Here is a 50,031-nt window from a genome sequence, read left to right as displayed (position 1 = left end):
AACGTTTCATCATACTGTTTTTTCATCTGAAACACCTCTTATATAGAATAATTTATCTCTATACTGTGTTCCAGTTTTACTGTACCACCTCATTTTCGTAGCATGGATGATAACTTATATGAGTGGGACAGTCATCAACAAGAACATGTAATTGGTGAATGGGACAAAATTAGATTAGAAGATGCTTTATCATTGTTAACGGAGCGGGAGAAAGAAGTGTATTTAATGTCTCGAGGATATTGTTTAACATATAGGGAGATTGCTAGATACTTAGATATTACATGTAGTACGGTACAATCTATGATAGAACGTGCTGAAAAGAAAATAGCAAGACAGGTAAATGAGAGCCTCTTCTGCAATTGTGGATGAGGTTCTTATTTTTTAGGGATATTTATTATAGTAAATGGTTATCTTTGAGAAATTAAGGTGAAATATGGTTTGTGAAATTGTACGGCATATTTGTTTGGTTAAGGAAGTGGAAATATGGTTAAAGATGTAATTAATTTTAGTTTATCCGAGGTAAATATACCGGCGCTTAATCATCCTGACATTAATATGATAAGCTTAATCTGTAAAATGTTTGAATAGTAAAAAAATCGCGCGAAGGCGATTTTTTTACTATTGCTCAAGCATTAGGGTACCACAATCAGGACAAGGAACTTTTATTCCATTTAATGTGTGTATTGAGTTTTCTTCTATATATTTTTCTGTAAGCGGAATGATTTGTTTGCATGCATAACACCCATATGGTGTAACGCCTACATTGGTAATTATATTTTCTTTAACATCAGATAGTTTAGAAACTTCATCTTGTAAATTCATTATTTCTTTTTCTTTAGTTATCACTAGACTTTTTAATTTTTGTATATGTTTTTGATATTCCTCTTCCTGTCCTTTATCTAAATTATCTTTCATGTCATTTAAAAATGGTTGTAATTCTTGAAGGGTTTGAACAACTTCTGTATTTTCTACTATACGATTTTGTTTTTGTGATATATTATTAGCTAATCCTTCAATTTTATCATGTAATTTTGTGTTTCCTTTTTCCAAATGCTTGAGTGTTTGACCAAATCCAGATTGGATTCTACCTAATGTGGTACCAATGTCTCTCGTGAATTTTACTGTATCATCATAAAATTTATTACTCTGTTCAGTTGATTTAAAGTAAAATGCAGCAGATAATCCTATCGAGAATAATGCAAGGGTAATAGATAGAAAGTCTGTTACTTTAAGTTCGAGATTCATGTTAATGATTTTATAAAAGAGTAATACTAGTAAAATCGCTAAAAATATTGTAAGTATTATTTTGAACCAATTTGACTTAAAGTAACTTGGTTGTGTTTCTTTATCGTTCATGAAATTGCCCCCATAACTATGTAAATGTTGTTGATGAAATTATGATGTGATAACATTAAGATTTTACTATATAAAATAGTGTTTTTCACTAATAAAATTAAAGTAAAGATGTTTATGAATCTGTACTTTAGGATTAAGAACTATAATTGTGTGATTTTTGAAAATACATCTCGATATGCGATTGTTAGAAATTGAAACAATATTGAAAATAATAAAAAGGTAACAGCTAGAACAACAAGAAGAACAATTATTCTTGGGACGGTTTCTTCAACATGCCTCCATACAAATTGTAAGATTAAAAATGCAAGGTAAATTATCATTAAAGAAAATACAAAGAATAAGCAAATCAAAAAAACGGAAAATAGAAGGTTTGGAGCGTATTGTAAGTATATTAGAGAGGGAATACTAAAGGCTCCTATTATCGTCACAATACTACTAATGATGCTTAATTTATCAGCAGCAGAGCCTTTATTAAAGTCTGCTTTTAATGTTTTAAAGAAGTTCATAAGAAAACACCTTTCATTTTTTATTAAAATATACAACTTATCAGATTTAATAATTGTAAGTTTACTAATAAAGAATGTAAATAGCTTTTTAGAATTATTGTTTAAAGAGTGTAAAATGAGTTTATACAAGGTTTTAAACGTTTAGTGTGTTTTAAGAGAGGAAAGAAGTTTATCGTGAAGGAAAATAAAATTTTAGATAATAGATTTTGGATGTGGAAAACTTTAATCGTTGGGATTAGTTTAAGTATACTAATGCTAGTATGTCTTTATAGGCTTGATTATTTTAAGTATCTTTGGGGTTATATAGGTGTTTTTTTACTTAGAAGTTTATTTTTTTCTTACATATGGTCTGTAATTTTTCATTATTTAATATTTATAGGGGTGTTTCGTAAGTATACTTTAAAGAAGGAAAGTGAAAATAAAACAGATGAGAAAATGAAGGGAATAAAAGTATTAGTGAATTGCTTCAAGAACTATGTAAGCTATATAAAATCTAAAAAAGAAAAAACAGTTCTGAGTTTCGTGAAAGAAATTATTTTTAATGTGTTCTCACCAGATTATTTCTATGCGCGAGTTTTTAAATATTCACTAGAAAATAATAATAGTTATAATAAGATATGTCCAAATAGAGCCTTTTATAGAACAAAAAGCAAATGTGAAGGAATACCAGGGGCAAAGCATAAACATTCGTATTTAGGTGGAAAAGTTATATGTGAATATAATCTAAAGGAAGATAGATATGATTGCGAAAAACATCAAGAAAAAAAGAGATTGCAAAAGTTTGTAATATATTCAAATTGGGTAAATGTATTATCTGCTTGTATTCTGTTTATAGTCTGTATGATTTTGGATTTGTACTTAGAAAGTGAAGATACAAATGGATATATTAAATTTGCATTTATATTTGTAACTGTACGTCTAATATCGAGAGCTATTGAAGTAGCAATTGCTTTTTATAGTGATGTAGTAAGAACAAAGATGACTCGTGATTTGTCAATCGGGGAACGATCTACAAACTTGAAAAGAGGACATAGAATTTCTTTAGTTGTACATACATATTTAGAATTTGTAATATTATTTTCAATTTTATATTTTTTAGAGCCAATTTGGATAAATAGGGATGCCCTTTCTGGACTAACAAATTACATGGATTTTGTGCTATATAGTGCATCAGTATCTGCTTTTAATATCTCGTTTGATACAAAAAACTTGACCACTCTAGGGAAAATGATTCATACTTCACAAGTATTTTTATGTATAAATCTTATAGTGTTATCAATTGCGACCTATTTAGGCTTCCAAGATAAGATGAATAGTTTTGAAAAGGCTGATTGGAGAAAAGAAAATCAAGATTAATTAAGTGAAATGTCCGTATTTCGGAAATTTAAAATATATGAATTACTTTTTTGTTATTTAGATAATTTGAAGTCATATGTTAAAAAAAGCATTCCTATTAGGATGCTTTTTTTATTTTCATTTCTAGTAGCGGTTATATCAATTGTTAGGATAATAGTGTAATTTAATTGGATTAATCTATTTACTTAGGTAAACAGATATGATATAATAAATATAGAAAGAACGAAAGGGGGGAAACAAATTGGCAAAGTTAGCACTGATACTAGGGATGATACTTACAGCACTAACAATCATCGAAAAAGTCCTAGTCATCCACGAAAAAGTAAAAAAGCTCAAAACCAAACGAAAACGCCCAGCCAGACGTAAACGAAAATGATTTTGAGCGGAAGAGAGAAGCGCACCTTCTCTCTTCTATACACATTATAACAACTTGCCAATTTGTAAACAATATGAAGAAAACAAGTAATTCATCGAACTTCTTAATTATTTTCGTTACACTGTTTTACTTTGCGTATTTTCGAGATTCAGTCGAAGCGAGTATATTTAAAACTGTTTTGGATATCGTATTAATCATTCTTTTAGTCCTTTATATAATAAATACGTCATTACGACTTTATGGGATTTTTAAAGAAAAAAGAGGTGAATAAAGTGTACAAGTTTGAGGATAAAGAGGAATTACTTTCTTTTTTACATGATGAGGTATTAACGACACCAGAGGTAATGGATGTTTTAGGCATTAGTAAAGCGAGAATTAGTAAAATGATTAAAGATGGTAAACTTGTACCATTTAAGAAGATGGAACGAGTGAGTTTATTTCTACGTGAAGACATTGAAGAGAAGAAGAAAGAACTAGAAGTCCTGCGTAGTAAATATAGACCATATGAAGAGGAATAGTTATTTTTGTAGAAAGCCTAATTAAGATAGGTATTACAGTAAAGTATTTTAACTTTATATTAAGTTTTATTGATTTTATTTCAACCTCCTTTTATTCTTGTATAGAGGAGGTTGATTTGTATGAGAAAATTGCGTAAAGACATTAAAGTAATCGCCCAATTAGTTATATTTTTGGCGGTATTTACATTATTATCTGTAGTATTTAATGCTATAGGAAATATGGAAATGTTAGTAGGGATGATTCAGGAGACTTCTAAGTTAGGGATAAGCATAATAATAGGTTTAATTGGGATTGCAATTGCTTGTATAGCTTTTCAAAGTCTAGAAGCTAGAAAAGAGAACAAAAACTTTTATATGAATTATTTGACGTTAATGCTTATTGCACTACTCTTTTTACTAATTATTTTTTGGTTTCCATATTTACCGATAGATTCTAACAAGTATATGTATTATTTTATTTTTATAGTTTATTTTCTTTTGGGAACAGTTTTGTTAGGTCTTTCTTTAATTGGAACTCATAAAATTATTAAAAAGGCATTCGAATAAAATTATTTGAAGAAATAATCCTAATATAGAGGGTTATTTCTTTTATTATGGACATAGAAAAAAGAGATGAAGATAATTCATCTCTTTTATACGTTCTTATTTTCATTAACACCTAAATGTTTTTTTAGTGCATCTTGTAACACTTGTGAGTAGTTTACATTATTAGCTTTTCCCATTTTATCAAGCCAATGAGGAATAGTTAATGTTTTCTTTACTGCTTTATTTTCAATTTCACTACGGAATGGTGGCATCCATACTTCCATTAAGCCAATAACTTGATTGTCTGTAGTTTGAATAGAAGTTGGATTAGAAGCGGGCGGAATAGTGCCTTTATTTTCTTCTATTTCGTATAGATGAGTTGCCAACGTCTTTTTAGCCATTTCAAATGCATCTTCATAGTTAGTACCATTAGCATGACAATTTGCTAAGTCAGGAAATGTAACAGTAACTTGCTCATTAGAAAAATCAAAAATAGATGGGTAGATGTAGCGATCTTGGTAAGTGCTCATTAGCTTTTCCTCCTGCTAAATATAGTGTAATGGATTTACTTCTTCAATTTCTTGATAATCGAAATGGTGAAGACCAGAATCCATAAAATAATCACTATTAAGTAGATAGTGTCTAACATTTGTAAATTAGAAAAGTCGGTAACAATAAAGAAACGAATTGTTAAAAATAAACAAATAGTATTTAAAATCAATGAAGTTTTTGACATATAGATATGGGAGATGATAATATTTTTTTGAGAAACCCAACCAGTTGGTTGAGTTTCCCAATGGGTTATTTGCGTTTTCTTCGCTTAGGTTTTGCGCTTGGTCGGCTTGAACCTTTGCGTTGAGGACGCTTATTTTTTTCTTCTTTGCTTTCTTTGAGAAGTATGTAAATCGCTAAGATGAAAGAAGAAATCCCGCTTACTTTGTCTAACATATCTAGAATGTCCATCTCCCTTATTCCCTCCTTTCTATACTCTTATTATAACACGTATTATAATACGTGTAAAGGTAATTTGGTTAATTAATTCATATTTTTTTATAAAATAATATAAGGATATAAAATATTGAAAATGAAGTTATTGAGAGTATTTGCATTCAATATAAGTCTGTCCAATAAGAGATAAAAGCTTTATTTTGTCGTACAAAAGCCACCTAATAATAGATAGGTATTAATGACAATTATGTTATATAAAACTTCATTTACCGTATTGGGTTTCATATAACTTTATATAAAGGATAACCGTTCAACATTGAGCGGTTATTTGTTTTGAGGTGGATGCATGGCAAAAAAATATGCAAAGAGATTTTATAAATCCACAGCATGGAAGAAGTGTAGGGATTCATATTTTAAATTTAGATATGGATTATGTGAAAGGTGTAAGGGGACAGGGAAGATTGTTCATCATAAGGATTACATAACACCAGAGAATATAAACAATCCAGAGATTACATTGAGCTTTCATAACTTAGAACTTTTATGTCAGGATTGCCACAACCGTGAACATCATGAGAAAAATAGTCCAGTTGTTGAAGGAGTAATGTTTGATGAGAATGGGGATTTAATACAAAAAGAATAAAAATCAAAATAAAAAATGAACGCTGATATTTCCAAAGAAATAAAAGCCCCCCCATTTCAAAATCTTTTTCGAGTTCTCGAAGGACCGATGAGGTACCTTCACGTAATATACAGGTCATTTCGCGTGACCCCCCTACCCAAAATGCAGAAGAGATGAGGTGTTATTTATGGCGATAAAGAAAGAATTAACAAAAGAAGAGCGGGTTAATAAAGAGATAACCAGACTTAAACGGATATATAAAGAAATGCCAAAAGATACCCTCTTGGTAGTAGAGGGGCTAATTGTTGAAGCGGCAGACTTGCGTGTTCGACTAGAAGATGTACGTAAAGATCTTGATGAAAATGGTTACGATGAAATGTTTTCGCAATCAGAGAATCAAGAGCCTTATGAAAGAGAAAGACCAGCGGCAAGAAGATATATAGCTATGAATAAAAGTTATCAAACGATAATGAAGCAGTTGGGTGATTACATACCTAAAAAAACAGTTGAAAGTAAGGAGAAGGATGATGGGTTTGATGACTTCGTGATGAATAAATGAGGATACAATATCCTTTGTCTTATAACCCAATCATTGAATATTACAGCCTTATTGAATCGGGAAAAGAAATTGTTAGTGAAAAAGTCCGTAGAATATATAAGAAATTAGTAAGTGATATTGGTGATAAAGAAAGTATATATGAATACGACTCAAAGAAAGCGAACCATGCCATTGAGTTCATCGAAAACTTTTGTAAGCACTCAAAGGGAAAATGGGGCGGAAAACCAATTGTTTTAGAAGTATGGCAAAAGGCATTTATTGCAGCGGCATTTGGCTTTGTACATGGAATAGATGGCACAAGAAAATACAGGGAAGTATTACTTGTAGTTGCTCGTAAAAACGGAAAATCTACTGTTGGTTCAGGGATTGGATTGTATTTGCAAATAGCAGATGGGGAACCAGGTTCAGAAGTTTATGCAGTAGCAACTAAGAAAGACCAAGCGAAATTAGTTTGGTTAGAATCAAAGCGAATGGTAAAGAAGTCACCAGCACTATTAAAGCGTATTAAACCTTTAGTATCTGAAATGGTTTCTGAATGGAATGATAGTACATTTAAACCACTTGGTTCTGATAGTGAAACTTTAGATGGACTTAACGTACACGGTGCTATGATGGATGAAATTCATGCTTGGAAAGATAAAAATTTATATGATGTTATTGTAGATGGTACTTCTTCACGAGAACAGCCAATGATATTTATGATTACAACAGCAGGAACTGTCCGAGAGTCAGTGTATGATATGAAGTATGAAGAAGCAGAAATGTTGTTAAATGGACTTGATGATCCGGATGGATATAAAGATGATCGTTTTTTACCTATAATCTATGAGTTGGATAAACGAGAAGAGTGGACAGACCCTTCAAAATGGGCAAAGGCAAATCCAGGGCTAGGAACGATAAAAAAGGTAGACCAACTTGAAACAAAAGTAAACAAGGCGAAAGCAAATTCTTTGTTAGTAAAGAACTTACTCACAAAAGATTTTAATATAAGAGAAACATCAACAGAGGCATGGCTGACTTTTGAACAACTAAATAATCCTGCTACTTTCGATATAGAGAAGTTAAAGCCTTCCTATGGAATTGGTGGATGCGATTTATCTTCAACCACCGATTTAACAGCAGCGAAGGTTATTTTTATGGTCCCAGAAGACCCGCATATTTATGTGAAGCAGATGTATTGGCTTCCTGAAGATTTATTGGAGCAGCGAAGTAAAGAAGATAAAATTCCATATAATTTATGGCACGAGCAAGGAATATTAAGAACAACACCGGGAAATTCCGTTCATTATAAATTTGTCACGAAATGGTTTTTAGAAATACGAGATAAATATGGCATTTATCTACCTTGGATTGGCTACGATAAATGGTCAGCGAATTACTGGGTTGAGGACATGCAAGGGTATTTCGGGAAGGAAGCTATGATTCCGGTTGCACAAGGTAAACAGACCCTTTCTAGCCCGATGAAACTTTTAGGAGCTGACTTGGAATCTAAGCTAATAAACTATAATAACCACACAATTGACAAGTGGTGTCTTTCTAACACAGCAATAGACGTTGATAAAAATTTAAATATACAACCAAATAAAACAAAGAACCAAAGACGTCGTATTGATGGCACAGCAGCACTTTTAAATGCATATGTAGTTCTTCAAGAAAAACGAAATGACTACCTCAACATGATATAAGAAGGAGGTGAGAATTTGGGGTTATTTGATAAGATATTTGGAAAGAAACAGGCTCCTACTACAACTCGTTTTGAAATGATAAACGATAATGGTGGAGGTTTTTTTGCGTGGAATGGGGACATCTATCAAAGTGACATTATACGAGCTTGTATACGTCCTAAAGCGAAAGCAGTCGGTAAGCTGATAGCCAAGCATATCCGAGATAACTCTACTGAATTTAAGGTGAATCCAGATTCCTATATGAGATTTTTACTGGAAGAGCCAAATCCATTGATGACAGGACAAATGTTTCAAGAGAAAATGGCTGTTCAATTAGAGTTGAATCATAATGCATTCGCTTATATTAAGCGTGATGATTTTGGTTATCCTACTGAGATTTATCCTATTCCATGTACAACAGTTGAAGTTGTAGAAGGTGCACAGGGAGACATCTTTTTAAAGTTTTATTTTAAAAATGGCAAGCAGATGACGATTCCGTATACAGATATCATTCATTTGCGTAAAGACTTTAATGATAATGACTTTTTCGGAGAACATCCTGGTAATGCATTAGCTCAGTTAATGGAGATTGTTACAACTACTGATCAAGGTATTGTTAAAGCTATTAAAAATAGTGCAGTAGTAAAGTGGATTCTTAAGTTTAAGTCAGTATTAAAACAAGAAGATATTGATAGTCAGGTTAAAAACTTTGTGAATAACTATTTGAATATCTCGAATGATGGTGGAGCAGCTTCTTCTGATCCGAGGTATGATTTAGAACAAGTGAAACCTGAAGCGTTTGTACCTGATTCCAAGCAGATGCAAGAAACAGTACAACGTATTTATAATTTCTTTAATACAAACGAAAAGATTATCCAAAGTAAATACAACGAGGATGAATGGACAGCTTATTATGAATCGGAAATTGAGCCATTTGCAATGCAGCTTGCTGGAGAATATACCAGGAAGCTTTTTTCACGTCGGGAAAGGGGATTTGGTAACAAGATTATCTTTGAATCCTCTTCACTTCAATACGCTTCTTTAAGTACAAAGATGGACTTAGTTCAAATGGTTGATAGAGGAGCTATGACACCAAATGAATGGCGTTCAATTCTTTCACTTGGACCAATTGAAGGTGGATCTAAGCCGATTAGAAGATTAGATACAGCTTTAGTTAAAGAAGGAAATGTCACTGATGAAGGAGGTGATGACAATGAACAAGACGGAAAAGAGGGAACTACTGAGTAGTGCTCTTGAAATTAGGGAATTAGAAAATGGCCTTCGAACAATTTCTGGTTATGCAGTTAAATGGGAAATGAAATCTGTAACAATGGGCTATTGGCAACGATTTAAAGAGCAGTTTAAAAAAGGAGCTTTCACAGAGTCCTTGACTCAAGATGATCAATTAGCTTTATGGAGCCATGATACATCACAAGTGTTAGGAAGAACTAAAAATGGTACTCTTCGTTTATTTGAAGATGAGATTGGACTAAGGTTTGAACTAGACTTAGCCAATACAACACTCGGAAATGACACATATGAGACGATTAAGCGCGGTGATGTAGACGGTGTTTCCTTTGGGTTCCAAATGGTCAAAGAAGAATGGGATGAATCAGATCCGGACAATGTAGTTCGTAGTGTAACAAAAGCTAAGTTACTAGAGATTAGTCCAGTAGCTTTCCCAGCTTATCCTGATTCGCAAGTTTCAGCTAGAAGTCATGACCCATATAAACAATTTGTGAAGGAACGCAATCAAAAAGAATTACGTAAAAAACTAATTTTAAAAACATATTTATAAGGGAGAGATTCATTTGAAAACATTACAAGAAATTTTAACTAGGAAATCAGAAATTCGCTCAATGTTACAAAGCGATAAGGAAGTAGATTTAGCAGCATTAGAAACAGAATTACGAGAACTTGAAGAAACACAAAAACAAATTGAAACACGACAAAGATTATTAAAAGAAGCAGAGGAGATTAATAATAATCAAATGCCTGAAATGCGTACAGTTGAAACATTTAACAATGAACCTCAAAAACAAGACGTAGAATTAGAGACTTCTGAAAAGCGTGGACAGGCTCTGATGGAAAACCGTGCTGTTACAGTTGGAAGCGGAAATGTAGTTTTGCCTAAGCATAGTGCAACAGATATTCGTCCGACTTTCAATGAAGTGTCTACACTGATTGATCGTGTTTCTTCTAAAACTTTAAAAGGTGGAGAGAGTTACCAACAGCCATATATTAAAAGTTATGGAGAAGGTGATTACACAACTGAGGGTAATGACTATAATACATCAGAAACAACGTTTGGATATGCAGATATCACAAAAGCAAAAGTTACAGCTTATTCAGAGGACACAGAAGAGCTTCAAAAATTACCAGCAGCTGATTACGATGCTGAAGTAATGAAGGGGATCATGGTAGCTACTCGTAAAAAGTTAACTCGTGAAATTTTAATTGGGACAGGTGCTACGAATCGACTTGTTGGTATTTTCTCAGCAGCAGCTACGGCAATTGATTCAGAAACAGATTTAGAAATTTCAGCAATTGATGCATCTACATTGGATGAGATTATCTATAGCTATGGTGGGGATGAAGACGTAGAAGATGCGGCAGTATTGGTTTTAAATAAACTAGATTTAAAAGCATTTGCTAAGCTTCGTACTTCTGATGGTAAAAAGGTATATAACGTAGTATCACAAGGTAATTCTGGAACAATTGATGGGGTACCATTCATTATTAATAGTGCTTGTAAGGCTGTTTCTGATGCTAAAACAACAGCTGGACAATATAGCATGGCGTATGGTCCGTTATCAAACTATCAACTTACTATTTTCTCAGATATGGACGTTCAACGATCTACAGACTTTAAATTCAAGCAAGGTATGATTGCACATAGAGGTTCTGTTTTTGCAGGTGGTAACGTAATTTCTAAAAATGGATTCTTACGAGTGAAGAAAGCGGCTACTGTATAATAGTCGCTTTTCTTTATGGTATAAGGAGGTTTAACAGTGAGTGGGAAACCGTTGAATAAATATGTTGTAAAAAGAGCTTTTCGAGATAAATTCACTTTTGCTCATTATAGTGTTGCAGATTCATATGAATCAAATGATGCAGAACGTGTAATGTATCTACAAGATGAGGGTTTCTTGAATAAAGAAAGAATTATAGATAAAAAAGAAGGTTCAAAAGGACCAGTTCATGTTGGAGGAGGATATTACGAACTTCCAAATGGGGAAAAGATTAAGGGTAAAGATGCCGCTCTGGAAGCTTTAAAACAGCTAGAGCAAGTTGGTGAATGAATATGATGCTTGATGTTGTGAAGAAAGCGGTACGTGTCTCACATAACGCTCTTGATGATGAACTTGAAGATTTAATTGAAGCATCTCGATATGATTTGAAGTTATCTGGCGTTTCTCACCTTAAGACAAATGATGATAATGATCCTCTAATTAAAAGAGCAATTATTACGTATGTAAAAGCTAATTTTATTTCAGACGCAAAAGAGGCAGAACGTTTTTTAGCATCTTATAACATGCTTAAGAATCATCTAACTTTAGCGGGTGACTATAAATGAATGATATTTTACTATTCCCAGTAATAACAATTACTAAAGATGAACTAGGACAAGTTGAGGAAAATGAAGTATTTAGTAAACAGGTATTTTGCAAGAAAAAGTCAGTTCCTCAATCAGAATTCTTTCAAGCTGGACAAAGTAACATCAAGGCTAGTCATATATTGATTGTTCATGTCTGGGATTACCAAGATGAACGAAAAGTGAAGTATCAAGATAAAGAATATAGCATTTACCGCACGTATGAAAGAGACGATGAAAAGATCGAACTTTATTGTGAGGTGAAAGCCGGTGTCTAATATTGATACTCTTGCAAGTGATATTGCTAGGGAATTGCAAAGATACGCTAACCTAGTAGAAGAAGATATAGAAGATGCGAAAGAAAAGGTTGCGACCAATCTTGTGAATGAATTGAAACAAAAAAGTCCTAAGAAAACAGGGAAGTATGGTAAAGGCTGGCGGAAAAAGAAGGATGGCAGTGCAATCATTGTTTATAATGCATTGAAACCACAACTTACACATTTATTGGAAAAGGGACATGCTAAAGCAAATGGTGGCCGTGTAGCAGCTAAGGTTCACATTGCTCCGGCAGAAGAAAAAGCAATAAATGAACTAATTGAACGTGTCGAAAGGGCGATTCAACAATGACATTAGGTGAATTAAAGAAAATTCTTGATGCTACAGGTTATCCTGTGGCTTATTCACATTTCACAGCAACGCCAACTAATCCAGTTCCAGCGCCACCTTATATTTGCTTTCTTGTGGACGGATCAGCGAATTTAATGGCTGATAACAAGGTATATCACAAGATAAATAACTTAAGTATCGAGCTTTATACAAATAAAAAAGATTTAGTTGCTGAAGCAACTCTTGAAAAAATCTTAGATAATTATGAGATTCCTTATGAATCCTATGAGGTTTTTATTGAAACTGAAAACCTATTTCAAAAAAATTATGAAACGAGGTTGATATAAATGAGTGAGAACAAAGTAAGTTTTGGATTGAAAAATGTCTATTATGCAACATATGAAACAAAAGATGGGGTAGTTACATTTGGAACACCAATTCCAATGCCTGGTGCGGTTGAACTAACAAATGAACCACGCGGTGATTTAATTGAATTCTATGCGGACGATATGCTTTATTACTCAGCGGATAATAACCAAGGTTATGAAGGAACGTTAAATATTGCACTCCTTCCGGAGCAATTTGTAATTGATGCGTTAGGCGAACAATTAGATGAGACAGATGGTGTATTAAATGAGTTAGCTGATGCAAAAGGGAAACCATTCGCGCTGTTATTTGAGTTTGATGGTGATGTGAAAGCAACTCGTCATGTTATGTATAACTGTTCAGCAAGTCGTCCTAATATTTCATCGAAATCAAAAACGAATTCAGCTGAACCGAATACAAACGAGCTTAAATTCGTCGCAAGCCCAATTATTCTAGCAACTGGTGGTAGACCGATGGTTAAGACAAAGACAACTTCTAAAACTACACCGGCAATCCATGATAATTGGTACAAAAAGGTCTATGTAAAAACACCACCAGCACCAAAAGGAGCGTAATCAAATGGAAAAAACAATTGTAATAGATGGTAAGCAAGTTCGACTAAAAAGTACAGCAGCAACTGTTAAGCGTTACAAAGCGCAATTTAGACGTGATTTGTTTGCTGATATGATGGCTTTAGGAGCTATTGGTACGTTTACACCACAAGATGGTTCTCAGCCTTCTATTGACCTCTCAAATGTAGATTTAAAGAAAATAGATTTTGAAGTTATTTATGATTTAGTTTGGTTATATGCTAAAACCGCTGATCCGAATCTTCCGGATCCAATTACATGGTTAGATGGATTTGAAGAGTTTCCTATTTATGAAATCATTCCAGAGATTAACGATATGATTCAAAGTACAATGGGAGCAAAAAAAAACTAAAGAAAAGTAATGAAGAGCAAGGGACTTTCAGTGATGAAGAATTCACCACTGATTTGTTCCTTGCTCTTTGTTATAAAGCTAAATTAACGAGCTGGGATTTAGAAGTAATGACAATCGGTGATTGCTTTGATTATATTGCTGAATTTGCAGAAATGGAGAATCCAGACAAAGAGAAAACCCGTAAAGCAAATCAAAAAGACTTCGATTCATTCTAAGAAAGGGGTGAGATGATGGCAGGAGGAAGAATTAAAGGAATTAGTATTTCCATTGATGGTGAAACCACGGGACTTCAAAATGCGTTAAAAGATGTTAATAAGCGTAGTAATGATTTAACCAAAGAACTTAAAGATGTTGAGCGATTATTAAAATTTGATCCAGGTAATATTGAAGCTTTAGCCCAAAAGCAACAGTTACTGACTCAGCAAATTGAAAACACCACACAAAAGTTAGATAAATTAAAGGCAGCGGAGCAACAAGTCCAAGCACAATTTCAAAACGGAAAAATTTCCGAAGAACAATACCGCGCATTCAGGCGTGAAATTGAATTTACAGAAGGATCGCTTAATGGCCTAAAAAATAAGCTTGGAAATATGAAGGCTGAGCAAGATAGTGTAGCAAGTTCAACAAGACAATTAGAAACATTGTTTAGTGCTACTGGGAAAAGTGTTGATGATTTTGCGGGAGCATTAGGAAATCGTCTTGTGAATGCAATTAAAAGTGGTACGGCTACAAGTCGGCAATTGGAACAAGCAATTGGAATTATCGGCCGGGAAGCATTAGGAGCAGAAACAGATATAGAGAAATTACAACGAGCTCTTCGATCGGTGGATGCTGGAAACTCAATACAACAAGTGCGAAATGAATTAAGAGATTTACAGCAAGAAGCCGGAAGAACGGAGAAGAAGTTTGAAGGGCTAAAGATAGGGCTTGAAAACGTCATAGGTGGTATGGCAGCAGGTGGCGGTATTGCTAGTGCGGTTGAAAAAGCAATGGATATGTCAAAGTTGCAAACGAAAATTGATATAACTTTTGATGTTCCAGAATCCTCGAAGCAATCAGTAGAGGCGGCTGTAAGAGGGGTAACCGCTTATGGTGTGGATGCAGAGGCATCATTAGAAGGTGTACGTAGACAGTGGGCTTTAAATAAGAATGTAAGTGATGAGGCGAATGCAGCTATTGTTAAAGGAGCAGCGGCAATTGCGCAATCCTATGAAGGAATAGATTTTACGGAATTAATTCAAGAAACGAATGAAATTGGAAACGAATTAGGGATTTCGCAAGATGGTGCACTTGGTTTAACAAACGCTTTGCTAAAAATGGGATTTCCACCTGAACAATTAGATATTATTGCTGAATATGGAGGACAGTTAACAAGAGCTGGATATAGTGCTGAAGAAGTGCAGGCAATTATGGAGGCTGGTGTTGAAACAGGTACTTGGAATTAATTTATAGTTCCCTTGTATGGTGACATACAATGCAAAACCCCTTTAATTCAGTGAAACTCTCAAAAGAGACAATGCTGAGCGAAGCCTTTAATAAAGGAACGTGCAACGACTAGTCGAGAGACGTAGGGTGTAAGTAAATGACACTCGAAACAGGGGGCAACTCAAAGAGTTGAAGATATAGTCTAATCTATGCGGTGACGTATAGCAGTTCGTAACGGAACGGGCGTGACTTTACGAATCACGTTGAATATTCATGATTGATAACCTGTTAGATGGATTAAAAGAAGGGCGTATTAAAGCAGCTGAATTTGGTCAAGGCGTTGATAAAGCTATGAAAGAAGCTCTTGAAGGCACTAACATTTCAGCGGAACAAGTTGAAAAATGGGGTCAAGCTGTAGCTAATGGCGGTAAAGAAGGTTCAGCAGCAATGACCGAGATTGCACAAGCTCTATCGCAAGTTGATGATGAAACAAAGCGTAATGAATTAGGTGTTAAATTTTTCGGAACAATGTATGAAGATCAAGGGCAAAACATTATTAATACTTTGCTGGGTGCGAAAGAAAAAACGGTTGATTTCCAAAAGAATCAAGAACAATTGAATGGTTCTATTAAAAAAATGGATGCAAATCCAGCAGTTAAATTTCAAAAAGCAATGCAAGATTTACAAATGGCTCTCAAACCTGTTCTTGGAGTTATAGCTGATGTTGTTGCTAAAATAGCCGATTGGATTTCTAATAATCCAAAACTAGCAGCTACTTTGGCAACTATAGCAGTAGCTATTGGTGTAATTGCAGGAGCATTTATGGCTTTAGCACCAATAGTTGTCGTCATATCAGGTATAGGGGCTGCAATGATGGGGTGGGTAGCGTTAATCGCTGTGGTTGTAGCCGCTGTAGTTGCCTTAGGCGTACTAATTTATCAAAATTGGGATTCTATAAAACAATGGACCATTGATGCTTGGAATGCAATTGGAGAGTTCTTAGTAGGAATATGGGATGGGATTGTGCAATGGGCAAGTGAAGCGTGGAATAGCATTAGTGAATCTACATCAGCAATTTGGAACTCAATTAAGGAATTTTTAATAGGTATATGGAATGGCATTGTAGAGTTTGTTGTAACCTGGGGAACCGCTATTCTAGAAACGTACGTTGGTATTTGGACATCCATTTTTAATTTCTGTATGGAAATTTGGAATGGGATAGTTGAATATTTAACTTCAGTTTTGCAGGGAATAGCGACGTTCTTTACAGAAATATGGACCTCTATTTCTACTTTCTTTCAAGAGACTTGGAATGGATTAGTCGCTTTTATAACTCCTGTTTTACAAGGGATTGCTGATTTCTTCTCTATGATTTGGAATGGTATTTCTACAGTGATCCAAACTGTATGGAATTTTATTACTCAATACTTACAAGCAATTTGGACGGCTATTTTATACTTTGCTACTCCACTATTTGAAAGTATCAAGAATTTCATTTCTGAATGTTGGAATAAAATTAGTTCTACTACAAGCCTAGTATGGGAAACAATTAAGAATTTCTTGGTTTCTTGTTGGAATGGACTTGTGTCATTTGTAACGCCAATCTTTGAAAAAATCAAATCTTGGATTATTAGTGTGTGGGATACAATCAGTTCAGCCACGATGGCTGTCTGGAATACGGTTAAGAATTTCTTGCAAGCATGCTGGAATGGATTAGTATCAATTGTAACACCAATTTTTGATGCAATAAAAAACTGGATTGTGAATGTCTGGAATACTATTAGTTCCACTACGAGTGCTGTATGGAACGCGATTAAAAGCTATCTTTCTAGCTTATGGAATTCAATTGTTTCCACAGCAAGCTCAATTTTTAATAGCATTAAATCAGCTATTTCAACTGTTTGGAATATGATTAGTAGTGCAAGTAGTAGCGTATGGAATGGTATTAAGTCTACACTTTCAAGTATCTGGAATGGTATTAAATCTACAGCATCTTCAGTGTGGAATGGTTTGAAAGATGCCATTATGACTCCTGTTCGTTGGGTAACAAGTGCTGTTAGTGGGGCATTTAATGGAATGAAATCAGCAGTATTAGGTGTGTGGGATGGAATTAAGAGTGGTATTCGTACAGCTATCAACGGAATCATACGTATTATTAATAAGTTCATAGATGGTTTTAATACACCAGCAGAATTGTTAAATGAAATTCCAGGAGTTAGTGCACCAACTATTCCGCATGTACCGATGCTTGCTAAAGGTGGAAAGCCTGTAGGTGATGGTTCATTTATCACAGGAGAAGCCGGACCAGAGTTATTTACGAAGAAGGGTAATTCAATTACAGTTACACCTTTATCATCGAAAGAAAAATCACTCGGTATTACTGGGACTATGAATCAATTAATGGGTGATATGAGTCGGATGATGGCTAGTTCTATGAGTCAATTAGCAGGATTAAAGTCTGTTATGAATGGTGTATATGGAAGTATGTCAAATAGTAGACAAGCCATGGCTGGTAATATCGCGAATCAAATATTCAATTATTCATCAGGGCAAACTGGTGGTAATGAAGTAATTTCAGCACAAAGTGGCGATTTAGTAATTGAAGTACCAGTTATTTTAGATGGTAGAGACTTAGCACGCGGTACTTATCGATATACAAAAGAATACCAAGAAAGAGAAGAGCAAAGAAACTCAGCCTTTTAGGTTTGAGTTTCTTTTATTTTATAGAGAAATGGGGTGTCGAAATGAGCTCTTTTACATTTAACAACGAACGTAAAGAATTTGTCCAAATTGCAAAAGGCTTCAAAAGACCTACTTGGGCACCATTGAAAAGAAATTTATTAAGTATTCAAGGGTATCCTGGTGCAAGACTATTAAACACACAAACTGAAATACGGGTTCTTTCTATTCCTGTGGGAATTATAGTTCCTGATGGATCTGATTTAGAAACGCTGAAAGAAGAAATTGCAGGGTGGTTAATAACAGATCAACCGGCAGAACTTATTTTTGATATAGAACCAAATAGAACATATTTAGCAATTGTAGATGATAGCTTTGATCCAGATGAATTTGTAGCCCTTGGTACAGGAACAATTAAATTTATTTGTCCAATGCCTTATAAGTTGGGAGCGATACAAGAGAAAATACTGGCTATTGAGAAGGGGGACTTAAAAGCTTCATTACGTAACAATGGTTCTGTAGAGTCTAATCCCATTATTGATATAACTGTGGGAGCACAGAGCCCTTTCCTTGATGTATGGAATGGTGATGAATACTTTAGGTTAGGTTATCCCACAGGTGTTAAAACTCGTGTTGTGAAACAAAATGAGCGTCTCATATGGGATGAAATGAAGAGTTTAACTACTTGGAATGCTGTAACTGGTCAAATAGGAATTTATAAAAGTTCAGGGGCCATGAAGGTTTGGCAAGGGTACGCCTTTACACCTGACTCATACGGAACGGGAACAGATACCGAGTGGCATGGTCCTTTTATGAAGAGAACTATTCCTAATACAGGCGGTGTTATCCAAGATTTTAGACTTGATGTGCAAATGAGTTTTCAGTCTGAACACTGGAACAGAATGGGGAAAACTGTAGTTATGCTCTTAGATGCTAATGATAACATAGTAGTGGAACTAGCGTTGGCTGATGATTATATGAGCCATGAAATGACAACAGCACAAGCAATTATTGATTCAGGAGGGTCTAGAAAGTGGATCTCTGACGAAATGGGAATGTACTCTGATACATTTAACGACTTCAGAGGACATGTTGCAGTAGCTCGCAGGGGCAAAGAATGGAGTTTCTATTTTGCTAAATATCGAAAGAATACGGAGATAGATGATGCTAGTTTTGTCCGTACATGGAGAGATGAGTCTGACAGTAATCCTATGACAGCTAGGCCAGTAGCAAAGATAGCTGTAGGGTGTATTGTTTATGGTTCTCATCCACCAGTTGATATTGCATTTATTGAAGATGTTAAGTTTTGGAAGATAAATACCTTAACTATAGATGAGACTCCTTATATTTTTGATATAGGAGACAAAATACAAATAGATACAGAAAGATCATTAGTAACAATTAACGGAAAAAATGTGATTGGATTGAAAGACATATTCAGTTCGTTTCCTATTGTAAAAAGAGGACTGAATGAAATTATAGTACGTCCAGCCAATATAGGAATAGCAAAATTAAGTTATAGGGAGCGATTTAGATGAGAACACCAAGTGGAATCTTACATATTGTTGATTTTAAAACTAATCAAATCGTTTCAGCTATACAACCAAAAGATTATTGGGATGATAAACGCCATTGGGAAATCAAGAATAATATAGATACATTAGAGTTTAGGGTGTTTGATAATACAGAACATGCAACAACGCTTTTACAACAAAATTTAGTGTTAAAAGAAGTGCGTGATGGTCGAATTGTTCCATATGTAATTACTGAAGCAGAAAAAGACTCTAAAGATAGATCAGTGGTTGCTTATGCATCTGGTGAATGGATTCAGCTTGCTAAAGCAGGGATTATTAATCCGCAAAAAATTGAAGGTAAAACGTTGAATGAATGCATGAGAATAGCTCTCGCAGGTACGAAGTGGAAAATAGGTAAAACGGAGCATAATGGATCACACTCTATGACGATTGATGAATTTACTGATCCACTGACATTTCTTAAACAGATTGCTTCTTCATTTGAATTAGAAATTCAATATCGTGCTGAAGTTGTAGGATCTCAAATCGTTGGCCGATATGTGGATATGGTTAAGAAGCGAGGACGAGATACAAAAAAAGAAGTAACTCTTGGTAAAGATTTAATGGGAATTAAGCGTATTGAGAACTCTCAAAACATTTGTACAGCCTTATTGGGCTTCGTTAAAAAAGAAGGCGGAGAATTTATTACTATTGCGGAAATAAATAACGGCATACCTTACCTTGTGGATGACGGTGCATTTCAGCGCTGGAATGAAAAAGGACAACATAAATTCGGCTTCTATAGCCCAGAGACAGAGAATCAAGATATGACTCCGGAACGACTTAAAACTCTTATGAAAACAGAAATAGAAAAACGTGTAAATACTTCTGTTTCTTACGAAGTTCAAGCACAAAGTATAGGGCAAGTATTTGGATTAGCACATGAATTAATTAATGAAGGCGATACAATCAGAATCATAGACAGAGGGTTCACACCTAAGTTATACCTTGAAGCACGTGCTATCGCTGGTGATGAATCTTTTAAAGACCCCACACAAGATAAGTATGTATTTGGTGATTATCGTGAAATTGTTGATTCGAATGAAGAGCTACGTAGAATGTACCAAAAAATTTTAGCATCATTACAAGATAAAGTACCTCAAGGGTGGTTTGATGCTTTAAAGGACAAAGTAAAAGATCAAGGTCTAGACATTCAAGATGCTATCAACAAGTCAAAACAAGCTCAACAGGAAAGTAAAACGGCTAAAGACTTAGCAGAAGCAACTCAAGATTACATGGAGAAAAATCTTGTAGATATTATAGAAAGTGTTAAACCACCTACTACTGATCTCAAAGCAAATAAAACACTCTGGCGTGATATTAGTAATGGTAAGCCTGGTATTTTAAAAATATGGACAGGTACAGCATGGGAATCAGTTGTTCCAGATACGGCTCCATTACAACAAAGTATTAAAGATGTTAAGAAAGATATTGAAACAGCTAAAACGGAATTAAATCAAAAGGTTCTAAGTGTGGAAGGTAAAGCGCAAGAAATAGCTGGACAAATAGCCGGTGTTCAAAAGCAGGTTAATGACAAAGTTGATCAAACGTGGATTAATAATCAATTAAAAGATAAGGCTGATAAATCCGGTGTTTATACGAAAGATGAAATTAAAGATGGTTTTATAGGAAAACAAATCTATGAAACGGATAAGAATGGTAACGTTAAGAAGTTCCAAGATATTAATACATCTATTAGTCAAACAAATGAAGCTCTTAAACAAAAAGCAGAGAAGTCGGAGATAACGAAAATTAATGATGGTTTGTCCCAGCTTGAAAGTAAAACGAATGAGATTATATCAACGGCAGATGGAACGAAGCAGACAATTTCTAATCTGAAAACTCAAGTTGATAATATTCAAGTTGGTGGGCGAAATCTATTACTAGAAACAGCTACTAAATCACATTCAGTGAAGACTGGAGAAAACAAGCAGCATACCTACTTTGATTTAGCAAAGGATGCAGCTACTTTAATGCAGGATAAGAATCTTGCTATGAGTTTCCTGTTTACAGGCAAAGTTACTGCATGGGGAACAACGAATAAATGGGCTGGTTTCGAAGTAAAGATTACTTTCACAGACAATACATTTTATTATCCGAGTTGTCGCGTAGAAAATCGCCTAACACTAGGTAAACAGTATAACCAGGAAAGATTCACAGCGAGTGCTGTAGTAATGGATAAGCCAATTAAAGAAATTTCAGTTTACGCTTTAGCACGTGATTTCACGGGGGATGTGTTAATTGAAAAGCTTAAATTAGAAATTGGCACAATATCAACTGCGTGGACACCAGCGCCAGAAGACCAAGTATCCACAACTGATTTCACTAAAAAAACAGTAGAAATTGAGACTACTATTAAAGGAATAAATACTTCTGTATCAAATGTACAAAACGAACAAGGAAAGCTTACAGAACGAGTTACTAAATCAGAACAAACTGCAGATGGGTTTAAACAATCCATTGAATCGTTAACAAAAAAAGATAGTGAAATTAATAATAAATTAAATACGGTCGAATCAACTCTGGAGGGCACGAAAAAGACGATTTCGGATATACAATCTGATACAAAGTCACTCAAAAAAACGACAACTGAAATTAGAGAGGAAGCAGGTAAGATTACCGAAAAACTCTCTAATATAGAAAAACGAGAAGTAAGTGTTCGAAACTATGTAATTAACTCAGATTTTTCTAATGAAAAAAATTTATGGAATGGTATTACTAATTCAACAACTTTCAAATTTATTGACGTTAATATATCAGATGCATCAGGTATTAAGAAAGGATTACAAATAACAAGCAATGCAGCTTATATCTACCAAAATTTAAGCCCAGATCAGTTTATAAAGAAAAAGGGGATGGCATCCTGTTATGTTGATGTAAAGGCTGTAACATCCACAACAGAATATCCGCGCCTATATATGAGATTCACGTATGATCAGAATGGGAAAGATCAACATTATTATGCTATTATTCAGCAAAAAGTAGTAACAAACGGTTGGAATCGAATTTCCATTCCTTTCGATACAACGAATTACACAGGTAATTTAAAAGAAGTACGTGTAAATATCGCTACTGGTAATACAACTACTGTAGATGCAACATTTACAGGGATAATGGTTACATTAGGAGACTTACTTGAATCTTGGAATCTTGCTCCTGAGGATGGAGTACCACAAGGAGCCTTTCAATCGAAAACAAACGAGATTGAAAAAAGTGTGGATGGTGTGAAAAGTACTATTACAGCTATCGAGGGTAAGGGCATAGTAGGGACAAATTTAGTTTACAACTCAAGCTTTCTACAAAGAGATACAGGATTACCTGTAGGTTGGGAATTTCCTCATCCTGATGTGACGAGCTTTCAAATGCCATGGGATGACGATAAGCGAGCAGGAGTAATTCGCTTCAATCGTACTAACCTAGTGGAAACAGTCCCTAATAGCATCATAAGTGGGTTCTCAACAAAATTTTCTGTAACATTAAACCAAGAGTACACGTTCAGTGCCTACATGAAAGTTCCTAACGTAGCTACTTTTAAGTTTAAATATGCTTATATCATAGAGTTTTTCAATGAGGCAGGTGTGCGAGTACAATTCCAAGATGTACAGCTTACAAATGCAGAGTTAGCAGACATCACTACCGGTAAGTGGACTCGTATAATCAGAACTATTAAGCCAAAGACAGCAGGTATCGTCACAGGTGGATTCCGTTTAGCTTTATTCCATAATGGGGACATATACTATAGAATGCCTCAGGTGGAATTGGGAGACCGTGTTACAGGGTGGAACTTATCTACCAGTGACTTCTCTACTCAGCATGGACTTAATGATCTGACAGTGAAAACTAACGCGATTAAACAAACCGTGGATAGCAATCAAGCTACAATTACTTCTCTTAGTACAACGCAAGGGAATCACACCACACAAATTCAAAAGAATACGAGTGAGATTACCCAGTTGAACAATCAGATTAGCTCTAAAGTCTCTGATACCCAAATGCAAGATTATGTGGGCGGGCTGGGTAGTACAAACTTATATATGAACTCCGCTTTTGAAGATAGGATAATTACTCCTAGCTCTGGTATTGTTACTTCTAGAACTCCGAGCCTTAGCAAATGGAAAATAGTAGCTGCTGTATCAGGATCAGCTGTTACGCCTACAACAGCAAGGCAACATGATGGGTATAATTCGGCTCAGATTCAAGCAACGGGGCTAACTGTAAATGCTTGGACAGGTATTAGTCAATTATTCCCTGTTACATCTAGCTCAGGAAAACTAGTATTATCTGCATGGGTTTTTACATATAACAAGGACGGTTTAGATCAAGGTGGAGCTTTGGAGATTAAGTTCCTAAATGGTTCAACTACAGTTACAACTAGTAGTGTAGACCTAAAAGATAAGTTGAATAACGGTGCATGGACACTTGTTTCTGTTACTGCTGAGGTTCCTTCAAAAGCTGTTACTCATGTAGAGGCTTATATATGGATACGTAGAAACGGACTTATCTGGGTGTCTCAACCACAATTTCAACAAGGTGCTACACCTTCGGCATTTATGGAAAACCCGAAAGACTATGCTAACTATGATCAACTTGTAGGAGAAATTGCTAAGAAAGTAGCTACCACAGACTTTAACTCTAAGGTATCAACCCTTGAGACAAGCATAAATCAGCAATCCAGCCGAATTGACTTAAAGGCAGAAAAAAAAGAGGTTTACTCAAAAACAGATTCCGATGGACGCTTTGGAAGTAAAACTATTGTAGATTCGCATACTTCTCAGTTATCTGTAATGAGTAATGAGATTAACTTGCGAGTCAAAAAAGGTGATATTGCATCAACAATTAACCAAACAGCTCAATCCGTATTGATTCAAGCTAGTAAGATTAACTTGGACGGAGCTGTAACTGCTAAGTCTATAGAATCTGGTAGACTAGCAGGTGTAACTATCTCAACTAGTACAAACTCTACAGGTTATTTTGTTGAAATGAATCAGCAAAATATTTCTCTTAAATCCAATGTAGGTAACACGGGACCAATCACACGAGGATATTTAGGTTTCATGCCTAACTTACCAGATAATACAGTTCGTACAGCTCTAGTGCTTGGAAACAACTACGATAATGCTAACAGACTAGAGGTTAATGGTTCCTTATTTCTGGAGCAACAAACACCAAAATGGAATAACTACGATTTATCAAATTGTCGTATCGGTATGGCTAGAAGCCGTAACTCAGACGGATCTATAAACATGAAATCGTCTATAAAAATGGGATACATGGGTAGTATTGAAATGCGCTCAGAAGATAGCGACATCGACCTAAACGCTAAAGGGCATATCCGTATGAACACTACTAGGGGCGGTAAAGGCTTAAATGATATTCAACTTGTATCAGGTACTAGCATGTCTTTAGATGCTTACAATGGTAGTTGGTTCCTAAATAGTTCTAGCAGTAAAGGCGCTGACGAATGGAGAATAAGAACGTTATACATTAACGATAAACGCTCTGGAGGTAACACTCAGGCTGACGTAGATTTTAGAATGGGACACCTGGTTACTTTACGTATTCCACAACACCCTGACTATACTAAGTACGGGCTGCAAGTTAAAAAGGGTGACGGTAATAGCTTAAGTAATATCCATGTTGATAAAGTCTACTTAACGCAAAACATGTGGGAATCGACTAGACAGGTTAAAACGGCTATCAAGGGAATCGAAGTAGATCCTTTAGAAATATTAATGCAACTACAGCCTAAGCAGTACTATCGTAAGTCTGAAATGCAAAAACTCTATGAAAAACGTGAGAAGATTGTAGCAGGTGGGTACCAAGAGCCAATGCCTACAATTAAAGACGTTCCTTTAGAGTATGGTTTCATTGCAGAGGAATTACCAGAATGCTTAGCAACTGAAGACAGGAAAACTGTTTCTACGTATCCTTTAATGACTATCGGTATTGCAGGGACTCAGGAAGTTTACAAGAAGCATTTGGCTTTAGAGGAAATTGTGAAAGAGCAAGCTAATCAGTTAGCGAGACAAGAGGACAGAATTGCACGTCTAGAAGAATTGCTACAACAATTAATTGATAAGAAACCAGAGCAGTCATAAGCTGTTCTTTTTTTATTGTCTAAAAAAGGAGAGGAAAAGATGGATCGTATTGATGTGTTATTAAAAACCTTTATTGCCACTTTCGGTGGCTTCTGTGGGTATTTCTTGGGAGGATGGGATGCAACATTGAAAATCCTAGTGACGATGGCAGTTATTGATTATTTAACTGGCATGATTGCAGCAGGGTATAACGGAGAATTAAAAAGTAAAGTTGGTTTCAAAGGCATCGCCAAAAAGGTGGTGCTTTTTCTTTTGGTCGGAGCGGCTGCACAACTAGATTCAGCGCTTGGAAGTAACAGTGCAATTCGTGAAGCGACTATTTTCTTCTTCATGGGTAATGAATTACTTTCACTTTTAGAAAATGCTGGTCGAATGGGCATTCCGTTGCCACAAGCTTTAACAAATGCAGTTGAAATTTTAGGTGGTAAACAAAAACAAGAAGAGAAAAAGGGAGATGTTCTATAATGGAAATTAGAAAAAAATTAGTTGACCCAAGTAAATATTGTATAAAGTGTCCTTATACAATGAATCCGGAATTCATTACAGTTCACAATACTTACAACGATGCTACAGCAGAAAACGAAGTAGCTTATATGATTCGTAATGATAATCAGGTTTCATTTCATATTGCAGTAGATGATAAAGAAGCAGTACAAGGAATCCCTTTAGAGCGTAACGCCTGGCATACTGGCGACGGAAACGGGAACGGTAATCGTAAATCTATCGGCGTTGAAATTTGCTACTCTTTAAGCGGTGGAGATAGATACTATAAAGCGGAAGACAATGCAGCTATCGTTGTAGCTCAACTAATGAAACAGTACAATATTCCAATTAACAAAGTCCGTACACATCAATCATGGAGTGGGAAGTACTGTCCTCATCGTATGTTGGCAGAAGGACGTTGGAATAATTTTATTGAAAGAGTTCAAAATGCATACAATGGAGATGGTAAAGTAACTCCTACACTTATTCCACCGTCAACTAACGGGACAGGTATTGCGTATATTGAGGGGAATGGCATCAACCTTCGTAAAGGTCCAGGCACTGGATACGGGGTTATTCGTCAATTAGGTAAAGGTGAGTCCTACGAAGTATGGGGACAATCAAATGGATGGTTAAACCTTGGTGGCAATCAGTGGATTTATAATGATTCATCATACATTCGTTATACAGGAGAAAGCACACCGACAAGTTCGCAATCAGTCAATAATGGTGTAGGAATAGTTACTATTACAGCAGATGTATTGCGTGTTCGTAGAGGTCCAGGAACTAATTATGGCATTGTAAAAAATGTGTATCAAGGAGAACAGTATCAGTCGTGGGGATATAGAGATGGTTGGTATAATGTGGGTGGAGACCAATGGGTTTCAGGTGAATATGTGAAGTTTGAAGATTAAAGTAAGAGCCGTCATAATGACGGCTTTTTTTATTTTATAGCAATTATTTAACTATTATCTATTGATTCAAATAAACAGGTATGGTATAATTATATATGTAAGGGAGGTGAGAAACATGGATTGGGACTTAACAGAAAAGGTTCTTAAAAATCTAGCTTACATAGTAGGCATGGGGGTAGGAATCATAACAGCAAAGAAAAACCTAAACGATATGAAAGATAGAAAGGAGAAGAAAAAGGAAGAAGAAATAGAAAAACGCCTAGCCCGCAAGACTAGACGCAAATAACACAACGGGGGAAGAAATTCCCCCAACCTTAAAAATATTATAACATAATTACAAAATTACACAAAATCCAATCCATGTAAAAATGAAGTTAGATCGAAACACTTTGGTATTAGTATTATTTTTAATATTAGTGGTTACAGTAACAAACTATAAGAATCCTGAAGTAAGTGACTACCTAGGAATTGCTTCTACAATAATTTTAGCTATAGCGCTTGTTATTAATTTAATTTCTTTATGGAAAAAAGGTAGGGACGAAAAATGAGTATGGACTATAAAATAAGTCGTGAAGAAATAGAAAAGTTAGTTAACCAAGTAGTTTTAACAGCAAATGAAACCGTAAATTTATTAGGTGTCACAACCCAAAGATTACATGTACTTGTAAAACAAGGGCGAATTGTTCCTATTAAAGTAGTTGATAGGGTTTCGTTGTACTTTCGTGAAGATGTAGAAAAACTGGCTGAAGAATTAGGGCAATTAAGAGAAAAATATCGACCATATGAATAATTTGAAAGCCAACTCTTTTATGAGTCGGCTTTTTGGTTGTTATGTAGCTAGAATTTACTTTTAGATAATGCTTTTAATATAGGGTTTATAATTTTACTCAATAAACGAAATGCGTTAAAGATTGAACGAATAACTTTCATAAGATTAACGTCCCCTCATTCTCATACCTTATAAGTCTGAGATTTTCTTTACTTCTTTTTCTTTGGCTTTAAAGTCCTTTTTATATTGTTTAAAGTCATTCCGGTCGACTCTAAACTTCTCACCAGTAGCTACATTTTTTACTAAATACGTTTTAGCTGTAAGTTCTTTTATTAAGAACCAAATTGCGAATAATACAAGGGATATTCCTAATGTGAAAGGAATTAATACTATTGCAGAAACAGTTATTATAAGTTCTGCTTTTGAATCAGCTCTTTTTAAAATTAATCTATCCCCAGCAGCGGCTTCAGATTGTTGTAATTGTTGCATACGTTGTAAGGATGCGACTGTATCATAACTCATGACATAACCTCCCGATAAGTAATAAAATCATTATATCAAACATTTGAGATGTTGGTATTATTTATCAATATTCAGTTCGAATTTATGTTTTCCCTCCACATAAATTTCATAAGTCAATTATTGATAAAGTATTAGTGGATGGTTCACCGCAATATAAAGTGAAAAACTCAAAAATTATTGTCTTCTATATTAAAGCTAGTTGAACATATGTAGAGGTACCGTAAAATAAAAAGCCCTTCTCGAATGAGAGGGCTTTGCTATTTTATAAATCAAATTGAACTTGTTGACCATCAGTAATCGTATCATACGACTTTTGTTGGTATGTTGAACTTGTAATGAATTTGACATTAGTAATATCTTTTGGATCTCCATTAAAGAACAAACCTAGGACACGTTCTTGTTTAACTTTTCCAAAGTATTCAAAGGAAGTGTTTTTTTCTGTAATAAAATTGCGATTTGCTTCTAACTGTTCACCATTATTTAGTACTACCTTATCAAAATTAAGGAAGTTAATATTTTCATCTGAGGTATTTTCCACTGTGTAAATAACTTGAATATAATTTAGTTTTCCATCGTTAGTGGGTGTTGTTTGATAGACTTCTTTAGCCTCAGTCAACATTTGTTCTGGAAGGTCAGATAGTTGAAATAGCTTGATGTTTTGAACAGTCATTTTAATTGGAGCTACATCAATAGTTTGATTAATTTCTTTAATTTTCATTAGCTCAATAACTCCGCCTTGAGCATTGTATTTTTGCTTTTCTCCAACTTTAGTTAGTACTGTTTTTTCGTTAGTTTTCGAATTGCTTTCTTTAATACCTTTTTGGTTTGAGGCAGTAGGTGCACTCTTTTCTTCTGTTTTTTCTTCTGAGCCACAAGCCACAAGTGCTAGGGAGAAAAATACAGAGACAAGTAATAATAGATACTTTTTCAAATTAGTTCCTCCTAAAATATATTGCGATATTAAGTATAACAGATGTACGTTGGTTTTATAGGATAAAATTAGATTTACAGGGAAAATATTCTTAAATATAGTTGACTTAAGTCAACCTAAGGTGTATAATAAGAGTATAAAGAACAGGAGGTGAACAAAGTGGATTGGTTAATAATCTTAGGAACGCTAACAGCAATCGCAACATTCTTTTCCCAAGTATCAACAGTTGTTAAAAACAGCGTAGATACATACTACAAAATCAAAGAGGAAAAAGAAAAGAGTCGCTCCCGCCAAGAAGTCGACTCCGAATAACACCACAGGGGAGAGCAATCTCCCTTGTAACTAAGATTATAACACATTCCATATAATATGATGAAAAAGTTTATTTGGACGAATATTCCCGTAATTTTGATTTTAGGATTTATCTTAGCAATACTGGATTATGATAATTTAAACACATGGGGCTATGTCTTAATAGTATTTAGCATAATATCGTTTTTGCTAATGATAGTAAATATAATTACTCTCTATATAAAGGAGAAGAAAAATGTATAACTTTGAATCTAAGGAAGAACTAATAAAATTCGTAAATGATGAAATTGTGAATACTTCAGAGGCATTGGAGATTTTAGAGTGTTCGAGGCAGAATTTAAATAAGTTGGTGAAGTCGGGGACGTTAGTGCCGATTAAAGAGATGGTTCGAGATAGGTTGTTTTTTAAAAATGATATCCTAAATAGGAAAGAGCGGATGAAAAAGTGAAGAGGTTATAGTTTTTATGAAAATAAAAAGTAAAAGGTACTATAATTCGTAAAAACTGCTTATGTTTTATAGTACCTTTTAATGAGTAAACAAAAATTAATAATGAACAAGTTTGATTCTATTGTATATAAGAAGAACTATTCAATAGAATTTAGTATTCATCTAATATGAATTATATAAAAGTAAAGAAGTGACATTGTATATGAAATGGATTAATATGTTTAATATAAGAGAATACTTAATATACAAGTTTTTTTATTTTGAAAGGAGTGATTCTAATGATGCAATTAAAACTATTTGAACTATTGGATAACGAAGAAACCCTAAACAAATTATTGGGAATTTTTGGGCGTGAATCTGTTGTTTCTTTTTCAGATAAAATCATTGGAATCAATTATGACTATGGCGTAAATAGTTATATTGGTGTGTTACAGAAGGTAAGGGGATTAAATTTAAGACAATTGATTGTTACATCATCTTCATTTATAAATATGATTGATTTTTGTGTGAAGGAAGATTTATTTATAAATAATATTAAATTTATTTATCCCGTTCCAAAAGAAAATATTGAGTATGTAGACGATTATCTTGAAAAAATTAATGCAGCATCTGGATCAGAGAAGAGAGCATTAAAAGTAAAGTTGTTTAAAGAAATCGATTGGATTACCTTTGATGAATGTATAGATGTAAAGTCTATTTCAATTCAGATGCAAGGGGTTGATTCTCCTATATATATAGATGTTGAGTTGTATAATAATGGTGTTTTATTGATAAATGATGAACATGTTATTGAAAATGTAAAAGATTTACTAAATAATATTTTTTAATAAGGATAATAATTATGATAAAATCATTGGTTGAGTGGAGAAAAAGATCGTTAAAATTTCTAACTATATTTAGCCCCCTAATAACAATATTTTGTGTATATATATTTGGAATAGATTTTGCAGGGTATATTTCTAAGTTGTCACCAACTCTTTCTACTGAATTGCAAAATAAACCAACATTAAGCTTTACGATGAACTCTGCTATTGTTGTTATTATAATAAGTGCTGTTATTGAATGGCTAAAATATCCTGGCGAATTTGTTATAAAAATAAAAAATAATAGTAGAAAAGAAGATAGTTACTTTGATATTAGGAGTGACCATAGACCTATAAATGTTCATATGGATTGTGAATTTAAATTTAAAAATAAGCTATTACATTGGCTTGTTAACATTCTCGGTGGACTAACTCTACAATGTAATTTTCCGCATTGGATTGATTATAGGGTTGAGAATCAGAAGGATTTGAAAACTAATGTGCTAGTAGAAGAAAAAGAAGAGTTCCGTATAGACATCGGAGAGGCGCTACAGAAAAACATTATTGATTCATCTTTATATGTGAAAATATCTATAATGTCTAATGCGTTTGATGTGAATAAGGGATATATCGTACCAAGTATTCAATTAAAATCAGATTCAAAGTGTAAAAGATTTTTTCTTTATATAATAATGTTATTGTTTTTTGATATTAACATTACTAATTATAAAATTGAATCTAGAAATGATATATATTAGGAGGGGATAATAGTGATGAGTTTTTCAATATTTAGATTCCACAATTATGTGAGTTTAGATGGATTTATTGAAACGCTAAGAGGGAATCGCGAAGTTATAAGAAATGTTAGGGGATGGGAGACGGATGCATTAAGGTCCGAAGTGAGAGAAGTAAATGGGTTCAACTTGTTTGAACACGAAACTATTCAAATTGAAAATGACCCTATCCAATACATATTTTTTGAAGCTTATACAGAAAGAAAGAAGAACCAGGAATATTGGTATAATCCTAATGGTAGTTTGAAGGAAGATAGAGAGGAACGGATAAATTCATATCAATCCTATGTTCTAATATTTCAACTAAATGAAAGTATATATGGAATTGTTTTTTCAGGTATTAATAGGGCTAAAGCAATAGTAAAAGATACTTTTACAAATGAGACATGGGGAAATGTTGAGCCAGTTGAAATTGAAGTTACAGAGGATCTGTTGTATTGGATATTTAAACGTTATATTGATACTCCAAGAGAATCATTGTCAACAAATGATCAAGTATTTGTAACAGCGTTAGAAAGTTATATGGGTAAAACTAGAGATAATGTAAATGCGATGAGGGGAGAAGGGAGTAGAATATCCACAATTCTCGGTACATTAGCATTTTTATTCAATAACGAAAACTTAAAAGCCATTCGTCCAGCAATTCAGTATGGTAACGAAAGAGTTTTATTAGAAATAGGATTAACAGGAACCTTTAAAACATGGTCTAAATCATATCGCGGACAACACTTTAGAGCTTTAACTGGCCAAAGAAAAGAAAATGCAATTGCAATATTTATTTTTTCTAAAATAATTCCCTTATTGATTGCGTGCTATGAAGAAAACAAAAGACATAATCAATGGTCACCACAATTAAAGGTTGATTTCGTACGAAGGTTAGGTACCATGATTAGGGATGAGGTAGACAGTGTATTAGAAAATATTGAACTTGAAAATGCGAACCCGCAAATTGTAGAAGAAATCTTAGATGAAGAAGAGTTTGAATTAGAAATTGATGATGATGATGATGAAATATAATATTTTATTGTAATTATATTTAATTAGTCTAATAATCTTATGTATTCGGAAAAGTGATGGATCGATATGAGACATCGCTTTTTTGAATATATTTTAATCTAAAATAATCATAAATTATATGGAGAATATGCTAAGGTTTGAAGTTATACTTCACCCACAACCCCACCCACAATTCACCCACAAAAGTAAAAAAAGTGATGAATCACTATGAAACATCACTTTTATAAAACCTTGATAAATCAACGTTTTCGGCACGATTTAAAACTTGATGAATCCAGAGGATATATTTAGAACGCAAGTTCACCAATGGGAACGCGACCAATATATGTCTCTTTACTAAGAGGCTCAAACCCTTGACACACAACGTGTTGAGGGTTTTTTTATTTTGTGGGTAAAACACTTTTATTTGAAAGAAGAGTAATCCACCCACAAAACACCCACAAAAAAATCAAAGTTACCCCAATACATTATTCATATAAGCTTCAAACTCCGAAATAGAATCTTTATTAATTTTGTCGCTAATATGAGAGTAAACGTTAGAAGTTATTTCTATACTCTTATGTCCCAGTCGATCTTGAATGTATTTCATACTTGCACCAGACTCTAATAAAAGAACCGCGTGGGTGTGCCGTAATGAATGTATTTCTAATCTAGGTAAATTTGCTTTCTTAAGTATGCGTGAGAATGCATTGAACAATGTTGACTTCGGTAAGAACTTTCCATCTACTCTTGAAAAGACTAAATCTAATTCATGTTCATACGCATCTTGTAAAACAAGCTTATTAGCATTTTGCCACTTTTTATGTGCTAGCAATTCATCGACTAATGATTTAGGAATCATGATAGTACGTTTAGAAGTAAATGTTTTTGTATCTCCAAATAATTCTTCTTTTGTTTTAGCTGTAAAATCCAATGTTTTAGAAATAGTAATAGTATGTTCTTTTAAATTTATGTCTTTCCATTGTAGAGCAGCAGCTTCACCTTTACGCATACCAGTATTCAGAAGTGCTTTGAAAAAGATGTAATAAATATAGTTGTATTGATAAGAAGTCTTTAGGAAAAGGGGAATGTCTTCACTTCGCATGTATTTTAGCCCTTCTCTTTCTTTGTTGTTCTTATTTGAAATAACTACTTCTTCACAAGGATTGTTTTCGATTTTTTTTAAACTAACAGCTTTTTTCATAGCATTGTTCATTGTGCCATGGATAATTTGAACCGTTCGCTTACTGTAACCCTGATCAGTTAAGGAATTAATAAATTTTTGATACATCATTGGTTTGAGTTCTTTTAGGTTCATATTCTGAAAGTAGGGGATGATATGTTTTTCGATATTACGTTCATGCAAGATAAAAGTGTTTTTCCTTACATTGTCTTGCTTAAATAATTTTAGCCAGTCTTTAAGGTAATGTTTTAACGAAGTAGGAGTAATTTCAACTTCTAAACCGTTTAATAATTTTTTCTCTTCTTCAGCGGCCGCAAGTTGTGCTTCTTTTTTTGTCTTAAATCCACGTTTTGATTTCTCTTTGTATTTTTGAGTATAAGGGTCTTTAAATCTTACTCGGAATTCCCAAACATCTCCGAATTTTCTGAAGCTAGCCATTATAACATTCCCTCTTTCCTTATAATTGTAAAGTGGCTAGATTACTCATCCAACCACTTCACAGGAGTCTCTTTATAACCTGAAACTTCATATTTTATTTCACCATCAACAATATGGATTTTCTCAACGATAGGGACCTTTTTAAATTCTACTTGTTTGATGGTGCGTTTCTTTCTTTTCTCTCGTTCGGCGTTTAAATCAATAATCAAAATATCTTACCTCCTTTAGTAAGGCTTATAAAATTCTAACAGTTCAACTGGAATGTCATTTTTGTATGCTATACATGCTTTTGTATCACCTGGTTGAATGGTCTTTTTATCAATTAACAAAAGCGCAGCAAACGTATTTGCTTCTATCTCTAATTTATCAACTGAAAAGAATGTATTCTTACGCAGAAAAGGCGTGTTTGCATGAGTATGTAGGATTGCATGTCCTAATTCATGTGCACAAACAGTTCTTTGCATGGATGGAGACAAATGATTATTAATAACAATGAAACGATTTCTTTTTTCATATTTATAAAATCCGTTTATTTCTTCATGTAAATCCCAAGTTAGTACATTTATCTTTAAACAATCAGCAAGCTCATAGGGGTTTGTCGTGTTGTATTTTGTGCAAAGTTGTTTGACTAGATCTCTTATGACGAATTTCAATGTTTTCCCTCCTAAGCTCGCATCAGTTATCGTCGGTATTACGATATTTCTTAGGAACGTATTTTTTGTTGATTACTTTTGTTTGTTTCACGATGTACTCCATTGCATCTAATAAAGATTCTACGGCTTCTTCACTCATAGGCTCGCCAGAGAACATTAATCCGTCTTCGCCTTGAAGATCTTTTTTTATTTCTTCCATTCTTTTTGCTATGTCTTTTTCATCTTTTGAAGTAAGGTTACCTGTTTGGGTGGCGCCATCTTCAGTAAGTAATAAATTAATATCAATATCTAAAGCGGAAGCGATTGTTCTTAATGTGTCTAAACTAGGATTGTATCTTCCGCTTTCAAGATCGCCTAGATAAGAGCGTGAGATATTAGCTTTCTCTGCTAATGCTTTTTGTGTCATTTTCTTTTCTTTCCGGTATTTTTTTATGTTTATTGATACATTCATAAGGCTTGGTTCCCTCCTAAAATGTCGGTATTATCGACCTTTATAAAAAGTTTAATGCAAAAATGACGGAAAAACAATGAAAAATCTATTTACAATATGACGGAAATACCGTACAATGAGTTTTGTAAGGCGGTGATTAATTGATGGAACATCATGAAACACTGGGGATGATAGTCAAAAAAAGTCGTCAAAATAAAAACTTGCGACAAATTGAAGTATCAAAATCAGCTTCTATATCTAGGAATTACCTTTCCGATATTGAGAATGACAGGTATACCCCTAGTCTAAAAACTTTTATAAGGTTAGCTTCTGTTTTGGAGTTAGACCTTAATTTATTGACAAAAATGACGGAAATACAAGTTAATAAGCGTGAGGAGGATTCTAAATGTACGATCAGTTAGCTGTTGTGGAAGAGGAGTTTTCATTAAGAGTTGTAAATCAAAGTGGCAAATTATTAGTTGATAGTAGAGAAGTCGCAAATATGATAGGTAAACGTCACACAGATTTATTAAGAAGTATTGAGAATTATATACAGATTTTAGAAAACGCAAAAATGCGTTCTCAGAATTTTTTTGTAGAGGACAATTATACAACTGAAGGTAATAACAAAGCTTACAAAAAATATCTCTTAACTCGTAAAGGGTGTGACTTGGTAGCAAATAAACTAAACGGTGAAAAGGGCGTACTTTTTACTGCTACATATGTTACGCAATTTGAGGAAATGGAGAAGCGAATTCAAGGGGAACAAGAAATGCTTGGAAACACTTATAGTCAGATTAAATTGCTAGCAACAGGAACAATAGATTTAAATAACAGAGTTACATCTTTGGAAGAAAAAATTGAAACGCAATTAACTATTGATTACGGTCAGCAACGTATTCTGGAAAAAAGTAAAGCCAAAAGAATCTACTTCTTATGGGGAAACGAGCATGTAGATAAAGAAGTATATGACTCTACTCGCAAGCTATTCGGATTACTAGGACGTAATTTAAAAGATGCATTCAATGTGAATAGTTATAGGGACATATTGAAGAAGGATTTCGAGGAAGCTTTGAATTTTATAAACGGTTGGAGACCAATGGTTTAAAAATAAGGAGGGAATAATTATGTTCAATGTTCAAATAGATGAAAATGTTGTGAAGGAATTATGTGTGGAAGAAATTCAAAAGAAGGTTAAAGAGTACGATGCGGAGTTAGCCTTTTGGGATACTAAGGAGCTTAAAAAACGTGTATGTATGTCGTGGAATACAATTCAGGATCAGTTTTTCTTTGACCCACGCTTCCCAAAATTCAAAGTGGGTAAGAAATGGTATTTCCCAGCAAAACAAGTACAAGCATTTTTAGTTGAATGGGCAGAGGAAAGGATGGATTAATGATGTTTACAATTGATTACAACAATGTAAAAGTATCTGATTATCTTAGACTACTAGCACATTATAAATTACCAAATAAAAAGCAGCGTCGATTAATAGAGAATAGGTTTGTATGTCTAAATGCTCTTTTTAAAAAGGCTGGTGAATCTAGTGGGAATTGAAAATTTAGTGTTACCCGAGGATGCGGAGTTAGCGAAATCCTTACGTAATAAGAAGGAGAACTACATAAAGAATCAATTTTTGTTAACTCGTATTGCAAGTAAGAAAAATGTAGAGGGTAAAACGAAAGAATTCTATGAGGCTTGTAAAGAGTATGAGGCATGTGGAGAAAAGGCAAAAGAGTGTGATAAGCAATTAAAGGAATTGATATTTAAAAAGAAAGAAAATGATAGAGTTCAGCACGTTGTAGAGCGTATGCGAGAGGTTGGCATTAAAGAGGATGTTATTCAAAAGGTTTTGTATAAATAAAAAGAAACCCATGGCAGTGGGTTCCAATAAAAAACAAAATCGAAATTAGTATATCACGTGGGGCGATTACATGGAAGAGTCAACAGAAAATCAATTATTAAAAAAGCAGGTTGAAACGGCTGTAAGTAGCTTGAAACTTATATCCGCAAAGGAAGCAGATACCTGTAGAAAGTTAGATATAGATTATGTGATTACCGTATTAACTAATAAACCGTATGGCGGTATGCCATTTTAGGAGGCTATAAAACTATGAAACTGTACGAATTAACAAGTAACTTCAATCAATTACAGCAAATGATTGAGGACGGGGCTGATCCAGAGGTAATTAACGATACACTTCAATCAATCAGTGAAGCAATTGAAGATAAAGTACAAGGTGCAGCGTTATTGATTCGCAATATTGAAGCGCAAGTTGAAGTGATTAAAGGAGAAGAAAATCGCTTGGCTGAACGTCGTAAGTCTTTTGAGAACAACTGTAAAAATATTAAGGACTATTTATATCATCAGATGGTTGCTGTGGATAAAAGACGTATTAAAGGTGCATTGATAACAGTAGGTATTCAAAAGAATCCAGCAAGTTTAGATATTGCAGAGGATGCGGTTATTCCAACAGAATACATGATTCCACAGAATCCGAAGGTAGATAAAAAAGCATTATTATTAGCGATTAAGAATGGTATGAAGTGGGATGGTATTTCATTAAAACAAGGTGAGAGTGTGAGAATCCGATGAGTGAAACTAAAAATTACTTTGCAGAATTAGCAGTTATTGACGTCAGTAAACATGTTGAGAAGAAGGGACGTTTTAGTTATCTAAGTTGGTCATGGGCTGTAGATCAACTACTAAAAAAATATCCTGATGCCACATGGCAAGTTGTTAGGTTTGATGGATTACCTTATATGAAAACAGAAGTTGGGTACTTTGTAGAAGTTGAAGTAACGGTAAATAACATCACACGTTCGCAAATTCATCCTGTATTGGATAACTATAATAAGCCAATCGCAAAACCTACATCATTTCAAATAAACACGTCGATTCAAAGGTGCCTAGCAAAAGCTATTGCACTACATGGATTAGGCTTATACATCTATTCGGGTGAAGATATTCCACAAGATGATGAACCAAAACAAGCAGCTAAGCAACTAGATAACGTTCCAAAACAGGAGCAAGCTAGACAGGCAGAGGTTGCAAATGAACAAAGAATAAAAGCAATTCATGTGCAAATTAGAGAGTTGTCGGAAGTATATAACATGTCATTTGAAGAAACGAAAAACACTGTAAAACAGTCATTAGGAATTCAATCTTTCAAAGGAATGACAGTGCAACAAGCATCTCAGTTACAAAAAACAATAACATCGTGGTTAAACGAATCAAAAGAAAAGCAACAGCAAGCACAATAGGTGGGTGACTGAAATGAAAACGATAGTAAGAGATGGTTCAATGCCAATAGCTTTGAATAGAGGCTTAGGTACTCGGTATTTACGTGATAAAAGGTTATCTGAATTGCTTAAGCGCTGTCGTCGTTTAGAGAATGAAGGGTTTGATTACTTATTTCCTATTCGAAAGGTGTTAGAAACAGTTAAACATAGAAATGATGAAAATCCTCATCTGTTTAAAGGTTGCCTTGTGATGGATCGTGACCGTGGATTCTATTATGAAGTTGTTATGAGGAAGGTGAAGAGATGAGTAATTTATTAATTCATGAAGAACCATTACTTGTTCTTCCAGGTTTAGCAAGCAGAATTGGTTTAAATGAGGCTATATTTCTACAACAGATACACTATTGGTTAAACAGATCTAAGCATTTTTATGATGAAAGAAACTGGGTATATAACAGTGTGGCAGAATGGGTTAAACAATTTCCGTTTTGGAGTGAGAACACCATTAGACGTATTGTAAAGAATTTAGAGGATGAACAGCTTCTTGTTATAGGTAATTATAATCGAGCTAAGTTTGATAAGACGAAATGGTATTCCATTAATTATGAAAAACTCCGTTTGTTAGAATCCACAAACGATGTACCCAACTTGGGTAGACGGTTTACCCAAAATGGGCAAATGGATGTACCCAATTTGGGTAAACCAATACCAGAGACTAACACAGAGACTACATCAGAGATTAAAGAATATATAGTCGAGATAGTAAACTATCTCAACGACGTGTGTGGTAGTAGTTACCGTTTAACATCTAAGAAAACACAAACATTGATTAAAACTAGATTAGTAGAAGGATTCACCGTGGATGACTTTAAAACTGTGATTGATACAAAAGCTAGAGAATGGCTAAGGACGGAACAAGCAAAGTACCTAAGACCAGAAACGTTATTTGGTACAAAGTTTGAAGGCTATTTACAACAAGGAAAGGTGGAAGGAAAACATGGCTCTAGTAAAGGTAACAGATATAGCAAAGACCCTTTCGAAGAAGATGATCTTCCTTTCTGATACATGTGAGGTTTGCAAAAAAGAACGAAAACGTACTGTTAGATACATGAAGATAAATGGTGAAGTAGTTTGCCCGGTATGTAAGTTGGCAGAAGACAATCAAAAACTAGAAGCTGAAATGAATGTATTTCGAGATGAGAAGGAACAGAGAAAACGTAAGAGTATGTTTTACGATAAGAGCTTGATTAAAGATGAAACAATTAAACTTGCTAGATTCTCAACTTTTAAATCTGATTGTGAAGAGGATGAAAAGAATTACACCTTAGCAAAACGAGCACTTGAAGATTACTTGGATGATGTGAGGTTTAATTTAATTCTAGTTGGAAAAGTGGGTGCTGGTAAAAGTCATCTTGCCTATTCAATTGCTCATGAAATGAATGAGAATAGCGCAGGGACGGTTCTTTATGTTTCTGTATCAGAACTATTTGACTATATACGTTCTACGTTCAATGGGCAATCCGAGGAGTCTGAGCATAGCATTGTTAATTTACTAGTTAGTGCAGATTTATTAGTGATTGATGACTTAGGTGCGGAACTAGGTGATATGGATGCAGCGGATCCAAAGGCAACTGCATTCGTGAATCGTGTCCTGTTTAAAGTCTTTGATGGAAGACAAGGAAAGAAAACAATCGTCACAACAAATCTAACAGGTGAAGCTGTGATGAAAGCTTACGACGAACGTATTACGTCACGTATGTTCAATACATACAGGCATATTGAGTTTAAGTTTACAAGAGATAAGCGGAAAAGAAAATTACCTTTTTAAAAGGGAGACGAACTAATATGACCATTACTGTAATTCGTCCTAATGTCCATATTTCAAGCGTTAGTAGTTGGGGGATGGTATTTACACCATCTCCGACAAATAACGCTGAATGGTCATGTGAGGACTATAAAAATACAACGGGAAAACGGATTGAAGAAATGTTAAAGAAAGCGAAGGGGAAAGAATGAAAACATATACAGGATTTGAAGCGATTGAAAGAATGAAAACAAATTGGATTAAAGAAAAAAATGATTTTTTTGCACATACATTAAAAAAAGGGAAACATGAGGTTTTAGGAATTAGTAGTCAGCGTATTGTACCATCTGCAATCGGTATGAATTTCTTTTTTGAAAACGAGTTTGTAGATTATGAAAAGCCATTGAATTTAGAGTACGGCGAAATGTTTGTAATGGAAAGCTTAAATGGGAAATGGTATGGGATCTTAAGAGAGGAGACTAAGGACAAATATTACTTAATTATGGGATTAAAAGTTGGTGAGTATCGTTTCTATGAAGATGGATGCTCCTTTAAAAAATATCAGGGACGTACATTCCGAAAGGCAACAGATGAAGAGTTAGAAGAATTTGAGCGTTTCATGATGTTTTATAAGAAGGATCGTAAAATGGACGAGTTTAAATTAGGTGACATTTGTGAACGAGAAGATGTCCTTTATAAAGTAGTTGTTCAGACTGAGGATAATAAATTTGAGGGTGTTTTAGGTTGTGTAGCAATTAATGAAAAAGATACTCCAGTAAAATACTTTCCAGTGAAAAGTATGGAATTACAATTTTGTGTCGAGGACATGGTGGGGTAGTTTTGCATCAACACATCATAGATCAACTGATTAATAGAGGTATTTATAAATCCAAGGACGGGCTTCGAGATTTGTTCGAATGCTCGTTTGAGGAGTTAGTGGAAATGTTGGAGGGAGAAGAGTGAGTTTTAAAAAGGAAATGGCAATCATTTTAGTCAGCTGGCTTTTAATCGGTGTGACTATATTCTTACTAAAATACAAACTTGGAGTGAACTTATAATGATTCAGTTACACACAATTACATCTGAAGAGAAGAAACAAAACTTTGATATTACAGAACTATTTGAAATGCAAAAAGAACTGGATAAACGAATTGGATATAAAGGAAATGACAAAATGGATATGTTGTTTCGTGCATTACTAGTGGAGATCAGTGAAGCATGGAATGAAACTCGAGCGTTTAAGATGTGGAGTACAGGATTTGGAGTTCCTAAGAATGGACTATTAGAAGAGTTAATTGATGGTCTTCATTTTCTTATGAACATTGTAATTGAGTTAGATAAATGTACATGGAGGCATGAACTTATTCCATCGTTCAGTATGCAATCAATTATGAGAAAAGATACAAGTAATGTAAATATGTTGTTCGAATGGTATATGCAAGATGTGTTGACTGCAAAAAGGGCATGGTGTCAGTACAGAGATTTAACTACAACAATGGGACATTTAAGACGAGCATTTGGAATCTTCTTTCGTATTTGCTATTTGTATGGATTTACCTACGAGGACGTTATTGATTCGTATAAGGAGAAGAATGCGGAAAACTTTGAGAGACAGGATAACGGATATTAATTAACTTTGAATTTTATAGAAAAGGTGTATACGGGAAAAAGCGTTGATTATTAGTAATTAAGATTGTTTATCAAGATTTATAACAAAAATTTTATTTTAGTAGGAAATAAGAATTAAAAAGTGCAAGAGCTGTAAAAAACAAAAATCGTTACTCTCCTATAGGAAAGTAACGATTATTGCTAAAACAATTCCGGCAAGAGCCTTCATTGTCTTATAGGAAATTTTGATGTGAATTTCCATAAAAACACCCCCTCTTTACACTTTTAGCCTATCCTTGAGTAAACCCAAGAATAGAAATAAGTCTAGAGGATAATATGAGTATATCATCTGGAAGAAGCTTTAACTACTAAAAAACAAAAAATTCTAAAAAAGTGGGTAGAGTATGAAAATGCTAGATCTATGTTCTGGAATTGCAGAAATAAGTATGGCAGCGGATTGGGTTGGGATTGAAACAGTAGCCTTTTGTGAAATAGAAGAATTTAATCAAAGCGTACTTAGAAAGAACTATCCTAACATTCCTATTTTCCCGGATTTATATAAACTTACGAAACAATCATTAATAGATGGAGGTGTTGACGTTGATTCAATTGGAGTTATTTCAGCAGGATATCCCTGTCAGGGGGAAAGTCTTGTTGGGAAGCGAAGAGGTGCAGAAGACGAAAGATGGTTATGGCCAGAAGTCTTCCGACTTATTAAAGAACTCCGGCCCACTTGGTTTGTTGGAGAAAATGTTGCTGGACACGTCACGATGGGCTTGGACACCGTGCTCTCCGACTTGGAAGAAGAAAACTACTCGACAAGGACGTTTGTATTTCCGGCTGTCAGTGTCGGCGCGCCGCATCAAAGATACCGGACATTTATTGTTGGCCACTCCAACGACAAGTCAAAATTACAAACCGATCCGAGAGTTGTGCCCTTCAGAAGCAAATGGGAAACATGGGAAAACACTACCGGGATCAATCGGAGAACACTTTCCAGAACATATTGGGAAGAAAATCAACCCGCGATTTGTGGAATGGATGATGGGACTGCCACAAGATTGGACGAAGATAGATTGAGGTTTCTGGGTAATGCTGTTGTACCTCAGCAGATTTATCCAATATTTGAAGCGATAGTAAAAATTGAAGGTTTATTATGAAAAACTTGTCTAACGAGGTTACAAATTTATTAAGAAATGGAGAATTTAAATATGGATGTAAAGCTACTAGCACATACGCAATTATCTGAGGAATTTGTTAATTATTTATCTCTTGTATCCGGTGTTGGGGAGGAAGGGTTTGATCCTACTCATGGACAAGTGGTAGCCTTATCAGCAATTCGTACGTGCTACTCGCCAAATAAACCTAGTAGGATCGTAGATTTAGAGGGTGAGAAGTACTTTAAAGGAAAAGCAACTGATGGAAAAGGTGGAAAAGAAGTAGATCGGCTCATTAGACATATTGTAGGTTCGGGGCATACTTCAACACTGGAGCATCTAACATATACCTTCGCAGTAGAAGGAGTTAGCAGAGCATTACTTACACAGTTAACACGTCATCGTGTAGGATTCAGTTACTCAGTCCAATCTCAAAGGTATGTACGCATGGGAAGCGATGATAAGATAGGTGGATTTGATTTTGTAGTGCCTGAAACGGTTAAAGTAAAAGGAGAACAAGTAGTTAAAGCTTACAACGAAATGATGTACAAAATACAAAGTGATTATGATTTGCTTAGAACATTAGGAATTCCTGCTGAGGATGCTCGCAGTGTACTGCCAAACGCAGCAACAACTAATTTAGTCTTAACAGTTAACTTGAGGGGACTTTTAGATTTTTATAATAAGCGTCGAAAAGGGAAAGGTGCTCAAGCTGAAATCGCAGAGTTGGCAGAGCAATTAAGGCAAGAAGTTGTAAAAGTTGAAAAGTGGGCAGGCGAGTTTTTCGGAAGTGGAAAGTAACAGAAGCCTAGCAAGATTACAAATAAAAGAGCAGCTAGCAAAAGTTAACTGCTCATCTCCAGGGGAATTGGAGACTGGTGTATCTATAGTATTGACGGAATATTTATTTTAAATCCAATTTACTTAAAGTAAACATTCCAACAGATAAAATGGCTGCACCTACTGCAGAACCTAGCCAGTCTCTCCAGCCTAATGTATTTAAATGTGTATCTGTTAAATCCATAATTAAGAAGATAGCAAACATTAACATACCGAATGCTAAGCATCCCCAAAATGTTTGTAAAGATTTAATTACCTTTTTCCGGAATTTGTTCATATAAATCATCCTTATTAATGCTTTGTATTTTTATAAATAAATTATTGCATGTACGAAAATTGAAAGTACAGAATATACAAAATTACATATTTTGATAAGGCGGCTATAGTTACATTGAAAAGTCGATTGTATAAACAAACTGGTTATAGAGTAACTGTGGATGTTGTGTATGAGATAGCGAAAAGGTTATAAAAAAAGACACTAACAGGAGTGTCCAAATTAATTAGATATATATCTTTCAGCACGGGTTGGTGCTTTTTCTCGATTTACTTGCGCACTTAATTTAATCAATAGGTCACGATCTATAAGTAATACATCATTTGCGTGTGCTAATTTACGTGCAGGTTCTGTGAAATAGTTATTAGTTACAACCCAAGCATGAGCAGCGTCGTAATATCTTTTAGCTCCAACGACTTCTTGTACTGATTGAATACCGACTTTATTTTTATAGCGTTTTGCTTGTACAACGATTTTTGTACCATTATTTTTTAAAACCAAGTCAGCTCCAAAATCACCAGAACCTTTGGTAACTTCTGTTTGGTATCCGAGTGATTGGTATAAAGAACTTAAGTATTCTTCGAATTGTCGGCCATTCATTTGATCAATTTGATTAATACTAGATTGGCGAAGTTGTTCCATATAAATCTTTTGAGCTTTAAGTTGTTTTTTATGCTGAAATATCAGAAAGATAATAAATAATGCAGGAATAAGCATTATGGGGGAAGTTAAAATGTGGATTAGTATCCCAATAAAAAATACAAACAAATTAGTACATCTCCTTATGGTTACATCAATATAGTCATTAATAACATTATACAAAACTTACTTGTTTAGAATAGATAAAAATTGTAACAAAATAATTTTTTTAAAGAAATGGAGATTTATAAATGGGGAAAAGTCAAAGAGATAAAGGAATGAGACGTGAAAGAGAATTTGCTAGTTTAATAGGAGGTGCTCGTGTACCGCTTTCTGGTGCGATGGACGGGTATTCAAATGATGTGAAGGGTTTAGGTCTTGAATGGGAAGTAAAAGCGAGGAAAGAAGGATTCAAGACGTTATATAACTGGTTAGAGGATGAACGTGAACAGCCAGATGCATTAGCGATTAAGGCTGATAGAAAACCGTGGTTAGTAGTTATGCCGCTGGATACATTTTTGAAAATGGTGAAGGAGTGAGAGTATGTTGGATATTGCCCTACCTGTTCTTAATAAAGAGCAGACGAAAAAGAATGTGCTTCAGGCTTTGAAAAAGTATCATCTATTTTTATCAAGTATAGATGAAAGGAATATAGAGCGTGTACAAGATGGTAAGGTGATCGGCATGAGTAAAACAGTTCTAGAACGGATTAACTATATTCTAGAAATAAGAAAAGGTGTAGGGAAGCTGGATGCGTGGGATAAGCAACTTATTGAGTTAGCTTATCTAGGGAAAGAGAAGCCTAGTTGGGTAAAGATGTGTAGGATATTGAATATGTCACAGCCAGATTATTATAGGAAGAGAAATAAGGCTTTGTGTGAATTGGCTTATAGGTTGGGAATTGAGGTAGAAACATGAGAACCGCTTAATATAGCGGTTTTTTATTTTTTGTTGTATATTTTTATATGTGTATATATTGTTAAAATTTTATGTGCCCATTTAATTAAATAGAAAGGCGAGAGGAATGGAGTTTTATTATGAGTAAGAAGGTTATTCAGGAAATCTTGGAGGAAGTTTTAGATGAAGTACGTGATGAAGTTAAGTTTGAAGTTAGAACAGCTGTTAAAAATATAGCAAAAGAGTTAGTAATAGCTGAGGTTAAAAGTCTTAATAAGGATATTAAAGTGAATGAAGTCGAAAAAGAGCCGAACGAGCCAACAAGGAAAATGAGTATAAGAGGTTTTTTTGTGAATAATTTATTTCCAGTTTTATTAGCTATATTTTTATATGTAGTTATAGTTTTTGCTTATTTATTGGGTACTAAAGAAATATTTTATTTTATAATGTTAAATATTAATATGACAATAGGTAATAAAGCTCTATTGGCGATGTTCTTTTGGGTATTATTTAGTTATTGGGGATTTGTGGTTGCTATCAATTTGTATAGGCTAAAACAAAATCCAAATACGACTTTTCTTTATGGGATTTTTGAGATTGGCTTAGGATTCTTAGCATTATCAATAGGGGGATTAAGCTTTATAATTGGTCCTATTGATTTTTTTGGTATAAATGAAAAATCCTTATTTGGTTTTTATGCTAGTTTATATGTAATGGTGAGAGGATTAGAAACTACGAAAAAACATTATGATCATTTTAAAAGAACATCTAAAAGGGTTGAAAGAATCTTTAATAAAAGAAGGTTTTTGGAGCGTGTATTTGATAAGGTTTTAAAATATAAATAAAAGATTTAAAGAGACTGCTGTTTTAGGGATAGCAGTCTCTTTTATTGGGAGAGAATTTATATGGGACAAGTTTTGAAAGAATACTTTTCACCAAGTAAGCAATATAAAGTTGAAATAATAAAACGAAAAGATGGTTTATATACAACAGAAGTTTATAGGTGGATGGAGGATTGTGGATATGAGTTTTGGAGTGCTATGTCTAGGGGAGTAACTTTAATAGATAATGAGAAACATGCACACGGGATAGCTATTGAGCAATTGAGGGCGTATTCGGGTGAGTAGGCTTCTACAATTAAATCACATGGATGCCGCATGTAATAGAGTCACTTATGCAAATAAAGTCAAATAGAATTTTAGTTAAAATTATTGAATGCTAACACTGAAGAATTTGTATGGGATGCGATGTTTTTTATTTTGTGATAGTATTTTTTGTAGAAAAAAATGTATATATATGTTTTATATTTCTAGTTAAGGAAGGTAAAGTGACATGGGAGAAAAAAATTGGACAGATAAAGATTGGAAATGGCTAGTTGGGATTTTGATTGGAATTATTATTGTTATACTTTCGTTGTGGTTTGCTAAAACAAAAGGGATGGAAACGAATTTTTCTATCATGTCAAGTGCAGTATCGATTGCTTTGGGTTCAGTAGCAATTTTTATTGCGCTAAAACAAGATAGTGACTCACAGAGACTGAATCAACAAATGCAAAACACATTGAAGACAATGGAGTATAAGATAGATAATGTTGATCAAAATGTTAAAAAGTTAGATGTTGAGAAGCTAGAATCAGTAATTAGAGAGAGTGTGGGGGATTTTGTAAAAGACATTGGGGCGGGTACACCTGAAAAACAATTAGATCCCACAAATGAGCAATTGCAACAATTGTTAGAAGAAGCAGTACCATATTTAACACAAGATATCAGCTCTAAAATAAATAATGAATCTAAGATTTTTTTAGAAGATCTGCCATTACAGAGAGGCTTCAGGAACAAAGTCACAAGTGAATTGGTATATGAATTGTTAGCTGATGAACCTAAAGGATTGAGTTTTACAGAAATACATCAAAAAATTAGGAATAACACCAAAAAAATTATCCATAAAGTTTTGTTGGAACAAGCTTTGAGGGTGTTAAAAGATACAGGGAAGATTGAAATCGAAAAGATTGGTAATGAAACCATTTATAAAATTAAGAATATATAAGGATTGTATTTTAGTACACTTACAGCAGTTATTTTTATAAAAAGGAGAACTACTCATGCAAAATGAATTAGAAAAATTATTTTTAGAAACTAAACATATAGATAAAATGATCAAAACTGCAAAAGTTGTGGTTGATACAAATGTTTTGCTATCAGCTTATCAAACTAAACCAGTTACATTTAAAGCTATCTTAAAAATGTTAGAAGAATTAGCTGAGGCAAAACGTTTAAAAATCCCCTCACATGTTATATGGGAATTTAATGAAAATAGACCTGAACGTATAAAAGATATAGCTTGTAACCTACAAGATTTCATAGGTAGCTTAGAAAAGATTTCTAATATTACAACTCCAAAAAAATTAAATGAAATCTTGCCTGCTATAGATGTATTGGAAACTAGTCATATAGGAGAAGTTGTCCAATCTCAAGAAATTTTAAGGGAGAAACTCAAAGAAATTAGAAAAGTAGGAACGGATTTTAAAGCTGAATTACAAAATCTTGTTTCAAAAATGAGTAACTACCTAGATGATGATCCAATCCTTTTTAAATATAAGGAAATATTGGAAAAGGCATATTATGAAGGAGAAGAAATTAATGAATCTCGGTTAGAAGAGTTGGGTAAGCAAAGATTTAAAGAAAACATACCACCAGGGTTTAGAGATAAAGCAAAAGGGCTAAATAAATACGGGGATTTAATCATTTGGTTACAAATCTGTCAAATTAAGGATGATGTGATTTTTATTACATTTGATAATAAAGATGATTGGGTTTATACAGATAATAAGAAAAATGTCTTAGGGGCTAAGAGGGAATTAGTTCAAGAATTTTATAAAGAGACTAACGGAAAAACTTTAAAGATATTACATCCAAGTAATTTTATAGATTTATATACAGAAGGAAAAGTTTCAACAGATGTAACGGATGAGTTGAGGGAATACAAAAGTTTCGTAACAATGCCTGCTGGTTCTGGTAAAACAGCAGCTCTCTGGGGTAGAGCTTTTTCTAGTATTCGAAAACAAGAAATAGATAAATTGAAGGAAGATTGTTTTTATTATGAACATGAGATTCATGGCTATTTGGAGTTAATACGTAAAAGTTCTGCAGAAGAGCACACGTACTCCGAATTAAATATGCAGTTTGAATTATTGAGAAAAGAAGACCTTATGACATTACCTGAATTAGAGAAGTATTTAAAAGAATTAATAGGATTTTATGAGGATATTAGGTACATATATCTAAAATATTTTAACCAAGATGAAGAGAAGTAATATGTAATTTGTTACATAAGATTCATTAATTAAATGATTTTTTTGATAAAAAATTGATAAAAAATGTTAGTAGTGTACCTGTATCATTGGAAATGTAATAAGAACTGCCACGGAAATGGTACTGTATGTTGTTTCTTGATTTATCTAAATTTCTCGGGCTAGGGCAATTAATTATAGTTTACTCACGAATAAACGTAAGTAAGGGTCCGACCAACGGGGGAGAGGGTTACACCTCTCTTTGAGCCGAGGATGTTCCTTCCGAATGTCCAATTGCTAATCATACTTTCCTCGGTTCAAAGAGGCGTGGGGCACCTCAACACTTTATTTCTCTCTTGAACTTTACCAAACTAATTAGAAGCATCAGCTACACTTACCGATTTGTGTCTATGAGGAACGGTTTTCCGTTTCTCTGACTGTATAAGTGGAATTCACTTGTGTAGTGAGAGAAGCGTAGAAATTAAATATGAAAGTAATAAAAGAACACTGTTATGTAGAGAAGCACAGTCTATATACGGTGTTCTTTTTTGTTTATAAGGAGGGATAGGTTATGCAGGATTTGATTAAACAATATAATACGGTTTTAAAGCAATTGAGAGAAGCGCAGAAGGATGCTAAAGAGGAAGATGTAAAGATTCTCACTGATATGATTAGTGACATTTCTTACTCCTTAGAATGGATGAAAAAGGCGAGAAGACCGGGAACTCGTAGAGGGGTTGAAAGGTTAGCTGCATATCAGAGAGAAAGAGCATGCGATCCATTGCTGATGCAAAGATATTTTGACCTGGTCAAGAAAAACTGGAACATGAAATAGATTATGCAATTGATTTTGAATACTGATACGGAGTCATTCCATTTAATGATGAGTGC

64 protein-coding genes and 4 pseudogenes are annotated in these 50,031 nt (G+C 34.1%); 56 read left to right on the top strand and 12 right to left on the bottom strand.

Features of this window, described 5'->3' with window-relative positions; all coding sequences use genetic code 11:
- Positions 1 to 90 precede the first annotated feature (90 nt).
- A pseudogene (locus F3I02_RS04290) lies at positions 91 to 369 on the top strand (sigma-70 family RNA polymerase sigma factor); the annotation flags it as partial.
- 249 nt (positions 370 to 618) lie between these two features.
- On the opposite strand, the gene F3I02_RS04285 reads toward F3I02_RS04290, so the two are convergent.
- Together F3I02_RS04285 and F3I02_RS04280 are read right to left on the bottom strand one after the other, a co-directional pair.
- The gene (locus tag F3I02_RS04285) at positions 619 to 1,356 is read right to left on the bottom strand and encodes a hypothetical protein (protein ID WP_196477699.1); all 738 of its coding nucleotides are present in this window, start codon (positions 1,354 to 1,356) and stop codon (positions 619 to 621) included.
- Positions 1,357 to 1,496: 140 nt separating this feature from the next.
- On the bottom strand, positions 1,497 to 1,862 hold the full coding sequence (locus tag F3I02_RS04280; RefSeq protein ID WP_196477698.1) for a hypothetical protein: 366 nt from the start codon (positions 1,860 to 1,862) through the stop codon (positions 1,497 to 1,499).
- A gap of 174 nt (positions 1,863 to 2,036) precedes the next feature.
- Between F3I02_RS04280 and F3I02_RS04275 the strand changes: the two genes are divergently transcribed.
- The 4 genes from F3I02_RS04275 (at position 2,037) to F3I02_RS04265 (ending at position 4,658) form a co-directional block, all read left to right on the top strand.
- Complete coding sequence (locus F3I02_RS04275) at positions 2,037 to 3,218, top strand: hypothetical protein (RefSeq protein ID WP_196477697.1); 1,182 nt, start codon at positions 2,037 to 2,039, stop codon at positions 3,216 to 3,218.
- 241 nt (positions 3,219 to 3,459) lie between these two features.
- Positions 3,460 to 3,594, top strand: a complete 135-nt coding sequence (locus F3I02_RS34340) for a hypothetical protein (protein ID WP_001086026.1) — start codon at positions 3,460 to 3,462, stop codon at positions 3,592 to 3,594.
- A gap of 239 nt (positions 3,595 to 3,833) precedes the next feature.
- The gene (locus tag F3I02_RS04270) at positions 3,834 to 4,112 is read left to right on the top strand and encodes a helix-turn-helix transcriptional regulator (RefSeq protein WP_196477696.1); all 279 of its coding nucleotides are present in this window, start codon (positions 3,834 to 3,836) and stop codon (positions 4,110 to 4,112) included.
- Positions 4,113 to 4,232: 120 nt separating this feature from the next.
- Positions 4,233 to 4,658 (top strand): hypothetical protein, encoded by a 426-nt coding sequence (locus F3I02_RS04265; protein WP_136997381.1) that lies wholly within the window; start codon positions 4,233 to 4,235, stop codon positions 4,656 to 4,658.
- 86 nt (positions 4,659 to 4,744) lie between these two features.
- Here F3I02_RS04265 and F3I02_RS04260 read toward each other — a convergent pair whose 3' ends face one another.
- Positions 4,745 to 5,167, bottom strand: a complete 423-nt coding sequence (locus F3I02_RS04260; RefSeq protein ID WP_196477695.1) for a type II toxin-antitoxin system HicB family antitoxin — start codon at positions 5,165 to 5,167, stop codon at positions 4,745 to 4,747.
- A gap of 271 nt (positions 5,168 to 5,438) precedes the next feature.
- The gene (locus F3I02_RS04255; protein WP_196477694.1) at positions 5,439 to 5,600 is read right to left on the bottom strand and encodes a hypothetical protein; all 162 of its coding nucleotides are present in this window, start codon (positions 5,598 to 5,600) and stop codon (positions 5,439 to 5,441) included.
- A gap of 331 nt (positions 5,601 to 5,931) precedes the next feature.
- Between F3I02_RS04255 and F3I02_RS04250 the strand changes: the two genes are divergently transcribed.
- The 21 genes and pseudogenes from F3I02_RS04250 (at position 5,932) to F3I02_RS04150 (ending at position 27,902) form a co-directional block, all read left to right on the top strand.
- A complete protein-coding gene (locus F3I02_RS04250) occupies positions 5,932 to 6,228 on the top strand; it encodes an HNH endonuclease (protein ID WP_098379235.1) in 297 nt (98 codons plus the stop codon).
- A gap of 166 nt (positions 6,229 to 6,394) precedes the next feature.
- The gene (locus F3I02_RS04245; protein WP_196477693.1) at positions 6,395 to 6,766 is read left to right on the top strand and encodes a hypothetical protein; all 372 of its coding nucleotides are present in this window, start codon (positions 6,395 to 6,397) and stop codon (positions 6,764 to 6,766) included.
- Positions 6,763 to 8,451, top strand: coding sequence for a terminase large subunit (locus F3I02_RS04240; protein WP_196477692.1), 1,689 nt, complete (start codon positions 6,763 to 6,765; stop codon positions 8,449 to 8,451). Before F3I02_RS04245 ends, F3I02_RS04240 begins: the two co-directional genes overlap by 4 nt.
- Before the next feature lie 15 nt (positions 8,452 to 8,466).
- Positions 8,467 to 9,678, top strand: coding sequence for a phage portal protein (locus F3I02_RS04235; RefSeq protein ID WP_078400380.1), 1,212 nt, complete (start codon positions 8,467 to 8,469; stop codon positions 9,676 to 9,678).
- Positions 9,644 to 10,228 carry an HK97 family phage prohead protease gene (locus F3I02_RS04230; protein ID WP_001043897.1) on the top strand — a complete coding sequence of 195 codons (585 nt, stop codon included), beginning with the start codon at positions 9,644 to 9,646 and terminating at the stop codon, positions 10,226 to 10,228. The genes F3I02_RS04235 and F3I02_RS04230 overlap by 35 nt, the downstream gene beginning before the upstream one ends.
- Positions 10,229 to 10,241: 13 nt before the next feature.
- Entirely contained in the window at positions 10,242 to 11,405 is a 1,164-nt protein-coding gene (locus F3I02_RS04225) for a phage major capsid protein (RefSeq protein WP_196477691.1), read from the top strand.
- A gap of 36 nt (positions 11,406 to 11,441) precedes the next feature.
- On the top strand, positions 11,442 to 11,732 hold the full coding sequence (locus F3I02_RS04220; protein WP_098683185.1) for a hypothetical protein: 291 nt from the start codon (positions 11,442 to 11,444) through the stop codon (positions 11,730 to 11,732).
- Between the two features lie 2 nt (positions 11,733 to 11,734).
- Entirely contained in the window at positions 11,735 to 12,007 is a 273-nt protein-coding gene (locus F3I02_RS04215; protein ID WP_141558842.1) for a head-tail connector protein, read from the top strand.
- On the top strand, positions 12,004 to 12,303 hold the full coding sequence (locus F3I02_RS04210; RefSeq protein WP_196477690.1) for a phage head closure protein: 300 nt from the start codon (positions 12,004 to 12,006) through the stop codon (positions 12,301 to 12,303). Before F3I02_RS04215 ends, F3I02_RS04210 begins: the two co-directional genes overlap by 4 nt.
- Positions 12,296 to 12,652, top strand: a complete 357-nt coding sequence (locus tag F3I02_RS04205; RefSeq protein ID WP_000065124.1) for an HK97 gp10 family phage protein — start codon at positions 12,296 to 12,298, stop codon at positions 12,650 to 12,652. The genes F3I02_RS04210 and F3I02_RS04205 overlap by 8 nt, the downstream gene beginning before the upstream one ends.
- Positions 12,649 to 12,978, top strand: a complete 330-nt coding sequence (locus F3I02_RS04200; protein WP_098770306.1) for a hypothetical protein — start codon at positions 12,649 to 12,651, stop codon at positions 12,976 to 12,978. Before F3I02_RS04205 ends, F3I02_RS04200 begins: the two co-directional genes overlap by 4 nt.
- Entirely contained in the window at positions 12,979 to 13,572 is a 594-nt protein-coding gene (locus F3I02_RS04195) for a major tail protein (protein ID WP_196477689.1), read from the top strand. It abuts the gene before it with no gap.
- A gap of 4 nt (positions 13,573 to 13,576) precedes the next feature.
- Entirely contained in the window at positions 13,577 to 13,939 is a 363-nt protein-coding gene (locus tag F3I02_RS04190) for a hypothetical protein (protein WP_000415944.1), read from the top strand.
- Positions 13,940 to 14,166: 227 nt separating this feature from the next.
- Positions 14,167 to 15,381 (top strand): annotated as a pseudogene (locus F3I02_RS04185) (hypothetical protein); the annotation flags it as partial.
- 256 nt (positions 15,382 to 15,637) lie between these two features.
- Positions 15,638 to 18,067 (top strand): phage tail protein, encoded by a 2,430-nt coding sequence (locus F3I02_RS04180; protein ID WP_196477688.1) that lies wholly within the window; start codon positions 15,638 to 15,640, stop codon positions 18,065 to 18,067.
- Positions 18,068 to 18,108: 41 nt separating this feature from the next.
- Positions 18,109 to 19,581 (top strand): distal tail protein Dit, encoded by a 1,473-nt coding sequence (locus tag F3I02_RS04175; protein ID WP_196477687.1) that lies wholly within the window; start codon positions 18,109 to 18,111, stop codon positions 19,579 to 19,581.
- Entirely contained in the window at positions 19,578 to 25,715 is a 6,138-nt protein-coding gene (locus tag F3I02_RS04170) for a phage tail spike protein (protein ID WP_196477686.1), read from the top strand. Before F3I02_RS04175 ends, F3I02_RS04170 begins: the two co-directional genes overlap by 4 nt.
- Before the next feature lie 39 nt (positions 25,716 to 25,754).
- The gene (locus F3I02_RS04165) at positions 25,755 to 26,180 is read left to right on the top strand and encodes a phage holin family protein (protein WP_000373884.1); all 426 of its coding nucleotides are present in this window, start codon (positions 25,755 to 25,757) and stop codon (positions 26,178 to 26,180) included.
- A complete protein-coding gene (locus tag F3I02_RS04160) occupies positions 26,180 to 27,112 on the top strand; it encodes an N-acetylmuramoyl-L-alanine amidase (protein ID WP_196477685.1) in 933 nt (310 codons plus the stop codon). Before F3I02_RS04165 ends, F3I02_RS04160 begins: the two co-directional genes overlap by 1 nt.
- 115 nt (positions 27,113 to 27,227) lie before the next feature.
- Positions 27,228 to 27,398, top strand: coding sequence for a hypothetical protein (locus F3I02_RS04155; protein WP_061186062.1), 171 nt, complete (start codon positions 27,228 to 27,230; stop codon positions 27,396 to 27,398).
- A 264-nt stretch (positions 27,399 to 27,662) separates the two neighbouring features.
- Positions 27,663 to 27,902, top strand: coding sequence for a MerR family transcriptional regulator (locus F3I02_RS04150; protein WP_033690498.1), 240 nt, complete (start codon positions 27,663 to 27,665; stop codon positions 27,900 to 27,902).
- Positions 27,903 to 28,070: 168 nt separating this feature from the next.
- Here F3I02_RS04150 and F3I02_RS04145 read toward each other — a convergent pair whose 3' ends face one another.
- On the bottom strand, positions 28,071 to 28,403 hold the full coding sequence (locus F3I02_RS04145; RefSeq protein ID WP_049106735.1) for a hypothetical protein: 333 nt from the start codon (positions 28,401 to 28,403) through the stop codon (positions 28,071 to 28,073).
- Between the two features lie 113 nt (positions 28,404 to 28,516).
- On the opposite strand from F3I02_RS04145, the pseudogene F3I02_RS33785 reads away from it, so the two are divergent.
- Positions 28,517 to 28,606 (top strand): annotated as a pseudogene (locus tag F3I02_RS33785) (N-acetylmuramoyl-L-alanine amidase); the annotation flags it as partial.
- A 59-nt stretch (positions 28,607 to 28,665) separates the two neighbouring features.
- Here F3I02_RS33785 and F3I02_RS04140 read toward each other — a convergent pair.
- On the bottom strand, positions 28,666 to 29,334 hold the full coding sequence (locus F3I02_RS04140; RefSeq protein ID WP_078400394.1) for a hypothetical protein: 669 nt from the start codon (positions 29,332 to 29,334) through the stop codon (positions 28,666 to 28,668).
- Positions 29,335 to 29,493: 159 nt separating this feature from the next.
- Here F3I02_RS04140 and F3I02_RS04135 point away from each other — a divergent pair, with 159 nt between their 5' ends.
- The 5 genes from F3I02_RS04135 (at position 29,494) to F3I02_RS04115 (ending at position 32,708) form a co-directional block, all read left to right on the top strand.
- Positions 29,494 to 29,646 carry a hypothetical protein gene (locus tag F3I02_RS04135; protein WP_167514902.1) on the top strand — a complete coding sequence of 51 codons (153 nt, stop codon included), beginning with the start codon at positions 29,494 to 29,496 and terminating at the stop codon, positions 29,644 to 29,646.
- A gap of 235 nt (positions 29,647 to 29,881) precedes the next feature.
- Entirely contained in the window at positions 29,882 to 30,094 is a 213-nt protein-coding gene (locus F3I02_RS04130) for a DNA-binding protein (protein WP_196477684.1), read from the top strand.
- Between the two features lie 278 nt (positions 30,095 to 30,372).
- On the top strand, positions 30,373 to 30,921 hold the full coding sequence (locus F3I02_RS04125; RefSeq protein WP_196477683.1) for a hypothetical protein: 549 nt from the start codon (positions 30,373 to 30,375) through the stop codon (positions 30,919 to 30,921).
- Positions 30,922 to 30,935: 14 nt separating this feature from the next.
- A complete protein-coding gene (locus tag F3I02_RS04120) occupies positions 30,936 to 31,655 on the top strand; it encodes a hypothetical protein (RefSeq protein WP_061689931.1) in 720 nt (239 codons plus the stop codon).
- Between the two features lie 15 nt (positions 31,656 to 31,670).
- Positions 31,671 to 32,708, top strand: a complete 1,038-nt coding sequence (locus F3I02_RS04115; RefSeq protein WP_230876775.1) for a hypothetical protein — start codon at positions 31,671 to 31,673, stop codon at positions 32,706 to 32,708.
- Positions 32,709 to 33,162: 454 nt separating this feature from the next.
- Here F3I02_RS04115 and F3I02_RS04110 read toward each other — a convergent pair whose 3' ends face one another.
- The 4 genes from F3I02_RS04110 to F3I02_RS04095 are packed head-to-tail and all read right to left on the bottom strand — an operon-like array spanning position 33,163 to position 35,412.
- Positions 33,163 to 34,308, bottom strand: a complete 1,146-nt coding sequence (locus F3I02_RS04110; protein ID WP_098839032.1) for a tyrosine-type recombinase/integrase — start codon at positions 34,306 to 34,308, stop codon at positions 33,163 to 33,165.
- Between the two features lie 41 nt (positions 34,309 to 34,349).
- Positions 34,350 to 34,517 carry a hypothetical protein gene (locus F3I02_RS04105; RefSeq protein ID WP_042510924.1) on the bottom strand — a complete coding sequence of 56 codons (168 nt, stop codon included), beginning with the start codon at positions 34,515 to 34,517 and terminating at the stop codon, positions 34,350 to 34,352.
- A 15-nt stretch (positions 34,518 to 34,532) separates the two neighbouring features.
- Positions 34,533 to 34,961 (bottom strand): ImmA/IrrE family metallo-endopeptidase, encoded by a 429-nt coding sequence (locus F3I02_RS04100; RefSeq protein WP_196477681.1) that lies wholly within the window; start codon positions 34,959 to 34,961, stop codon positions 34,533 to 34,535.
- Positions 34,962 to 34,983: 22 nt separating this feature from the next.
- Positions 34,984 to 35,412 (bottom strand): helix-turn-helix domain-containing protein, encoded by a 429-nt coding sequence (locus F3I02_RS04095; RefSeq protein ID WP_196477680.1) that lies wholly within the window; start codon positions 35,410 to 35,412, stop codon positions 34,984 to 34,986.
- A 143-nt stretch (positions 35,413 to 35,555) separates the two neighbouring features.
- Here F3I02_RS04095 and F3I02_RS04090 point away from each other — a divergent pair, with 143 nt between their 5' ends.
- The 17 genes from F3I02_RS04090 to thyX all read left to right on the top strand — a co-directional run bounded on the left by F3I02_RS04090 (position 35,556) and on the right by thyX (position 44,002).
- Positions 35,556 to 35,813: a helix-turn-helix domain-containing protein gene (locus F3I02_RS04090; protein ID WP_098204353.1), complete on the top strand. Its 258-nt coding sequence runs from the start codon at positions 35,556 to 35,558 to the stop codon at positions 35,811 to 35,813.
- Positions 35,798 to 36,499 (top strand): Rha family transcriptional regulator, encoded by a 702-nt coding sequence (locus F3I02_RS04085; protein ID WP_196477679.1) that lies wholly within the window; start codon positions 35,798 to 35,800, stop codon positions 36,497 to 36,499. Before F3I02_RS04090 ends, F3I02_RS04085 begins: the two co-directional genes overlap by 16 nt.
- 19 nt (positions 36,500 to 36,518) lie before the next feature.
- Positions 36,519 to 36,785: a hypothetical protein gene (locus F3I02_RS04080; protein ID WP_000483547.1), complete on the top strand. Its 267-nt coding sequence runs from the start codon at positions 36,519 to 36,521 to the stop codon at positions 36,783 to 36,785.
- The gene (locus F3I02_RS04075; RefSeq protein ID WP_000971661.1) at positions 36,785 to 36,946 is read left to right on the top strand and encodes a hypothetical protein; all 162 of its coding nucleotides are present in this window, start codon (positions 36,785 to 36,787) and stop codon (positions 36,944 to 36,946) included. Before F3I02_RS04080 ends, F3I02_RS04075 begins: the two co-directional genes overlap by 1 nt.
- Complete coding sequence (locus F3I02_RS04070) at positions 36,936 to 37,253, top strand: hypothetical protein (RefSeq protein WP_000510717.1); 318 nt, start codon at positions 36,936 to 36,938, stop codon at positions 37,251 to 37,253. Before F3I02_RS04075 ends, F3I02_RS04070 begins: the two co-directional genes overlap by 11 nt.
- A 70-nt stretch (positions 37,254 to 37,323) precedes the next feature.
- Complete coding sequence (locus tag F3I02_RS04065) at positions 37,324 to 37,488, top strand: hypothetical protein (protein WP_196477678.1); 165 nt, start codon at positions 37,324 to 37,326, stop codon at positions 37,486 to 37,488.
- Between the two features lie 14 nt (positions 37,489 to 37,502).
- Positions 37,503 to 37,985 carry a siphovirus Gp157 family protein gene (locus tag F3I02_RS04060; RefSeq protein WP_196477677.1) on the top strand — a complete coding sequence of 161 codons (483 nt, stop codon included), beginning with the start codon at positions 37,503 to 37,505 and terminating at the stop codon, positions 37,983 to 37,985.
- Positions 37,982 to 38,653 carry a DUF1071 domain-containing protein gene (locus F3I02_RS04055; protein ID WP_196477676.1) on the top strand — a complete coding sequence of 224 codons (672 nt, stop codon included), beginning with the start codon at positions 37,982 to 37,984 and terminating at the stop codon, positions 38,651 to 38,653. Before F3I02_RS04060 ends, F3I02_RS04055 begins: the two co-directional genes overlap by 4 nt.
- Positions 38,654 to 38,666: 13 nt before the next feature.
- A complete protein-coding gene (locus tag F3I02_RS04050; protein WP_000849731.1) occupies positions 38,667 to 38,939 on the top strand; it encodes a hypothetical protein in 273 nt (90 codons plus the stop codon).
- Entirely contained in the window at positions 38,936 to 39,694 is a 759-nt protein-coding gene (locus F3I02_RS04045; RefSeq protein ID WP_196477675.1) for a conserved phage C-terminal domain-containing protein, read from the top strand. The genes F3I02_RS04050 and F3I02_RS04045 overlap by 4 nt, the downstream gene beginning before the upstream one ends.
- The gene (locus F3I02_RS04040) at positions 39,630 to 40,460 is read left to right on the top strand and encodes an ATP-binding protein (RefSeq protein ID WP_196477674.1); all 831 of its coding nucleotides are present in this window, start codon (positions 39,630 to 39,632) and stop codon (positions 40,458 to 40,460) included. Before F3I02_RS04045 ends, F3I02_RS04040 begins: the two co-directional genes overlap by 65 nt.
- 17 nt (positions 40,461 to 40,477) lie before the next feature.
- On the top strand, positions 40,478 to 40,648 hold the full coding sequence (locus F3I02_RS04035; RefSeq protein ID WP_088065475.1) for a hypothetical protein: 171 nt from the start codon (positions 40,478 to 40,480) through the stop codon (positions 40,646 to 40,648).
- The gene (locus F3I02_RS04030) at positions 40,645 to 41,274 is read left to right on the top strand and encodes a hypothetical protein (protein WP_196477673.1); all 630 of its coding nucleotides are present in this window, start codon (positions 40,645 to 40,647) and stop codon (positions 41,272 to 41,274) included. The genes F3I02_RS04035 and F3I02_RS04030 overlap by 4 nt, the downstream gene beginning before the upstream one ends.
- Positions 41,250 to 41,399: a Fur-regulated basic protein FbpA gene (locus tag F3I02_RS04025; protein WP_308018387.1), complete on the top strand. Its 150-nt coding sequence runs from the start codon at positions 41,250 to 41,252 to the stop codon at positions 41,397 to 41,399. Before F3I02_RS04030 ends, F3I02_RS04025 begins: the two co-directional genes overlap by 25 nt.
- A 94-nt stretch (positions 41,400 to 41,493) precedes the next feature.
- Positions 41,494 to 42,066: a dUTP diphosphatase gene (locus F3I02_RS04020; protein WP_078206683.1), complete on the top strand. Its 573-nt coding sequence runs from the start codon at positions 41,494 to 41,496 to the stop codon at positions 42,064 to 42,066.
- A 382-nt stretch (positions 42,067 to 42,448) separates the two neighbouring features.
- Positions 42,449 to 43,204 (top strand): DNA cytosine methyltransferase, encoded by a 756-nt coding sequence (locus F3I02_RS04015; protein WP_196477671.1) that lies wholly within the window; start codon positions 42,449 to 42,451, stop codon positions 43,202 to 43,204.
- 51 nt (positions 43,205 to 43,255) lie between these two features.
- Positions 43,256 to 44,002 (top strand): FAD-dependent thymidylate synthase, encoded by a 747-nt coding sequence (gene thyX / locus F3I02_RS04010; RefSeq protein ID WP_196477670.1) that lies wholly within the window; start codon positions 43,256 to 43,258, stop codon positions 44,000 to 44,002.
- Positions 44,003 to 44,105: 103 nt separating this feature from the next.
- Here thyX and F3I02_RS04005 read toward each other — a convergent pair whose 3' ends face one another.
- Positions 44,106 to 44,318 carry a hypothetical protein gene (locus F3I02_RS04005; RefSeq protein ID WP_196477669.1) on the bottom strand — a complete coding sequence of 71 codons (213 nt, stop codon included), beginning with the start codon at positions 44,316 to 44,318 and terminating at the stop codon, positions 44,106 to 44,108.
- 219 nt (positions 44,319 to 44,537) lie between these two features.
- Positions 44,538 to 44,957, bottom strand: coding sequence for a restriction endonuclease (locus tag F3I02_RS04000; protein WP_196477668.1), 420 nt, complete (start codon positions 44,955 to 44,957; stop codon positions 44,538 to 44,540).
- Between the two features lie 248 nt (positions 44,958 to 45,205).
- Between F3I02_RS04000 and F3I02_RS03995 the strand changes: the two genes are divergently transcribed.
- The 7 genes and pseudogenes from F3I02_RS03995 to F3I02_RS03965 all read left to right on the top strand — a co-directional run.
- The gene (locus tag F3I02_RS03995) at positions 45,206 to 45,493 is read left to right on the top strand and encodes a hypothetical protein (RefSeq protein WP_000520472.1); all 288 of its coding nucleotides are present in this window, start codon (positions 45,206 to 45,208) and stop codon (positions 45,491 to 45,493) included.
- A 4-nt stretch (positions 45,494 to 45,497) separates the two neighbouring features.
- Positions 45,498 to 45,872 carry a DUF1492 domain-containing protein gene (locus F3I02_RS03990; RefSeq protein WP_196477667.1) on the top strand — a complete coding sequence of 125 codons (375 nt, stop codon included), beginning with the start codon at positions 45,498 to 45,500 and terminating at the stop codon, positions 45,870 to 45,872.
- A gap of 119 nt (positions 45,873 to 45,991) precedes the next feature.
- A complete protein-coding gene (locus F3I02_RS03985) occupies positions 45,992 to 46,696 on the top strand; it encodes a hypothetical protein (RefSeq protein WP_196477666.1) in 705 nt (234 codons plus the stop codon).
- A 60-nt stretch (positions 46,697 to 46,756) separates the two neighbouring features.
- Positions 46,757 to 46,978, top strand: coding sequence for a hypothetical protein (locus tag F3I02_RS03980; RefSeq protein ID WP_196477665.1), 222 nt, complete (start codon positions 46,757 to 46,759; stop codon positions 46,976 to 46,978).
- A 205-nt stretch (positions 46,979 to 47,183) separates the two neighbouring features.
- Entirely contained in the window at positions 47,184 to 47,897 is a 714-nt protein-coding gene (locus F3I02_RS03975) for a hypothetical protein (RefSeq protein WP_196477664.1), read from the top strand.
- A 55-nt stretch (positions 47,898 to 47,952) separates the two neighbouring features.
- Complete coding sequence (locus F3I02_RS03970; RefSeq protein ID WP_196477663.1) at positions 47,953 to 49,164, top strand: PIN-like domain-containing protein; 1,212 nt, start codon at positions 47,953 to 47,955, stop codon at positions 49,162 to 49,164.
- Between the two features lie 547 nt (positions 49,165 to 49,711).
- Positions 49,712 to 49,960, top strand: a pseudogene (locus F3I02_RS03965) (sigma-70 family RNA polymerase sigma factor); the annotation flags it as partial.
- Positions 49,961 to 50,031 lie beyond the last annotated feature (71 nt).

The organism is Bacillus sp. SRB3LM (assembly GCF_015712745.1).
Taxonomy (GTDB): domain Bacteria; phylum Bacillota; class Bacilli; order Bacillales; family Bacillaceae_G; genus Bacillus_A; species Bacillus_A thuringiensis_K.
Note: the sequence above shows the minus strand (reverse complement) of the source record. Positions and strands in the feature narration are given on the sequence as shown.

Bases quoted from the DNA above. Each gene is read 5' to 3' on its own strand.
- F3I02_RS04250 (WP_098379235.1), top strand. From the start codon at position 5,932: ATGGCAAAAAAATATGCAAAGAGATTTTATAAATCCACAGCATGGAAG.
- F3I02_RS04000 (WP_196477668.1), bottom strand. From the start codon at position 44,957: ATGGAACAACTTCGCCAATCTAGTATTAATCAAATTGATCAAATGAAT.
- F3I02_RS04095 (WP_196477680.1), bottom strand. From the start codon at position 35,412: ATGAATGTATCAATAAACATAAAAAAATACCGGAAAGAAAAGAAAATG.
- F3I02_RS04125 (WP_196477683.1), top strand. From the start codon at position 30,373: ATGATGCAATTAAAACTATTTGAACTATTGGATAACGAAGAAACCCTA.
- F3I02_RS04260 (WP_196477695.1), bottom strand. From the start codon at position 5,167: ATGAGCACTTACCAAGATCGCTACATCTACCCATCTATTTTTGATTTT.
- F3I02_RS04050 (WP_000849731.1), top strand. From the start codon at position 38,667: ATGAAAACGATAGTAAGAGATGGTTCAATGCCAATAGCTTTGAATAGA.
- F3I02_RS04255 (WP_196477694.1), bottom strand. From the start codon at position 5,600: ATGGACATTCTAGATATGTTAGACAAAGTAAGCGGGATTTCTTCTTTC.
- F3I02_RS04175 (WP_196477687.1), top strand. From the start codon at position 18,109: ATGAGCTCTTTTACATTTAACAACGAACGTAAAGAATTTGTCCAAATT.
- F3I02_RS04055 (WP_196477676.1), top strand. From the start codon at position 37,982: ATGAGTGAAACTAAAAATTACTTTGCAGAATTAGCAGTTATTGACGTC.
- F3I02_RS04065 (WP_196477678.1), top strand. From the start codon at position 37,324: ATGGAAGAGTCAACAGAAAATCAATTATTAAAAAAGCAGGTTGAAACG.
- F3I02_RS04195 (WP_196477689.1), top strand. From the start codon at position 12,979: ATGAGTGAGAACAAAGTAAGTTTTGGATTGAAAAATGTCTATTATGCA.
- F3I02_RS04270 (WP_196477696.1), top strand. From the start codon at position 3,834: ATGGGATTTTTAAAGAAAAAAGAGGTGAATAAAGTGTACAAGTTTGAG.
- F3I02_RS04120 (WP_061689931.1), top strand. From the start codon at position 30,936: ATGATAAAATCATTGGTTGAGTGGAGAAAAAGATCGTTAAAATTTCTA.
- F3I02_RS04145 (WP_049106735.1), bottom strand. From the start codon at position 28,403: ATGAGTTATGATACAGTCGCATCCTTACAACGTATGCAACAATTACAA.
- F3I02_RS04035 (WP_088065475.1), top strand. From the start codon at position 40,478: ATGACCATTACTGTAATTCGTCCTAATGTCCATATTTCAAGCGTTAGT.
- F3I02_RS04080 (WP_000483547.1), top strand. From the start codon at position 36,519: ATGTTCAATGTTCAAATAGATGAAAATGTTGTGAAGGAATTATGTGTG.
- F3I02_RS04160 (WP_196477685.1), top strand. From the start codon at position 26,180: ATGGAAATTAGAAAAAAATTAGTTGACCCAAGTAAATATTGTATAAAG.
- F3I02_RS04150 (WP_033690498.1), top strand. From the start codon at position 27,663: ATGGACTATAAAATAAGTCGTGAAGAAATAGAAAAGTTAGTTAACCAA.
- F3I02_RS04030 (WP_196477673.1), top strand. From the start codon at position 40,645: ATGAAAACATATACAGGATTTGAAGCGATTGAAAGAATGAAAACAAAT.
- F3I02_RS04130 (WP_196477684.1), top strand. From the start codon at position 29,882: ATGTATAACTTTGAATCTAAGGAAGAACTAATAAAATTCGTAAATGAT.
- thyX (WP_196477670.1), top strand. From the start codon at position 43,256: ATGGATGTAAAGCTACTAGCACATACGCAATTATCTGAGGAATTTGTT.
- F3I02_RS04090 (WP_098204353.1), top strand. From the start codon at position 35,556: ATGGAACATCATGAAACACTGGGGATGATAGTCAAAAAAAGTCGTCAA.
- F3I02_RS03980 (WP_196477665.1), top strand. From the start codon at position 46,757: ATGGGACAAGTTTTGAAAGAATACTTTTCACCAAGTAAGCAATATAAA.
- F3I02_RS03970 (WP_196477663.1), top strand. From the start codon at position 47,953: ATGCAAAATGAATTAGAAAAATTATTTTTAGAAACTAAACATATAGAT.
- F3I02_RS04085 (WP_196477679.1), top strand. From the start codon at position 35,798: ATGTACGATCAGTTAGCTGTTGTGGAAGAGGAGTTTTCATTAAGAGTT.
- F3I02_RS04285 (WP_196477699.1), bottom strand. From the start codon at position 1,356: ATGAACGATAAAGAAACACAACCAAGTTACTTTAAGTCAAATTGGTTC.
- F3I02_RS04200 (WP_098770306.1), top strand. From the start codon at position 12,649: ATGACATTAGGTGAATTAAAGAAAATTCTTGATGCTACAGGTTATCCT.
- F3I02_RS04170 (WP_196477686.1), top strand. From the start codon at position 19,578: ATGAGAACACCAAGTGGAATCTTACATATTGTTGATTTTAAAACTAAT.
- F3I02_RS04060 (WP_196477677.1), top strand. From the start codon at position 37,503: ATGAAACTGTACGAATTAACAAGTAACTTCAATCAATTACAGCAAATG.
- F3I02_RS04265 (WP_136997381.1), top strand. From the start codon at position 4,233: ATGAGAAAATTGCGTAAAGACATTAAAGTAATCGCCCAATTAGTTATA.
- F3I02_RS04015 (WP_196477671.1), top strand. From the start codon at position 42,449: ATGAAAATGCTAGATCTATGTTCTGGAATTGCAGAAATAAGTATGGCA.
- F3I02_RS04190 (WP_000415944.1), top strand. From the start codon at position 13,577: ATGGAAAAAACAATTGTAATAGATGGTAAGCAAGTTCGACTAAAAAGT.
- F3I02_RS03990 (WP_196477667.1), top strand. From the start codon at position 45,498: ATGTTGGATATTGCCCTACCTGTTCTTAATAAAGAGCAGACGAAAAAG.
- F3I02_RS04005 (WP_196477669.1), bottom strand. From the start codon at position 44,318: ATGAACAAATTCCGGAAAAAGGTAATTAAATCTTTACAAACATTTTGG.
- F3I02_RS04075 (WP_000971661.1), top strand. From the start codon at position 36,785: ATGATGTTTACAATTGATTACAACAATGTAAAAGTATCTGATTATCTT.
- F3I02_RS04180 (WP_196477688.1), top strand. From the start codon at position 15,638: ATGATTGATAACCTGTTAGATGGATTAAAAGAAGGGCGTATTAAAGCA.
- F3I02_RS04210 (WP_196477690.1), top strand. From the start codon at position 12,004: ATGAATGATATTTTACTATTCCCAGTAATAACAATTACTAAAGATGAA.
- F3I02_RS04230 (WP_001043897.1), top strand. From the start codon at position 9,644: ATGAACAAGACGGAAAAGAGGGAACTACTGAGTAGTGCTCTTGAAATT.
- F3I02_RS04045 (WP_196477675.1), top strand. From the start codon at position 38,936: ATGAGTAATTTATTAATTCATGAAGAACCATTACTTGTTCTTCCAGGT.
- F3I02_RS04240 (WP_196477692.1), top strand. From the start codon at position 6,763: ATGAGGATACAATATCCTTTGTCTTATAACCCAATCATTGAATATTAC.
- F3I02_RS04020 (WP_078206683.1), top strand. From the start codon at position 41,494: ATGATTCAGTTACACACAATTACATCTGAAGAGAAGAAACAAAACTTT.
- F3I02_RS04165 (WP_000373884.1), top strand. From the start codon at position 25,755: ATGGATCGTATTGATGTGTTATTAAAAACCTTTATTGCCACTTTCGGT.
- F3I02_RS03985 (WP_196477666.1), top strand. From the start codon at position 45,992: ATGAGTAAGAAGGTTATTCAGGAAATCTTGGAGGAAGTTTTAGATGAA.
- F3I02_RS04115 (WP_230876775.1), top strand. From the start codon at position 31,671: ATGAGTTTTTCAATATTTAGATTCCACAATTATGTGAGTTTAGATGGA.
- F3I02_RS04040 (WP_196477674.1), top strand. From the start codon at position 39,630: ATGGCTCTAGTAAAGGTAACAGATATAGCAAAGACCCTTTCGAAGAAG.
- F3I02_RS04245 (WP_196477693.1), top strand. From the start codon at position 6,395: ATGGCGATAAAGAAAGAATTAACAAAAGAAGAGCGGGTTAATAAAGAG.
- F3I02_RS04110 (WP_098839032.1), bottom strand. From the start codon at position 34,308: ATGGCTAGCTTCAGAAAATTCGGAGATGTTTGGGAATTCCGAGTAAGA.
- F3I02_RS03975 (WP_196477664.1), top strand. From the start codon at position 47,184: ATGGGAGAAAAAAATTGGACAGATAAAGATTGGAAATGGCTAGTTGGG.
- F3I02_RS03995 (WP_000520472.1), top strand. From the start codon at position 45,206: ATGGGGAAAAGTCAAAGAGATAAAGGAATGAGACGTGAAAGAGAATTT.
- F3I02_RS04215 (WP_141558842.1), top strand. From the start codon at position 11,735: ATGATGCTTGATGTTGTGAAGAAAGCGGTACGTGTCTCACATAACGCT.
- F3I02_RS04280 (WP_196477698.1), bottom strand. From the start codon at position 1,862: ATGAACTTCTTTAAAACATTAAAAGCAGACTTTAATAAAGGCTCTGCT.
- F3I02_RS04155 (WP_061186062.1), top strand. From the start codon at position 27,228: ATGGATTGGGACTTAACAGAAAAGGTTCTTAAAAATCTAGCTTACATA.